This window comes from Mycobacterium sp. P2_H7 (assembly GCF_056403275.1).
Window position 1 is genome coordinate 230,687 of record NZ_JBFUFU010000002.1, and the last position, 57,671, is coordinate 288,357.

Sequence of the window (57,671 nt, forward strand, 5' to 3'; positions counted from 1 at the left end):
GTGTTGGCCGAGCCCACCAGTTCGGCCCGTGCGGTGCGCTCGGTCGCGAACCGCAGCGCCGCGAATTTGCCGGGCATGGTCACCGACAGTCCGACCCATTCCGGGCCGAGGCCCGCGACAAGGGACGGCAACAGGTCTTCGGTGCACTCGATGCGCTCATACGTCCAGCCGGTCAGGCCGAGCGCGCGGTAGGCGGCCAGGTGCAGGTCGGGCGAGCGCGAGTGCGAGATCGGCGAGCCGAGTACCGCAGCCCGCCTATCTGGCGCTGTCGAGGACACCGTTGCGCTTGGCCAGCTCGATGTTCGCCAGGTGCTGCTCGTAGTCCCTGGTGAACATCGTGGTGCCCTGCAGGTCGATGGTGACGAAGTACAGCCAGTCCCCCGGCGCCGGGTTCTCCGCCGCGGCCAGCGCGGGTTGTCCCGGCGAGCAGATCGGTGTGGCCGGAAGTCCTTCGGAGGCATAGGTGTTCCACGGTGTGACCCGCGCGCGGTCGGCGTCGGTGGTCGCCACTTCCTGACGGTCCAGCGAGTAGTTGACCGTCGAGTCGAACTCCAGCTTGCGGTGCTCGGCGAGCCGGTTGTAGATGACCCGCGCCACCTTGGCGAAGTCCTGGGGTTTGGCCTCGCGCTGCACCAGCGACGCGACCACCAGGATCTGGTAGGGCGTCAGGCGCGCCGTGGCCGCGGCGTCGAGCAATCCGTTGGCTTCGTACTGCGCCGTGCTGGCCTTGATCAGACTGGACAGGATCTCCTGTGGGGCCCCGGACGGGTTGACGTTCCAGCTGCCCGGCGCGATCAGTCCCTCCAGCCGGCGGTGGTCCGGCCCCATCGCCGTGACCGGCGCCGTCGCCCAGTTCGGCACCGCCAAGGCGGTCAGGTCCCCGGCGCCCGCCGCGGTCTTGAGATCCTCGGCGCGAACACAGCGGTGCTCGCCGTCGATGTCCACGCAGGACGCCTTCGAGATGAGGGTGAAGATGCCGTCGGTCACCGCGTTGGTCTTCACGTCGGCGACGTCGTCGAGCTGGCGGCCCTCGGGGATCACCAGCTGGCCCACCCGGTTCTTCGCGTCCGCCAGTCGCGTGACCGCGCCGGAGGCCGGGATCTCGGTGCGCAACTTGTAGAAACCGGGCTGGATGGCGGCGATGGCCTGGTTGCCCGACGCGGCCTCGACGAAGGCCTTGGCCGAGGACACCACGTTCTGTTCCTGCAGTGTCTGGCCGATCGCCGTGGTCGAGTCACCGCTGTGCACCTCGACGACGACGTCGGCGGTGCCGTCACCGGCGAAGTCGCTGCTGCTGCCGAACACGCCGTGCCACAGCCGCGATCCCAGGAACACCACACCCACGACGACGACCACGAGCACCGCCACGGCGATACCGCTGTAGAACCGCCTGCGGCGCTGCATGCGACGCGCGCGGGCGCGCGTGGCACGGCTCATCCGCCGGCGCGGCGGCCCCACGGCGACCGGCTCGTGGCGGTCGGTACTCCAGTCCTCAGTCATCGACTACCCCTTGCGCGGACCGGCGCTGGTCCAACCAGGTCTGCAGAATCGCTACTGCCGCAACCTGATCGACCATGGTCCGCTGGTTCTTGGCTCGGACACCTGCATCGCGCAGGGAACGTTGTGCGCTAACGGTAGTCAGTCGCTCGTCGACGAGGCGCACCGGTGTCGGTGCGATCTTCGCGGCCACCGCATCGGCCAGTTCGACGGCGTCGTGCGCCGAGGAACCGGCCCGGTCGGCGAGGGTGCGCGGCAGCCCGACCACGACCTCGACGGCCTCGTGTTCGGTGGCGAGTCTGACCAGCCGGCGCAGATGGCGTCCGTCGCGCTCGCGGCGGACCGTCTCCAGCGGGGTGGCCAGGATGCCGTCCGGGTCGCACACCGCCACCCCGATCCGGACCGTGCCGACATCGATGCCGAGCCGCCGACCGCGGCCGGGATCATCGGGACCCGGCCGGTCCGGCATCCGATCGGCACCTACCACGCCCTCAGCTCCGGGCGATCTCTGCGCGCAGCGCGGCCAATGCCGCGTCGATACCCGCCGCCCCCTTGCCGGAACCCTGTGCCAGATCGGCCTTACCGCCCCCACGGCCGTTGACCGCCGCACCCAACTGCTTCACCAGGTCGTTCGCGCTCAGGCCCAGGTCCTGCGCGCTCGCGTTGACCGCGACCACGAACGGCACCGAGTCGTCCTCGCCCTCCGCGATGAGCGCCACGACGCCGGGCTCGGCGCCCAACTTGCCCTTGATGTCGCCGACCAGGCTGCGCAGGTCGCCCGCGGAGACCCCACCGGCCATCCGCTGGGCCACCAGCCGCACCTTGCCGACGGTCTCGGCACCGGCGGCGGCGTTGACCGCCGCGGCGCGGGCGTTGGCGAGGCGGACCCGGTCCAGTTCCTTCTCGGCGACCTTCAGCCGTTCCACCAGGTTGGCGACGCGGGCAGGCACCTCGTCGGACGGCACCTTCAGCGAGGACGCGAGTCCGGCCATCAGTGCGCGTTCCTTGGACAGGTGCCGGAACGATTCCAGGCCGACGTACGCCTCGACACGGCGCACACCGGAGCCGACGGAGGATTCGCCGAGCAGGGTGACGGGGCCGATCTGGGCGGAGCTGCGCACATGCGTGCCACCGCACAGTTCCAGGGAGAACGGTCCGCCGATCTCGACCACCCGGACCACCTCGGGATAGTTCTCGCCGAACATCGCCATGGCGCCCATGGCCTTGGCCTGCTCCAGGCCGGTGTTGAAGGTGTTCACCGCGAAGTCGGACTGCACCGCTTCGTTGGCGACGGCCTCGACCTGCTCGCGCTGGGTCTCGGTCAGTGCGCCCTGGAAGTTGAAGTCGAACCGCAGGTAACCCGGACGGTTCAGCGATCCGGCCTGGACGGCGTTGGGCCCCAGGATCTGTCGCAACGCGGCGTGCACCATGTGGGTGCCCGAATGTCCCTGGGTGGCGCCGTGGCGCCACTGCGCGTCGACCTCGGCGGTGACGGTGTCACCCTCGACGAACTCACCGGACTCCACCGTGACCCGGTGCGCCCACAGGGTTTTCGCGATCTTCTGCACGTCGGTGACCGCCGCCTTGGCGGTGGCCGAGGAGCCGGTGCCGATGATGGCGCCCTCGTCGGCGATCTGCCCGCCCGACTCGGCGTAGAACGGCGTGCGGTCCAGGATCAGCTCCACCCGCTGGCCCTGCGCGCTCTCGTGGTCGACCACCGGGACGCGCTTGCCTTCCACGAAGACACCGAGAATCGTTGCCTGCGAGGACAATTCGTCGAAGCCGGTGAACTCGGTGGGTCCACCGTCCACCAGTTCCCGGTACGCGGACAGGTCGGCGTGGGCCTGCTTACGGGCCGCGGCGTCGGCCTTGGCGCGCTGCCGCTGCTCGGCCATCAGGCCGCGGAAACCCTCCTGGTCGACGGTCAGGCCGGCCTCGGCGGCCATCTCCAGTGTCAGGTCGATCGGGAATCCGTAGGTGTCGTGCAGGGTGAACGCGTCGGAGCCCGACAGCGTCGACTGTCCAGCCGCGCGGGTCGATTCGGCGGCGTCGTCGAACAGCTTGGAGCCGGCGGCCAGGGTGCGGTTGAACGCAGTCTCCTCGGCCACCGCAATGCGGTTGATGCGCTCGAAATCGGTGACCAGCTCGGGATAGGACGGGCCCATCTCGTCGCGCACGGTGACCATCAGCTCGGCCATGATGGGGCGCTCCACGCCGAGCAGCTTGGCCGCTCGGATGATCCGGCGCAGCAACCGGCGCAGCACATAACCGCGGCCCTCGTTGCCGGGGGTGACGCCGTCGCCGATGATGATGGCCGCGGTGCGGCTGTGGTCGCCGATGATGCGGTAGCGCACGTCGTCATCGTGGCTGCCCTGACCGTATCCGCGCGGCGCGATGCCGGCGACCACGTCGATGACGGGGCGCACCAGGTCGGTCTCGTAGACGTTGTCGACGCCCTGCAACAGGCAGGCGATGCGCTCGACGCCCATGCCGGTGTCGATGTTCTTGCGCGGCAGCGGGCCGAGGATCTCGAAGTTGTCCTTCGAGGTGCCCTCACCGCGCTCGTTCTGCATGAAGACGAGGTTCCAGATCTCGATGTAGCGGTCCTCGTTGGCCTCGGGCCCGCCGTCGATGCCGTACTCGGGTCCGCGGTCGTAGTAGATCTCCGAGCAGGGCCCGCACGGCCCGGGTATGCCCATGGACCAGTAGTTGTCCGCCATGCCGCGGCGCTGGATCCGGTCGGTCGGCAGGCCGGCGACCTCCTGCCACAGTGCGATCGCCTCGTCGTCGTCGAGATAGACCGTCGCCCAGAGCTTTTCGGGGTCGAATCCGTAGCCACCCTCGGACACCGGGTTGGTCAGCAGCGTCCAGGCCAGCTCGATGGCGCCCTTCTTGAAGTAGGCGCCGAACGAGAAGTTGCCTGCCATCTGGAAGAACGTGTTGTGCCGGGTGGTGATCCCGACCTCTTCGATGTCGGGTGTCCGGATGCACTTCTGCACGCTGGTCGCGGTCTCGTACGGCGGAGTCCGGGCGCCGAGGAAGAACGGGACGAACTGAACCATGCCGGCGTTGACGAACAACAGGTTGGGATCGTCGAGGATGACCGAAGCGCTGGGCACCTCGGTGTGTCCCGCCTTCACGAAATGATCGAGGAAACGCTTCCTGATCTCGTGTGTCTGCACGTGCTGCTGTCCTTCATTCGCTGGGCCGGTGTTCGACCGCATAACACTACCGGGCTGGCCGCCGGCCCCCTGTGCGGAGCACATCAATGACCATTGTGCGTGGCGCGGAGCGGGAGGACAGTAAGGGGTGACCGGTGGCGCCGCCGGGGCGCTGCCCTGGACACAAAAGGGGGTGGATCGTGTTCGCACGTTCTACCACGGTGATGGCGCGCCTGGACAAGATCGACGCCGGGATCGCGCACGTCCGCGACGAGGTGATGACGGCGTTGCCAGAACTACCCGGCTGGGTCGGGTTGTCCTTGATGGTCGACCGCGGGTCCGGCCGCTGCATCATCGCCACCGCCTGGGAATCCGAGGAGGCGATGCGTTTCAGTTTCGAGGAGACGGCGCAGCTGCGGAACCGCGCGGCCCATGAATTCGGCGGCACGGCCTGGGCCGAGAACTGGGAGATCGCGGTGCTGCACCGGCAGCACAGCTCCGATCTGCGGGCGTGTGTGCGCTCCACCTGGGTCTCGGTGCCGGTGGATCTGATCGACGCGGGCATCGATTACTTCCGCGGGGCGGTGCTTCCCCAGGTCGAGCACCTGCCGGGGTTCTGCAGCGCCAGCCTGATGGTCGACCGAGCCACCGGACGCGGGGTGTCCTCGGTGTCGTTCAGCAGCCACGATGCGATGGCCGACAGCCGCGGTCAGGCCACCGCACTCAAGGCGGCCTCGATGCATGCCGCGGGCGCCTCCGAGGTGGACGAGGCGGAGTTCGAACTGGTCGTCGCACACCTGCGGGTGCCGGAACTGGTCTGACCGACGAGCGAATTGACGCTTGCGTTTATTGGCCAACCGCCCGGGGTATCGCTGACTCAAGCCCACACCACCCTGGAGGAGAAATGACCATCACCGGCATCGTCACCGCGATCCTCATCGGCGCCGTCGTCGGCGTCCTCGGACGCCTTGCCCTGCCCGGCAAGCAGCCGATCGGCATGGTGCTGACCGTCCTGGTCGGCATCGTGTCCGCGTTCCTGGGCACCGCCCTGGCCCGCGCGATCGGCATTCCCACCGCGACGGGCGGAGTCGACTGGCTGGAGCTGTTGGTTCAGGTCATCGTCGCCGCCGCGGGCGTGGCACTGCTGGCCGCGCTCATGGGTAAGCGGCGCTCCGGCCTGTTCGGGAGCCGCCGCTCGGGCATCCTGCGCTGACCCGCGGACCGATGGTCCCGGCCGGGGTTCCCCCTTCTCCGGCCGGGATCATTCCCGTCGGTCTCAGCGCGCGCGCCGCACGATGGCGCGCAGCTTGTCCAGCCGGGTGGTGATCTCGCGTTCCGCACCGTGGGTGGTGGGCCGGTAGTAGTCGGTACCCACCAGTTCGTCGGGCGGATACTGTTGGGCCGCAACGCCACCCGGCGCGTCGTGGGCGTACTTGTAGCCGATGGCGTTGCCCAGTTTCGACGCACCCGAGTAGTGCCCGTCACGGAGATGTGGGGGCACCAGGCCGGCCTTACCCGCCCGGATGTCGCCCATCGCCTGCCCCAGCGCGGTGGTGACGGCATTGGATTTCGGGGCGGTGGCCAGGTGCACGGTGGCGTGCGCCAGCGTCAGCTGCGCCTCCGGCAGCCCGATCAGCTGCACGGTCTGCGCGGCGGCAACCGCCGTCGGCAGCGCGGTCGGGTCGGCCAACCCGATGTCCTCACTGGCCAGGATCATCAGCCGGCGCGCGATGAATCGCGGGTCCTCTCCCGCCGTCAGCATCCGGGCCAGGTAGTGCAGGGCGGCGTCGACGTCGGAGCCCCGCACCGACTTGATGAACGCGCTGATCACGTCGTAGTGCTGATCGCCGTCCCGGTCGTAGCGGACCGCGGCCTGATCGAGTGACTGCTCCACCACCTCGACGGTGATCTGCTCCCCCGCTTCGGCGGCCACCTCGAGTGCGGTCAGTGCCCGGCGGGCATCCCCCGACGACAGCTTGACCAGCAATTCCACCGCGTCCTCGTCGATCCCGACGGTGCCGTTGAGCCCCCGTGGGTCGGACACCGCCCGGCGGATCACGGTGCGGATGTCGTCGGCGGCCAGGGGCTGCAACTGCAGGATCAGCGACCGGCTGAGCAGGGGCGCGACCACGGAGAAGGACGGGTTCTCGGTGGTGGCGGCGACCAGCAGCACCACCCGGTTCTCGACGGCGGCCAGCAGCGCGTCCTGCTGGGTCTTGGAGAACCGGTGCACCTCGTCGATGAACAGCACGGTCTGCTCACCGTGGATGGCTGCGCGGCGCGCCGTGTCGATCACGGCGCGCACCTCTTTGACGCCGGCCGACAGCGCCGAGAGCGCCTCGAAGCGGCGCCCGGTGGCCCCGGAGATCAGCGACGCCAACGTGGTCTTCCCGGTACCGGGCGGCCCGTAGAGGATGACCGAGGCGGCACCGGAGCCCTCGACCAGGCGGCGCAGGGGCGAGCCCGGCTTGAGCAGATGTTGTTGGCCGACGACGTCGTCGAGGGTGGCGGGCCGCATCCGCACCGCCAGCGGGCTGGAGGCCGACGGCGCGTCGATGCGGGCGGAGGACGACTGCTCCCCACCGGGCACATCGAACAGGCTGTCAGACACGCCTTCTGCTTACCACGCGGTCACGACACCGTGACGAAGTCGATCAGTTCCTCGACCCGGCCGATCAACGCGGGTTCCAGGTCGTTCCAGTCCCGCACCCGCCCGCGGATGCGCTGCCACGCCCCGGCGATATCGGCCTGGGTGGCGTGCGGCCAGCCCAGCGCGTCGCAGATGCCGTGCTTCCAATCGGTGCCCCGCGGGATCACCGGCCACTGCGCCATGCCCAACCGAGCGGGCTTGACGGCCTGCCAGATGTCGATGAACGGGTGCCCCACCACCAGACAATGCTCACCGTTGGGCCCGCGACGCACCGCGTCCGCGATCCGCGATTCCTTGGAGCCCGCCACCAGGTGGTCCACCAGCACCCCGAGCTTGCGGCCGGGGCCGGGCTGGAACTCGGCCACGATGCCGGCCAGATCATCGACACCGCCCAGATATTCGACCACCACGCCCTCGATCCGCAGGTCCGCACCCCACACCTGCTCGACGAGTTCGGCGTCGTGGCGGCCCTCGACGTAGATCCGGCTGGCCAGTGCCACTTTGGCTTTCGCACCGGACACCGCGACGGAGCCGGACGCCGTGCGCACCGGGGCCTTGACGACCTTGGGCACCGTCAGGATGACGGGCTTGCCCTCGACCAGGAAGCCCGGGCCCATCGGAAAGGACCGGACCTTGCCCTTGCGATCCTCGAGCTCCACCCGGCTGTTCTCGACGCGCACCACGGCGCCGACGAACCCGCTGGTCGGCTCCTCGACCACCAAGCCCTTGTCCGCGGGGTGTTCCACGGAACGAACCCGGTTGGGAGTGTGCGGGTTTCGGGCCAGGATGTCGGAACCGTAGCGATCAGTCACCCGGTAATCCTAGAAGCCCGGCGCCTCACACCGTGGCGAGCCGGGCCGGCGTGTTGGCCAACTCCTCGATGACATTGTGGATGAAGCGCATCTTCTCCAGCACCGCCGGCGGCAGCACGAACGGGTACAGGTCTTCCTTGCCCATCGATCTGTTCACCATGTTCAGCGCCCATGCCAACGGCAACCACATCTCGATGATGGTGTCGAATCCGCTGGGGCCCAGCACCTTACGTTCGAAGGTGGCGGTGGCGGGGGCGAACCCGAAGGCCGCAGAGGTGTCCAGGGTGTCGCGGATGTGCAGATAGTGCGAGAAGGTCTCGGCCCAGTCCTCGGCCGGGTGCATGGTCGCGTACGACGAGACGAAGTCGGCTTCCCAGCCGACCGGTGCACCCTGGTTGTAGTGCCGGTTCAGCGCGGCCTGATAGTCGGCGTCGGGGTTGCCGAACAACGCCTCGAAACGTTCCCGGTAGTCCTGCGACGGGCCGACCAGCCGATAGTAGTAGTAGTGGCCGATCTCGTGCCGAAAGTGGCCGAGCAGCGTGCGGTAGGGCTCGGACATCGCGATGCGCAGCTGCTCGCGGTGCACGTCATCGCCTTCGGCCAGGTCCAGGGTGATCACCCCATTCACATGCCCGGTGAGCACCTTCTCCCGCTCACTGGAGAGCAGGAAGAAGGCCAGCCCGTAGCCCGGGTCGATATCCCGGCCGGTCATCGGCAGATGCAGCTCATGCAGCTCGGCGATCAGCCGGCGTTTGGCCTTCTCGGCAGCCGCGAAGGCGGCCATGGCTTTCGTGTCGCCGTCCCCCGGCCGGGTGCGGGTCAGGGCGCAGGAGACACAGAGCTGCTGATCGGCGGTACGTACCAGCCAATTGCATTCGGCCAGATGAAGATTCGCGCACAGCTGGTACACGTTGTTGTCGACGGCGCCGGCATGGCCGCTCTCATCGGCGGTCGCGATCACCAGAAGAGCCATGTCGTCGAGCGAAAAGCCCAGCGCCGCACCGCAGGACAAACACACCGAATTCTCGAAGGCCAATCGCTGACCACAGGTAGGGCAGGTGAAATCCCGCATGAACGCTCCCCCTCAGTACGGTGCGACGTCGACCGCGACCTGTATCACGCTACTCTCCGAGTCGGTGTAGATGATGCCGCGCAACGGGGGAACATCGGCGTAATCGCGGCCGAAGCCCACGACCACGTATCGTTCGTCGACCAGTTGGTCGTTGGTGGGGTCGAAAGCCAGCCAGTGCTCGCCCGGCACCCACACCGACGCCCAGGCGTGAGTGGCGTCCACACCGACCATGCGTTCCTTGCCCGGCGGCGGGTCGGTGGCCAGATAGCCCGAAACGTAGCTTGCCGCCAACCCGTTGGCGCGCAGGCAGGCGATGGCCAGCCGGGCGAAATCCTGGCAGACGCCCTCCCGGGCGGCGAGCACCTCGGCGACCCCGGTGGACACCGTCGTCGACCCCGAGCGGTAGGTGAAGTCGCGATAGATCCGCGACGTGAGCTCGCGCGCCACCTCTATCAACGGCCGCCCAGGGGTGAAAGTCGGTGCGGCATAGTCACGTAGCGCGTCGGTGATCTCCGGGGGCACCAGATCGAGGGCGAATTCGCCGGCCAGTCCGACCGGGCGCGCCTGCTCCCACGGCACCTGCAGACCGGCAGCGGCGTAGTGGCCGGGCGGGGGTGCGTCGACCTCCACGACCGAGCGGCTGGTCACCGTCAATGTCTGGTGGCGTTCGGTGACGTGAAAGTAGGAGCTCGTGTTGCCATAGGCGTCGCGGCTGGTGGAGCTGTCGGCGGGGTCCGGGTCGATGATCAGTTCGTGGGCCAGGCACCGCTGCCGCGACGAACTGCGCGGCACCAGGAAGCCCCGGCCGTAGGAGCTGGTGACCACGTCGGAATACCGGTAGGTGGTGCGGTGGGTGATCTCGTAGCCCCGGCTGCTCACGGTAGTTCCCGCCTCTCGTCGGGCCCCCACAGCGGCTGCATGTCGCCCGGCAGGGCCAGGTGCGACGCGGTGATCACGCTGGACAGCTCACGCAGGCCGGCGTGGATCCCGTCGAGCAGTTCGGCCAGTTCGGTGCGGGTGCCGTCGGCGCCGACGACCTCCAGGTCCTCGGGGTCGGTGCGCCGTAGCCGGATGGCGATCTCGTCGACGAGGCGCTCCGGGCGTGAGGCCCCCGACGCCGACGGCAACCGTTTCAGGCCGGCACGCAGCCGCTCCAGCTGATAGGCCAGCGAGCGCGGGTTCTCCCCGTCGAACAGCACCAGTTCGGTCAGCGCGGCCAGGCTGATCTTGCCGAGCATGCGGCGGCGGTAGATCACCGACGACTCACAGGCGATCAGGGTGGACTCGGTGACGGTCTGCTCCGCATCCGGGCTGTGCACCTCGACCAGCGTGGCCCGCAGCAGCGCGGTCAGGCCGAGGCCGCGCTCGATGCGCTTGCCGATGTCCATCACCGTCCAGCCGACGTCCTGGACCATCGACTCGGCGGCCATCCCCGACAACGCCAGCATGCCCGACAGGGTGCGGCTGTGCGCGGCGGCCAGATAGGCGTCGCCTTCGGTCTGCGACTCCGGCGGCGTGCCGCCTCGATGCCCGACGGCCCGCTCCACCGCGGCCAGCACCATCCAGGTGTCGTTGGACATCTGGTCGCGCACACCGCGGGCGGCCAGGCCGAGGCGCTCCACCGCCTGCGCCAGCGAGCCGGAGCGACGGCGGTCGGCGGTGACGGCCCACAGCGTACTCGGGGCGATCGCGATCATCTCGTGATCGTCACTGCCCGAACCGGTGTCGGTTCCGGTGATGGACCCGATCGCGGACAGCAGCACAGGCACACACTGGCTGCCGCCCATGTCCTGGCGGTAGCGGTATTCGTGGTAGCGCTCGCGGGTCACCGTGAGCAGGCGCGACATGTTCTCCGCGCGCTCGGCGTAGCGGCCCATCCAGAAAAGATCCGACAGCACGCGCGGCGAACTCACGCCGCGGGTCGGGCTCGGGGTCATCACCGGCAGTTCGATCGACGGCGCGGGCACGGCCCTGACCCGATCCGGGGTGCGCACCCAGATATCCTTGGCGGCAACGGTATTCAAGGTATAAGCCGAACTACCCTGCGCCGGAAGGAATCCCAGGCCGCCGACCATCGGCGCGTAGCCACCCCGCTGCGCGACCGTGAACAGGCGCATCCCCACACTGGCCGCCGACAGCCCGCCGCGGTAGTAATCGGTGGGAGCCGAAGAGAATTCGGGCAGCTCCTGGGCCACCCAGCGCCACGGCGTGGCGGCGATCCGGGCGCCGAGTTCCTCGCGCCGGGCAGGCGGCAGAGTGGGGCCGACGATGGTGCGCCCGCCGTCCACCGGCTTGATCAGCAGGGTGGCCAGGTTGGCCCGGATGTGCGACAGCTCGTTGGGATAGCCCGCCCAATACGCCCCGCCGCTGTGCAGTTCCGGCGTCTCACCGACCAGCAGTTCGGCCAACTCGGGCAGAAAGCGAAGCAGCGCAGGGCTTTCCAGGATGCCACTACCCAGGGTGTTGACCACCGTCACCGCGCCGCGGCGCAGCACCTCGACCAGGCCGACCACCCCGAGCCGCGAGTCCGCACGCAGATCGAGCGGGTCGACGTATTCGGCGTCGACCCGTCGTAGCACCACGTCGACCCGCTTGAGGGTGCCGAGTGAGCGCATCCACAACCGGCCCTCGCGCACCACCAGATCGGCGCTCTCGACCAGGGGGAACCCCAGCACCGTGGCCAGGTAGGCCTGATCGAACGCCGTCTCGGAATGCGCGCCGGGGCTGAGCACCACGACGACGGGTTCCTCGGCGGTCTCGGGGGCGGCGTCGATCAGCGCCAGCCGCAACGCCTGGGCCCAGGGTGAGGCCGGCCGCGGGCCGATCTGCTCGTAGAGATCGGGGATGGCGTGCGCGATGACCCGGCGGCCCGCCATCGCGTACCCGGCACCCGAGGGCGCCTGGGTCCAGTCGGCGTTCACCCGGAAACTGCCGTCGGCGGCCCGGCTGATGTCGCAGCCGTGCAGGAACAGCTGATGCCGGCCGGGCACCTCGATACCGTGCGCGGCGCGCACATAACCGGGATGGGCGAACAGCAGCTGCGGCGGCAGCACCCCGCTGGTGATGGACCGGCGCTCGCCGTACAGATCGGTGAGCACGGCGTCCAGCAGCCGGGACCGCTGCACCAGACCGGTCTCCAGGACGTTCCAGTCCGCCGCCGACACCAGCAGCGGCAGCGCGTCCAAATGCCACGGCACCGCGACGCCGTTGCTCACCGGGGACGACGGGTCGACGTGCACATAGGTGATGCCGTCGTCGTCGACCCGGCCGCCGACGATGGCCCGCAGCTGGTCCAGGCCGCCGCGGCCACGCTCGGCGACACACTCGGCGAGCTCCCGCCAGGCCGGCCGGACCGCGCCGGTCGGGTCGACGAACTCGTCGTATCCGCTGCCCGCCATGCCGCGGACATCGAAGAGGGCCTGCTGCGCGCGGGCAGCGCGATACCCCACCAGCACATCGTCGGTCGATCCCGAGGTGGTGCCGGCCACACCGATATTCGGCTCCGGTGAGCCGTTCGCGCGAAGGACCATTACCGCAGAACGGTACGCACCCGGCGCAGATCCAGAATCCCCGGAGCACCCAAATCGGTGGACTGGCGAGCCTGCTTCTCCCGGAGATCGGAGAGGTCCACCCGGCCCGGGGTGAATCCGGCCACCTCGAACCGGCGTCCGCGGCGCGATTCGGCCTCCACCGCGTTCACCGGCGGGGTGTCGTAGGCGCGGCCACCGGGGTGGGCCACGTGATAGGTGCAGCCCCCCTTGGAGGAGCCCGTCGAGGTGTCGATGAGTTCGAAGCGCAACGGGCCGTCGACGGTGATGGTCGGGTGCAGCGCGCTGGGCGGCTGCCAGGCCCGGAACCGCACGCCGCCGACCTGGACGTCGGCCTTGTCGGTGGCCAGCAACGGGATCGGCTGGCCGTTGGCGGTGACGATGTAGCGGTGCCGGTCCGCGCCGACCAGGCGCACCTGCACGCGTTCCACCGACGAGTCGACGTAGCGGGCGGTGCCGCCGGCGGTGGATTCCTCCCCCAGCACGTTCCAGGGTTCGATGGCGCCGCGCAGTTCCACCTCGACCCCGTCGAACACGGCGGTGCCGATGCGCGGGAACCGGAACTCGGTGAACGGGTCCAGCCAGCTGGTGTCGAAACTGACGCCATGTGCCCGCAGATCCGCTGCGACGTCGGCGATGTCCTGGATCACGAAGTGCGGCAACAGGTATCGACCGTGCAGGTTCTCGCCGTGACGGATCAGCGGTGCGCGCAGCGGCTCGTCCCAGAACCACGCCACCAGTGAGCGCACCAGCAGCGACTGCACCATCGCCATCTGGAAGTGCGGCGGCATCTCGAAGCCACGCAGCTCCAGCAGTCCCAGCCGGCCGCGCGGGCTGTCGGGACTGTAGAGCTTGTCGATGCAGAACTCGGCCCGGTGGGTGTTGCCGGTGATGTCGGTGAGCAGATGCCGCAGCGCCCGGTCCGTGACCCACGGTTTGGCCGCGCCCGTCTCGGCCAGGCGGGCGATCTCGGCGAAGGCGATCTCCAACTCGTACAACGCTTCCGAGCGACCTTCGTCCACCCGCGGGGCTTGGGAGGTGGTGCCGATGAAGCGGCCGGAGAACAGGTACGACAGCGCGGGGTGGCGCTGCCAGTAGGTCAGCAGCGACACCAGCAGGTCGGGTCTGCGCAGCAGCGGCGACTCCGCCGGGGTGACACCGCCGAGGGTGATGTGGTTGCCGCCACCGGTGCCGCCGTGGCTGCCGTCGGTGTCGAATGATTCGGTGGACAACCGGGCCAGCCGGGCTTCCTCGTAGAGCGTCTCCAGCTGAGCCAACTGCGCGGCAAAGCTGTCCGTCGGCGCGACGTTGACCTCGATCACCCCGGGGTCCGGCGTGACCGACATGGACGTCAGCCTCGCGTCGTGCGGTGGGCCGTAGCCCTCGATCACCACCGGGCAGTCGATCGCGGCCGCCGCGGCCTCGACCCGGGAGATCAGGTCCAGGAAGTCATCCGCGGTATCGGTCGGCGGCAGGAACACGTAGAGGAAGCCGCCCCGGATCTCGGCCACCAGCGCGGTGGTGGGTGCGTCCTCGGTGGCTTCGACGGGCGCCTCGGCTTGGCGGGCCGGCCCCCGCAGCAACGTGCCCTCCTGGGTCAGCGGGTCGGACTCGAAGGTGCGCCGCGGCGCGTGCCAGCTGATGGCGTTCAGCGGCAGCCGCAGGCCGGCCGGTGAATCCCCCTCCAGCAGTACGATGCGGCCCCGGCGCAGCTGCCAGTCCGCACTGGCCCAGCCGGAGTCGTCGTCGCGGCGGTGCAGCGGCAGCAGGTGTGCGGCCGGTTCGACGACGGACTCGTCGAGGCGGGCCAGCAGTGCGGCCCGTTGCTTCGCGTCGTCGGCGCCCAGGTCGTCGGCCGCCGCCACCGGGTCACCCGCGGGTTGGCGGACCGCGCCCGCCAGCTTGCTCAGCGCGTCCTCATAGGCCGGGCGTACCTGGCCGGCCGGCAGCGTGAGACCGTCGGCGATGGCCGCGAGCAGCGCGGCGTCCGAGCCAGCCGGTACCGGCTCCGGTGTGCTCTGCCCCCAGGGGTCGGCCAGCAGGCCCGGGTCGCTCCACACCGCTTCGCCGTCGGGCCGCCAGAACAGTCCGATCTGCCAGCGCGGCAACGGTTCTCCCGGATACCACTTGCCCTGGCTGCGCTGTACCAGCCCGTGCGGCGCCCACACCTTCTTCAACCGGTCGGCCAGCGCCGAGGCCCGCTGACGTTTGTGCGGCCCGTCGGCCTCGACGGTCCATTCGGGGTCGGTCTGGTTGTCGACGGAGACGAAGGTCGGTTCGCCGCCCACGGTCAGGCGCACGTCCCCGGCCGACAGTCGCGCGTCCACCTTCTCCCCGAGGTCCACGATCGACGCCCACGCCGACGGGGTATAGGGCAGCGTGACACGCGGGTCCTCGTGCACCCGGGTGACGACGTTGGAGAACTCCAGGCTGGTCTCACATGGGCCGGTGGCGCCGGTGATCGGAGCGGCCGACTCGGGGTGCGGCGTGGCCGACAGCGGGATGTGCCCTTCGCCGGCGAACAGACCCGAGGTGGGGTCCAGCCCGATCCAGCCGGCGCCGGGTACGTACACCTCGGTCCAGGCGTGCAGATCGGTGAAGTCGGCGGCCGGGCCGGAGGGCCCGTCCAGCGCCGGGACGTCGGAGGTCAACTGCACCAGGTAGCCGGAGACGAACCGCGCGGCGTAGCCCAGCCTGCGCAGGATCGACACCATCAGCCACGCCGAGTCGCGGCAGGAGCCGATCCCGGTGCGCAGCGTGAAATCGGGGGCCTGTACGCCGGGTTCCATCCGGACGCTGTAGCCGACGTCGGCGTTGACGGCGCGGTTGAGCGCCACCAGGAAGTCGATGGTGCGGGTGCCTGCCGGCACCGAGAAGTTCTTCACCCACGCAGCGGTGAGGTCGCCCGATTCGTCGACGGGGCGCAGGTAGGGCTTGAGGTCTTCGGCGAGTGCCGGCGGGTAGTCGAACGGGACCGTCTCGGCCGACTCCTCGATGAAGAAGTCGAACGGATTGATCACCTTCAGATCCGCGATCAGGCCGACGGTGACGGTGAGGCTACTGGCGCGGTTGGGGAACACCAGGCGGGCCAGGTAGTTGCCGAACGCGTCCTGCTGCCAGTTGATGAAGTGATCTGCCGGCTCGACCTGCAGTGAGTAGGCCTCGATCGGCGTGCGGGAGTGCGGCGCCGGACGCAACCGGACCACATGCGGATAAACCTCTACCAGTCTGTCGAACGTGTAGCTGGTGCGATGCTCCAGCGCCACCTTGATTCCCATGACGGGAATCCCACCACACCGCAGGTGCCCGCGCAGCGCGGTCAGTGCCGATGCAGCCGCCGGTGGACAATCAGCACCACCACGCCGGCGGCGACGATGCCGATCAGGTTGACCATCAACTGCACGGCCGAGTAGGCGGCGACGTCCCACTCCCCGACGGTGGCCGCCACCACGGCGAAGCCCGCGGCGGGCACCGTGGTCACCGAGATGAAGACGCCCACCAGCGCAGCCGATTTCGCCGACACCAGCGACAGCATGCCCGCCGCTCCGGCCAGCAGCGCCACCACGAACGAGAACGGTCCGACCTGGAAGATGAAGTCCACCTGCTTCAAGCTCCGGGTGCTGGTCAGCGTCACCCAGCCGAGCGCCTCGAAGCCCAGGGTGGCACCCGCGGTCACCACCATCGCCAGCGGGAACCCCACCAGCAGGGCGGTGGCGGCCCGGCGGGCCAAGGACGCCCGGCGCCGCACCACGGCCACTGCCAGTGCGGCCAGCGGGCCGAATTCCGGACCCACCACCATGGCACCGACGACGGTGACGGCCGAGTCGGTCACGACGCCGACGGCGGCGAGCAGACAGGCGATACAGAGGAAGGCGAGGAAGGTGACCGTGAGGCTGGATTCCTCACGGGTGCGTGCCAGCAACTCGTCCCACAGGACGGCGTCGGCCCCGTCGCCGTCGGCCTCGTCCTCGGCGCGGTAGGCCGCCGAGGACAGCACGGTGTCGAGGGCCTGCAGCGTGATCGCCCCGTCCTCGGCCAGGCCGAGCGCCTTGAGCCCGCCGATCACGGCGTCGGTGGCTTCGCGCGCCACGTCGGCGACGATGACGTCCCCCGCCGGCTGCACGGCCGCGCCCCGGTGCACGACGATGTGCGCGGTGCCCGGCGTGTGCCGGTAGAGGTCCAGCACCGCGCCGGTGAGTTCGGGCGGCGCGATCACCCGCAGATGCAGCACGCGAGAAGGCTAACCGGTTCGATCCGGCGGCTGGGCTACTCCGCGTCGGCGGTCAGGCCGAAGTCCGCCAGCGCCTGCAGCACCGCTTCCAGGAGGGCGGCTTTGGTGTTCGGCGTCCCGGGCTCCCAGGCCACCACCGACAGGCACACCTTGCCCGCCAGGTTCCCCGAGGCGAGCATCATCCGGCCGCCCATCCGGTCCAGATCCGAGGCGGTCAGGCCCGGCTCGGCCAGCCTGGAGGTGAAGAAATCCGCCTCCGAACCGTCCGGGCGATTCACCTCCTTGGGCATGTCCCCCACATTCGACACACCGATGGGCTTGCCGACCTTGAGTGCCACCAACTCCAGCTTGCGGATCAGGAATTTCGGTGTGTAAGGCACCAGCGGCAGGGGCGCCAGCAGCAGTTCCCGCTTGTCTGCCAGCTGCGTCAGCTCGGCCTTGATATCACGCCGGATCCCTGCCAGGTCGGAGGTGACCGCCGAGGCCGCGGTGTGCACCGTGATGGAGTTCAGCGCGTTGCCGCGGGTGTCGCCGTCGACCCGCTCGCTGACCGGGAGCGACAGCATCGCCTGCCCGTCGGCGTCGACGCGGCCCATGAGCACGCCGACCCGGATCCCCAGTCCGGCCAGCATCACGTTGTTGGTGCCGCCGAGTGCCTTCGCACGGTCGTCCCACGCGGTCTGATCGACGGCCACCGAGACGGTCGGGATGCCGATGGGCCGATCGGAGCGCCGGCCCCGGGAGTCCGGGGCCGACCGCGCCGACGCGGACAGGTCGCCGGACTGTTCGCGGGCCAGTCGCGCCGCGCCGGCCACCGCGCCGGGCACTTCGCGCAGGGCGCGCACGGCGGTGCGCAGGTCGCGGCCCAAGGCCTTGCTGCGGCTCAACGACCGCGCCGGCGGGTAGTTCAGCCCACGGTCCGCCCCGGCGACCGCCTCGACGATCGCGCCGATCAGTGCGCCGGCGTCGGCCACGGTGTGCGACACCACCAGCACGACGACGGCGCCGCCCCCGATTAGCGGCTGCACCCCGAGGTGCCAGGGCGGCCCGTGCTCGGGATCGACGGGCACGCCGACCCGCTCCTCGACGTAATCCCACACCTCGTCGCGGCTGCGTTCGGCGATGGCGATGTCGATGCTCTCGGGTTTGCTGGACCGGACCCAGCGGTGCCTGCCGAACGGCACCACGGACCGTTCCAGTTGCCGGCCCAGCAAACCGGTGTGCAGATTGCGGTGGAAACTCCGCAAACCGTCCAGGTCGACCCCTCGGTCATAGATCCAGGTGTATTGGATCACCGGGCCGCGTTTCAGGGCGCGCAGCGCCAGATGGGATCCCTGGTCCATGTAGGCCAGCGTGTTTTCCGCATGGATTGTCATCCCGGGTGGGGGCCTTTCTCGCCGTGGCTGCTCGATCGGCACGCGACAGGCCCCCCAGGCACGTGATCTCGAATTCCATCGCGCAGCATATGCCATGGCAGTGCGCAGCATGAGACTTTGCTATGGGTAAGCCGACCGCTTACTGGGAGCGCTTGGCCAGCCGCATCCCCAGCTCACCGGGCGGCACCCGGTGCCCTTCGGCGCAGCGAACCTCGACACCCGCCTCCGCGCCGCACTCCAGATGCGTGAGACGCAGGCCGCTGTCCTTGAGGTGTTTGCGGCCCCACTCGAACATCGCCCACACCACCGGCATCAGGTCGGTGCCCGCCTCGGTCAGCACGTACTCGTCCCGGCTGCGCTGCCCGGGTTCCTGATAGGGCTGCTTGGCCAGCAGGCCGGCGTCGACGAGTTCGGACAGCCGGGCCGACGCGGCCGCCTTGGTGATCCCGACGCGGCGGGCGAAGTCGTCGAATCGGGTGGTGCCGTAGAACGCCTCGCGCATGATCAACATGGCCGACTTGGTACCGATCAGGCCCATCGCCCTCTCGATCGGGCAACGCCCGACCGCCGACCACGCGTCGCGGTCGGCGAGCACTCCTTGCAGAACTGTCATGCAGATCACCCTACCGCTGAGTTGATGTGAATATACTCAGGTGTTACATCTGAGTATAGGAAGCAATACTCAGTGACGAGGAGAGCACACATGTCCGGATACTCAGGTCGCGACGCGGTCATCGTGGGTGCGGTACGCACCCCTGTCGGGAAGGGCAAGGCCAACGGAGCGCTGCACGGCGTGCTGCCCGCCGACCTGCTCGCCCACAGCCTGCGAGAACTGATCGCCCGCACCGGCGTCGACCCGGTCCAGGTCGACGACGTCATCGCCGGCGCCGTCACCCAGGTCGGCGACCAGTCGGTGAACATCGCCCGCAACGCACTGCTCGGCGCGGGCTTCCCGGAGACCGTGCCCGGCACCACCGTGGACCGTCAGTGCGGCAGCAGCCAGCAGGCCGTCAGCTTCGCCGCCCAGGGCGTGCTGGCCGGCGCCTACGACATCGTCATCGCCGCGGGCGTGGAATCCATGTCGCGGGTGCCGATGGGCTCGTCGGTACTGCCCGGCAGCGACCCGTTCGGCCTCGACATGGCCGCCCGTTACCCCGAAGGCCTTGTCCCACAGGGCATCAGCGCCGAACTGATCGCCGCGAAGTGGAACCTGTCCCGCACTCAGCTCGACGAGTTCTCGGCGGGCAGCCACGAGAAGGCCGCGGCCGCCACCAAGGCCGGCCTGTTCGACAACGAGCTGGCGCCCCTCGCCGGACTGAGCACCGACGAGATCATCCGGCCCGGCACCACCGTCGAAACCCTCGCCGGCCTGCGCCCGGCGTTCTACAACGAGACCTACGCGGCGCGCTTCCCCCAGATCAACTGGGAGATCACCCCGGGTAACTCGTCCCCGCTGTCCGACGGCAGCGCCGCGGTGATGATCACCAGTGGCGAGACCGCCGACCGGCTGGGTCTGCGACCGCTCGCGCGCATCCACACCACCACCGTGGTCGGATCCGACCCGCTCTACATGCTGACCGGCGTCATCCCGGCCACCGAGAAGGTGCTGCGCAAGGCCGGGCTGCAGATGTCCGACATCGACCTGTTCGAGGTGAACGAGGCCTTCGCGCCGGTGGTGCTCAGCTGGGCGGCTGACACGGGAGCCGATCTCGCCAAGGTCAACGTCCACGGTGGCGCGATCGCGATCGGTCACCCGCTGGGCGCCAGTGGCGCCCGGATCATGACGACCCTGGTGCACGCCCTGGAACAGCGAGGCGCCCGCTACGGTCTGCAGACCATGTGTGAGGGCGGCGGAATGGCCAACGCCACCATCATCGAACGGCTCTAGTGTTCGACCGCCGTTAGTGTTCGACTGAAGCCGACAGCCCGAATTCCGCAAAGGCCGTGACCACCGCGTCCGACAGTGCCGCAACGGAATTCGGGCCGTCGACCGTGAACGACCTGATGTTCAGGCTCATCCTGCCGTGCAAGAACGCCACCGCCAGCCAGAGCAGGCCGCCCCGGCCGGCGAAATCGGTTGCGGTGACGCCGGGCTCGACCAGCCGGGCGTCGAAGTAGTCGGCGTGCGTGCCGTCGGGGCGGTTCACCGCATCGGGTAGCTCGCCGAGATTCGAACAGCCGATCGGCCCGCCGACCTTGAGCACCATCTTCTCCAGCCGCCGCACCAGGAACTGCGGGACGAACGGCGTCAACGGCAACGGTGCCATCAGCGCGTCCCGGTTCTCCGCCATCGTGACCAGCGCCCGCTTCATCTCGCCGCGCAACGCGCTCAGATCGTGCAGGACGGCGGCCGGGTCGGCCAGCAGGGTGATCGTGTTCAGGGCGTTGCCGGTGGTGTCGCCCTCGCAGCGCTCACTGACTGGGAACGACAGCATCGCCTGTCCGGCGTCGTCCACCCGGCCGATGATCTGCCCCAGGCGCGCGGCGACCGCGGCGAACAACACATTGCGGGTGCCACCGAGAGCCGTTGCCGCCTTGTCGAATTCGCCGAGATCCACCTTCACGGCCAGCGTCGGCACCGCGACCGCGTCCACCACGTGCGGGTGTGCGGGCGGTGCCGCCTTCGCCGAATCGGTCAGGTCGTTCTTCTGCTCGCGGGCGATGCGGGCCGCCCCCATGACCGCCGACGGAACCTGGCGCAGCGTGGCCCACGATGCACCCAGATCCTCCCGCAGCGCCCTCGGCACGGTGCGTGAGCACGGCGGCGGGTAGCCGAGATCCCGGGCCGTTCCGTCGACCGCATCCACGATCGAGAAGATGATCCCGCCGGCGTCGGACACGGTGTGCGACACCGCAAGAGACACCGCGTCGCCACCGCCGGTCAGTGGTTGCACTGCGAGATGCCACGCCGGTCCCGTCTCCGGGTCGACCGGGATGTCCGCCCGTTCACCGACCCACTCCCAGATCGACGCGCGACTGCGGTCGGTGGCCAGGACCTCGATGGCGCCGGTGGCCGGGGCCGCGATCCAGCGATGCCTGCCGAACGGCAGCAGCGACCGCTCCAGCCGGCGGCCCAGCAGAGTCCGGTCCAGGTTGCGGCTGAACCGCCGCAATCCGTCGATATCGACACCGTGGTCGTAGATCCAGGTGAACTGGATGACGGGACCGCGGCCCAGCGCCCGCAGTCCCACGAATGACGCCTGGTCGATATAGGCAATGGTGTTGTCGACGCGCCCCCGCAACGCGCGTTGGGTGCGCTCTGCCACTGTTTCCACGATCCCCCCCGGGATGTTGTGAATGGAACCCGGAAGTCAGCGACCCTGCAGGACGTCTCGGGAGGTGCCGGCCGACCACGTGGTCGACCCTGTGTACTGCACCGATACCGCTACTCTAAGGGAAACCTGGGATTGCGCGACGTGAAATGGCAAACGCGGCAATTCATCCGCGCCGGCATATCAGACGCGCGTGAGTTCGAACAGCGGAATGATCCGACTGGTCTTCGCTTGGTGTGCGGCGAAGGCGTCGGCGGCGGCCACCACCTCGGGGTACATCTCCGCGCTCGGGTAGCGGCAGTTCACGCACCGACACGTCGTACGCGTCGGAACCGACCTCGATCCGCGCGTGTGGGTCGGCGCGCAGGTTGTGCACCCACGCCGGGTCGCGGGGCGCACCCGCGTACGAGCCGACGACGAACATCCGGCCGTCGATGGTCAGGTAGGCCAGCGGCGTCACGCGGGGATGCCCCGACCTGGCGCCGATGCTGTGCAGCAGCAACAAGGTCCGGCCCGCGAAGGGGCCGCCCACCACCCCTGCGTTCGCGTGGAACTCGTCGATGACAGCGCGGTTGAAGTCGCCGTTGTCTGGTTCGCTCACGCGTCCAGTAAACGCCTCAGGCGCGCACCAGCTCGAACAGCGGGATGGCCCGGGTGGTCTTGGCCTGGTACTCCGCGAACACCGGGGCGGCCTCGACGATCTTCGGATAGGCGGCGTCACGTTCGTCGTCGGGCAGCTCCCGCGCCACCACGTCGTAGGCGTCGGCGCCCACCTCGACCCGGGCCTGCGGCTGGGCCCGCAGGTTGTGCACCCAGGCCGGGTCCTTCGGCGCGCCGGCGTACGAGCCGACGATCAGGGTCTTGCCGTCCACCTCGATCGAGGCGAGTGGGGACAACCGCGACTTGCCGGATTTGGCACCGGTGGTGTGCAGGAGCAGCAGGTTGCCGCCCTCGAAGGCGGCCACCTGGCCGGCGTTGGCGCGGAATTCCTCAACCACATTGCGGTTGAAGTCATCGAGCGCGGACGGGTCGGCGAGCAGCTTGTCCTTGTCGATTTCACTCATGCTTGGTTTCAGCGGCCTTCGGCTTGCCGTCTATTCCCGATTCCTTGCGCTGCGCCGCGGTGATCGGGGCCGGCGCGTCGGTCAGCGGGTCCACGCCGCCACCGGACTTGGGGAAGGCGATGACCTCGCGGATGGAATCCACCCCGGCCAGCAGGGCGGTGATGCGGTCCCAGCCGAACGCGATGCCGCCATGCGGCGGGGCGCCGAAGGTGAAGGCGTCCAACAGGAATCCGAACTTGTCCTGGGCTTCGGCGTGGTCGATGCCCATCATCGCGAACACCCGTTCCTGGACGTCGCGGCGGTGGATGCGGATGGAACCGCCGCCGATCTCGTTGCCGTTGCACACGATGTCGTACGCGTCGGCCAATGCGGATCCGGGATCGGTGTCGAAGGTGTCCACCGACTGGCCCTGCGGTGCGGTGAACGCGTGGTGCACGGCGGTCCACGCGCCGGAACCGACGGCCACGTCACCGGAGGCGGTGGCGTCGCCTGCTGGTTCGAACAGCGGCCAGTCCACCACCCAGGTGAACGCCCAGGCCGCCGGGTCGATCAGGTCCAGCCGTTTGGCGATCTCGATGCGCGTCGCACCCAGCAGCCCCCGGCCCGCCTTCGGGGTACCGGCCGCGAAGAACACGCAGTCCCCCGGCTTCGCCCCGACGTGTGCGGCCAGACCGGCACGCTCGGCATCGGAGAGGTTCTTGGCGACCGGGCCTGCCAGCTCGCCGTCCTCGCCGATCAGCACGTAGGCCAGCCCCTTGTGGCCGCGCTGTTTGGCGAACTCCTGCCAGCCGTCCAGGGTGCGCCGCGGCTGCGACGCGCCGCCGGGCATGACCACCGCGCCCACGTACTCGGCCTGGAACACCCGGAACGGGGTGTCCTTGAAGTACTCGGCGCATTCCACCAACTCGACGCCGAAACGCAGGTCCGGCTTGTCCGAACCGAACCGGCGCATCGCGTCGTCGTAACGGATGCGCGGCAGCGGCAACGGCAGGTCGTAACCGATGAGCGCCCAGATCGCCTTGAGCACCTGCTCGGACACGGCGATGACATCGTCGGCCTCGACGAAGCTGAGCTCCATGTCCAGCTGGGTGAACTCCGGCTGACGGTCGGCGCGGAAATCCTCGTCGCGGTAGCACCGGGCGATCTGGTAGTAGCGCTCCATGCCCGCGACCATGAGCAGCTGCTTGAACAGCTGCGGGCTCTGCGGCAGGGCGTAGAAGGAACCGGGCTGCAGGCGGGCGGGCACCAGGAAGTCGCGGGCCCCCTCCGGCGTGGAGCGGGTCAGGGTCGGGGTTTCGATCTCGACGAAGTCGTGCTCGGCGAGCACACCGCGGGCGGCCGCATTGACCTTGGAGCGCAACCGGATTGCGTTGCCCGGGCCCTCGCGGCGCAGGTCCAGGTAGCGGTACTTGAGCCGGGCTTCCTCACCGGCGGTCTCATCCAGCTGGAACGGCAGCGGCGCGCTCTCGCCCAGCACGGTCAGCGTGGTGGCGTTGACCTCGATGTCGCCGGTGGGGATCTCGGTGTTGGCGTTGCCCTCGGGCCGCACCTCGACGACACCGGTCACCGCGACGCAGAATTCGGCGCGCAGCCGGTGGGCCTGCTCCAGCACGGCGGCGTCGCGGAACACCACCTGTGCGGTGCCGGAGGCGTCACGCAGGTCGATGAAGATGACGCCGCCGTGGTCGCGCCTGCGTGCCACCCAACCCGCCAGGGTCACGGTCTGACCGGCGTCGGTGGACCGCAACGAACCGGCGGTATGGCTGCGCAGCACTAAAACTCCTCATGAAGACGGGTATGACGACCCAAACAGTCTAGAGACTGCGATCCACCGGCCCCGACCGGCGCCATATAGGGTCGGCGGGTGCCGAGAATGTATCCGTGCGAACCCGTGGATCTGGACTTCATCTCCGAGGCACCGTTCCGTTTCGTCAGCACCGTCGATCTCGCGATCACTCCCGAGCAGGTCTTCGAGGTGCTCGCCGACGCCGAATCCTGGCCGCACTGGGCATCGGTCATCACCAAGGTGACCTGGACCAGCGCGGCGCCCTACGGCGTCGGCACCACCCGCACCGTGCACATGCGGGGCCACATCATCGGCGACGAGGAGTTCCTGTCCTGGGAACCCCACAGCCACATGGCTTTCCGGTTCAATCAGGCGTCGACCAACAGCATCTCGGCATTCGCCGAGGATTACTGGGTGGTGCCCATCGAGGGCGGCTGCAACCTGACCTGGGTGATGGCGATGAAACCCAACGGCACCGCCGCCCGGCTCGGCATGACCGCGGGCCGGCCGGTGATGGGCTGGCTGTTCCAGCGCTTCCTGCACAACCTGCGCCGGTACACCGACCAGCGTTACAGCCGCTAGTAGAGGCCCGTCCAGGCCACCCGCCGGCGCCCGTCGGGATCCTCGACGGTGACATCGCGGGCGCTGCCGATCAGCCGGGTGGCCCGGCGCTGCGCGTCGTAGAACGGCCACTCGTCCAGGCCGCCCTTGGCGAACTCCAGCCAGGTGCGCTGCATCCGCCTGCCCACCGAGGGCTGCACCCGCCGGCCCAGTGGGTGCAGTTTGCGGCCCAGGTAGGAGCCGTAGCTGTGCTGGATGTGCACGATCTCGCTGCCGTGGGTGGCGCCCAGTCCCAGCGCGCGCAAGGTCCAGGTGGTGTGGTCGAACCGGTACATGTGAGTGGGCGCGTGGGCACTGAACGCATCGGCGAACGCCCACGTCGGGGCGCTGAACATGGCGTCGGTGCCGAAATCGACCAGCGCGCGGCGGCGCGGGTAGGCCGGGTACACGTCCAGCACCCGGTTTCGGGCATGGGGCGCCCGGCGCGCAAAGAATCCGTCGATCGATGCCAGCGTGGTGGGCAGCATCGGCGGCTTACCCCACGCGAACATCGATGCCTCGTGCGTGTTGGTGCCGACGATCAGCGGGATCGGATGGACCGCACCCGCCCGGGCCGCCTCGATGGGGTGGCGCGGCAACAGGTCCACCCCATGGGTCAGCCCGAAGGCCAGCGTCGGCGTGTTCGCGGCGCTGGCCGCCTGCAACACGCCGGCCGCACGCCGCAACCGGCGCTGCGGCAACTGCTTGAGGTGGCCGACATCGGCACCGACCTCGTCGAGGAACGCCTCTGCCTGCAGTGCCCTGGTCCGGCGGTCGGCGATCAGCGGCAGCGCCGGGCTCTGCGCGATGGCCCTGGTGAACAATCCCTCGGCGGCGGGACTGGCCAGCAGCGCCAATACCGATGTGGCACCTGCCGATTCACCGAAGACGGTGACACGTTGCGGGTCGCCGCCGAACGCCGCGATGTTCTCACGCACCCACTGCAGGGCGGCGATCTGGTCGCGCAGACACAGGTTGTCGTCGAAATCATCGCCGAGGTCGCCCAGCTCGAACCCGCCGAACACCCCCAGCCGGTAGGTGACGTTCACGACCACCACGTCGCCGTTGCGGGCCAGCCGGGACCCGTTGTACAGCTGCAACTGGCCGGCCCCGTAGACGAACGCGCCACCGGGAATCCACACCATGACCGGTAGCGAACCCGACACGTCCGGAGACCACACGGTCACCGTGAGGCAGGCCTCGTCCCGGATCTTCGGGTCGTCACGGCCGCCGCCGACGAAGGACCGGCCCTGCGGTGGCAGCGGTCCGTGCTCGAGCGCGTCCCGCACCCCCGACCACGGTTGCAGCGGCTGGGGACCCCGGAAGCGCAGCTCCCCCAACGGCTGCTCGGCATAGCCGACGCCCCGCCACACCCCGACACCGCTTTCGGTGTCGCCGCGCAGCTTGCCGTGCGAGGTCGCAACGATCGTCGGGACTTCGGCGACGATGGACACACCGCAATCGTAGTGTGGAAAGCTGTGCTGAGCCGGGTGCCGACGATGCAGATGGAGTTGGTGGGGAAATGACCTTCAACGAAGGCATGCAGATCGATACGAGCACCACCTCCAGTAGCGGCGGCGGACGCGGCCCGGGCCGGGGCATCGCCATCGGCGGTGGGCTGGGCGGTCTGCTGATCGTGGTGGTGGCGATGTTCCTCGGAGTCGACCCCACGAGCGTGCTCGGGCAGAACGAGGTCGCCCAGAACCAGGAGGCCGTCACCCCCGGGTTCGACGTGTCCCAATGCAAGACCGGGGCCGACGCCAACGACATCCTGGGCTGCCGCATCATCGCCACCGGCAACTCGGTGGACGGGGTCTGGTCGCAGCTCCTCAAGGGCTACACCCGGCCGAACGTCCAGCTGTTCAGCGGACAGGTCCAGACCGGGTGCGGGCCTGCCACCACCGACGTCGGCCCGTTCTATTGCCCGGCGGACAAGACGGCCTACTTCGACACCGACTTCTTCGACGTGCTCGTGGACCAATTCGGCTCCAGCGGTGGCCCGCTGGCCCAGGAGTATGTGGTGGCCCACGAATTCGGCCACCACGTCCAGGACCTGCTGGGCAACCTCGGCCGCGCGCAGCAGGGCCCGGGTGGCTCCGAGGGCAACGGGGTGCGCACCGAGCTGCAGGCCGACTGCTACGCCGGGGTGTGGGCGCACTACGCGGCAATCACCAAGCAGGAGGGCACCGGCGTTCCCTTCCTGGAACCGTTGAGCGACAAGGACATTTCCGACGCCCTGTCGGCGGCGTCCTCGGTCGGCGACGACCGGATCCAGAAGCAGGCCACCGGCCGGATCAACCCCGAGCAGTGGACTCACGGATCTTCGGCCGAACGGCAGAAGTGGTTCACCGTCGGTTACCAGACCGGCGACCCGAAGAAGTGCGACACGTTCTCCGCCCGCGATCTGGGGTGAGTGCCGACCCGATCACCCCGGACACCAAGGACTGGACCTGGGTGCTGACGCGACGGTGTCCCGATTGCGGATTCGATCCCGCGCGGGTGGCACCCACCGAGGTCGGTGAGCGCATCGCCCGCGATGCCACCGATTGGGTGGACCGTCTCACCCGGTCCGGCGTCCGGGATCGGCCCGCGCCCGATGTGTGGTCGATCCTGGAGTACGGCTGCCACATCCGCGACGTGCACCGGATCTTCGAGCACCGGGTGCGGCTGATGCTCACCGAGCACGCTCCCGTCTTCCCGAATTGGGATCAGGACGCCACAGCGCTGGCCGACGACTACCCATCCCAGAATCCCGCGGTGGTCGCGCGGGAACTGTTCGAGGCCGCGACCACCGTGGCCGACACGTATCGCGGTGTCGGCGACGACGCCTGGTCACGGCGCGGGTTACGCAGCAACGGAAGCGAATTCACGATCGCGACCATCGCCGTCTATCACCTGCACGACATCGTGCACCATGCCTGGGACGTGGCGGGCTGACCTTCTACTGACGCGCCATTGCCAGGTTGAACCGCTCCTCCGGAGTGATCAGGTGGTCGTGGCCGTCCTCCCCGATGTCCAGCTGGACCCACTCGATCGCACCGGTGAACCGGTTTCCGGTCGGGCCGTAATCAGGTGAGGCGGGCGAACCGGTGTCTGAGCCCACATCACAGGCCTCGTCGGCGGAATATCCCATCGGTATGGTCTTGTCGACCCGCCCGGTTCCCACCGGCTCTCCATCGTAGTAGAGCGTCACATCACCGCCCTTGGCCAGGCCCCCGCCGTCGTAGGCGAATTCCATTCGCACCTGGTGCTTGCCCGTAGGGATCGGCGTTTCCGCGCTGACGATGTAGTGCTCGATGCCGAAGAAGTTGAAGCAGTACTTCAGCTTGCCCTGGTGCGCGTACAGCGACCAGCCGCCGACGCTGCCGCCCTGGGTGATGATCACGCCGTCGGCACCGGACTCCGGCACCACCAGGTTGGCCGTCACCGAATACGACTTGTTCTTCAACGTCAGCACACATGCCTCGCTGACTCTCATGCCTTGGAACAACAGCTGGGTGTTGCCCTGGATGAGCTGCGGGCGACCGGCGATGTCGGGATTGATCCGCTCAAAGCCGCGATCATCGATCGGCACGACGTTGTACTTGACTGCTTCGATGAGCCAGAGCCGTTGCAGCTCTGCTAGTTTCGCGGGATTCTCGGCAGCCAGATCGTTGGCCTGAGTCCAGTCGTCGGGGGCATAGAGTTCCCAGACGTCGTCATCGAAGGGTGGCGGCGTGTCTGCCTTCCACGGGGTGCGGTGCTTGGTCACGGCCGTCCAACCCTGGAAGTAGATGCCGCGATTGCCCATCATCTCGAAATACTGCACCTCGTGGGTCTCCGGCGCTGCGCCATCGCGCAGGGTACCCAGCATGCTGACGCCCTCGAGCGGCGCCTGCGCAATCCCGTTCACCGACGTCGGTGCGGGCAGACCCGCAACCTCCAGGATGGTCGGGGCGATGTCGATGACGTGGTGGAACTGGCTGCGTACCCTGCCTTTGTCTTCGAAACCCTTGGGCCAGTGCACAATGGTGCCGTTTCGGGTACCGCCCCAGTGTGATGCCACCTGTTTGGTCCACTGATAGGGCGCGCACAGCCCGTGTGCCCAGCCGACGGCGTAGTGGTTGTAGGCGTCGGGCGTGCCGAAGTCGTCGATCTTGGAGATCAGGAATTCCGGCGTCTCGATGCCGGGCATGCCGTTGAGCGTGGTCATCTCGTTGAAGCAGCCGTTGAGGGTGCCCTCGGCCGAGGCACCGTTGTCGCCGATGATGTAGTAGATCAGCGTGTCATCGAGGAAGCCCAGGTCGTCGATGGCGTCGACCAGACGCCCGATCTCGTGGTCGGTTTGCTCGAGGAAGCCGGCGTAGATCTCCATCTGACGGGCCAGCACCGGCTTGAGCTCAGCGGGCATATCGTCCCAGGCCGGGATCTCATCGTGACGCTTGGTGAGTTCGGCGTTCTCCGGTACCACGCCCAGCTTCTTCTGTGCCTTGATGGTCTTCTCTCGCAGCACATCCCAGCCATCGTCGAACTTGCCCTCGTACTTGTCCGACCACTCCCTGGACACCTGGTGTGGCGCATGGGTGGCGCCGGGAGCGAAGTACACGAAGAACGGCTTGTCGGGCATCAGCGCCTTCTGCTGCCGCACCCAGGTGACCGCCCGGTCCGCGAGATCCTCGGTCAGCGAGTAGCCCTCCTCGGGCGTCTTCGGCGGCTCCACCGCCGTGGTGCCCTCGTACAGGCCGGGATAGTACTGATTGGCCTCCCCGCCGACGAAGCCGTAGAAGTGCTCGAAGCCCGACCCGGTGGGCCACTGATGGAACGGCCCGACCGGCGACACCTCCCAGAACGGCACCTCGTGACACTTGCCGAACTGTGCCGTCGAATACCCGTTGAGCTTGAGGGTTTCGGCGATCGGGGCCTTCTCCTTGGGTCTGATGCTGTTGTTGCCGGGCGCCGAGGTCGCCATCTCGGTAATGGCGCCCATTCCCACCGAGTGATGGTTACGTCCGGTCAGCATCGCCTGTCGGGTCGGCGAACACAGCGCGGTGGTGTGAAACCGGTTCAGTTTCAGGCCGTTTGCCGCCAGCCTCTCCGCAACCGGTGTGTGACACGGACCCCCGAAGGCCGATGACGCGCCGAAACCGACGTCGTCGATCAGCACGACCAGCACGTTCGGTGCCTGGGCGGGCGGACGCAGCGTGGTGATCGGCGGGTACTTGGTGTTCGGGTCCTTGGCGTCGTACGTGGTCAGTCCGACGTGTTTCGGGTCCGGGATGGGCAGCTGCTCGCGGGCCAGGTGCGGGGTGTTCATTGGCGTGCCATCGCGACTCGGGCCTGCGCTTTCTTTGACTCTTCCGCATCGTGATCCGGAGGTCCGGACACGTCGTAGGTGACGGTGTAGACGGTACCGGTGAAGGCGAACGGTGTCGGGTACAGCGCCGATATCGAGGAACCCGGGTTGCGGCCGACCGCGACCCCGCTGCCCAGGCCGAGCGCCAGCGGAACGGTCACGTGCAGCTGGCCCCGGCCGATCTCGTTCCCGTCCACGAGGAGCCGTCCTACGCCCGGAGTTCCCTTGCCCGCCTTGAGGTCCGGGGCGCCGGTCGGTTCGAACTCGTAGCTCAGGGTGTGCCGGCCGGCCGGCACCTCGGTGTCGGACATGATGTGCAGTTCCTCGGCGCCCACATAGTTGTGCACATAGTGCAGCCGGCCGTCCTTCACGAAGAAGGTGTAGCCACCGACATTGCTGCCGTGGCACACCAGCACTCCTACGTCCCCGGCACGCAGTTCGACGTCCGCGGAGATGTGGTGAGACCGGTTCAGCGTCTTGACCGCGACGTTCTCCGGAACGATCTGGGTACCGGGGAAATAGACGTACCGGTCCCGGTCGGTGGAGATCTGCGGGCGCGGGTCGGCGAACCGCATGGTGCCCCGGCTGTCCAGCGGCAGCACGTTGTACTTGCCGGCCTCGGTGTACCAGAGCGCGATCATCTCGATGAGCTTGGCGCGTTCGGTGCCGGCCAGATCGTCCGTCTCGGCCGGGTCGACGTCGACGTGGTAGAGCTCCCAGCCGGTGGCGTCCAGCTCACGCAGCTTGTCCTCGGTGAGCTCGAGCATCCCGAAACTCACCCCTGCCTCGGCGAAAGACGTTCCCGGGAAAGGGCATACCGCCCGCCAGCCGTCGTGATAGAGCGAGCGGTGCGCGAACATCTCGAAATATTGGGTGTGGTGCTTGGTCGGGGCGTCGCCGTCGTTGAAGGTGTGCGCCAGGCTGACCCCTTCGATCGGCGACTGGGCCACCCCGCGCACTTGTTCGGGTGGCTGCAGCCCGAGGGACTCCAGCACGGTGGGCACCATGTCGATGGCGTGCGCGTACTGATGCCGGATTTCACCCGGACTGGTGATCCCGGCGGGCCAGTGCACGATGAACGGATCGGACACCCCGCCCCGGTACGTCTCGCGCTTCCAGCGCCGGAACGGCGTGTTCCCAGCGAACGTCCAGCCCCACGGGTAGTGGTTGAAATGCTTGGGCCCACCGAGTTCGTCCAGCGCGGCGAGATTCTGCGCCAGATCGTCGGGCACGTTGTTGAAGAATTTGTTCTCGTTCACCGAGCCGTGCGGTCCGCCTTCGGCGCTTGCGCCGTTGTCCGAGATCACCATGACAAGGGTGTTCTCCAGCTGGCCGATGCCCTCGAGATAGTCCAGCAGCCGGCCGATCTGATGATCGGTGTATTCGAAGAAACCGGCGAACACCTCCATCATCCTGGCGTAGAGGCGGCGCTCGTCATCAGACAACTCGGCCCACTGCGCCACATCGGGATCATGGGCGGACAGCACCGCGTCCGGCGGGAGGATGCCCAGTTCCTTCTGCCGGGCGAACACCTTCTCCCGGTAGGCGTCCCAGCCGTCGTCGAACACGCCCGCGTACTTGTCGGCCCACTCCTTGGGCACCTGATGCGGTGCGTGGTTGGCCCCGGTCGCGAAGTACAGGAAGAAGGGCTTGTCCGGCGCGACCTGCTTGAGGTCGGCGACGAACTCGATGGCCTTGTCGGCCAGATCGACCGAGAGGTGGTAACCCTCTTCCGGGGTCTTGGGCGGCTCCACCTGATGGTTGTCGAAGACCAGGTCCGGATAGTACTGATGGGTGTCGCCGCCCAGGAATCCGTAGTAACGCTCGAACCCGCGGCCCAGCGGCCAGCGGTCGTACGGCCCGGCGGCGCTGATCTGTTCGGCCGGCGTGAGGTGCCACTTGCCGACGCAGTAGGTCGCGTAGCCATGGGTCAGCAGCATCTCCGAGAGGAACCCGTTCTCGAACGGGATCGCCCCGTTGCTCCCGGGGAACCCGGTGGATCCTTCGGTGATGCAGGCCATCGCGTTCGAGTGGTGGTTGCGCCCGGTGAGCATGCAGGATCGCGACGGCGAACACAGCGCCGTGGTGTGCATGTTCGTGTACAGCAAGCCGCCTGCGGCCAACCGGTCCAGGGTGGGAGTGCTGATCGGCGAGCCGTAGCAACCGAACTGCCCGTAGCCGGTGTCGTCCAGCACGATGTAGAGGACGTTCGGACTGCCCGGTTGTGAACGCACCGGTTCCGGCCAGGCCGGCTCCGATTCGCCGACCGTGCGGCCCATCCGTCCCGGAAATGTACTGCCCGGCTTGTACTCCCGCAGTGTCATGGCAAAACCATATGCCTGCACCGCTGAGAGCGGACTTATAACCGAGAGTGTTCTTTGATTCCCGTGTCGGTGGTCCGCAGCGGACGGATCAGCGCATCCTGACCGAACGAGGCCAGCAGTTCACCCTCCTCGGTGTGCACCGTGCCGCGCACATAGGACATCCCCGCCCCGACCTGGGTGCTCTCGTGGCCGTACAGCAGCCAGCCGTTCCACTGCACCGGCTCGTGGAAGCTGACCGAGACCGTCATCGGTGCGGTGGACACGGTCAGATGGGCCTGCGCGGTGCCGATACCCTCATGTGCTCGCATTGTCGTCGAAATCCCCAGGTGTCCAGTGAAATACGCGATCAACGCCTTGGCCAGATCGTCGCGCTGCGGAACCGGATCGTAGTGCAGCCAGGCGTGCAGTTCCGGCGGCCCGAGCTCGTCGGGGCTGTTCACGTCGACGACGTCGACCAGTCGCAACTCCCGGCCCGTCATCGGCATCTTCCCAGGGTGGGAGTCGGCGGGGGCGGCGACGTCGGGCTTGGGCAGGTGGTGGCGGATGACGTCGCCGGAGGGCACGTCGAGCAGCACGGTGACGGTGATGCACCGCTTGCCGTTCTGCGAGGCGGAGATCACCGCGGTCGCGGTCGAGCGCCCTTCGGACACCACGTCGATGTCCAGTTCCACCGGCGGCCCGACCAGCACCACCCGGGCGAACACCGCATAGGCCGACCGCACCGACTTGTCCGGAAAGCGTTTGGCCGCAGCGACGATCGCCTGCGCGAGCACCTGGGTGCCCTCGACCACCTGACGGTCGTCGGCGCCGGCCAGACCGGTCTGGGCCAGGAACCGGTTGTCCCCGTCGGGTGTGGGCTCGAAGAGGGCCAGCAGGTCCTCCAGCGTCCACTGCACCGGTTCGGCGGCCTGATCGGTGTTAGTCATGTGTCCTTTCCGGCAGCGGCAAGCCCGCATACGCGCTTTGCAAAAACGGTAACGTCATTCTCGCCCGTCGCACAACACGTCTGAGGAAGGTGATCTTGTGAAAGACGCCCAGGACCTCGAGTCGCGCCCGGCCAGATTCATGAAATCGGCGCTCGCGATTCTCGGCGAGACGGGCCGCACGGACTTCACGGTGCTCGAGGTGGTCGAGCGGTCCAAGACCTCGCTGCGGTCGTTCTACCAACACTTCTCCACCAAGGACGAATTGCTGCTGGCGCTGGTGGACACGATCATGTCCGAGTCGACGACGCGATGGCGCGCCGACACCGACGGGCTGGACGCGGTCGCGGCCCTTCGGCTGCTGGTCGACCGGATCTGCGTGCCGGCCGCGTCGAGCACCCAGGACAGCATCAATCGCGGCCTGACCTTCTACAACGACCACCTCGCCGAGAGCCTGCCGCGCGAGTACGCGCGGGTGCTCCACCCACTGCACACGCTGATCGGCGACATCATCGACCGCGGCATCGGCGAGGGGGTGTTCCGCACCGACGCGGACACCGATGCCACCGCGACCCTGATCATGCAAACGGTGCTGGGCGCGCTGCGCCTTCGGGTGCTCGGAGCCGAGCTCAACGGCACTCCGATCGCCGGGGATCACATCTTCACCTTCTGCGTGCACAGTCTGCTGCGAACCACCTGACCTGCACAAACATCCCGGTCACACAGCGGTGTTCTCCGTCACACAAAAGTGGTAACGTCATTACCGCTAGAGGATAATCACACTTCCAGGAGGCGGACATGCCCTCACGCATCCTCGACTATCCGGTGTTCGACGCCGACAACCATTTCTACGAGCCCAAGGAAGCGCTGACGCAGTTCCTGCCGGACCGGCGCAAAGGCGTCATCGACTACATCGACGTGCACGGCCGCACCAAGATCATGGTGCGCAACCACATCAGCGACTACATCCCCAACCCGACCTTCGAGGTCGTGGCCCGGCCGGGCGCCCAGGAGGAGTACTTCCGGCACGGCAGCGGCGGGAAAAGCTACCGCGAAGTAATGGGCAAGCCGATGAAAGCCATTCCGGCCTTCCGCAATCCGCAGGCCCGACTCGAGGTCATGGACGGCCTCGGCCTGGACTACACGCTGATGTTCCCGACGCTGGCCAGCCTGGTCGAGGAACGGCTCAAGGACGACCCCGAAGCGATCCTCGACATCGTGCACGGCCTCAACCAGTGGATGTATGAGACCTGGCAGTTCAACTACGAGGACCGCATTTTCTCGACGCCGGTGATCAACCTGTCGATCGTCGACCGGGCCATCGAGGAGCTGGAGTGGTGCGTCGAACGCGGCGCCAAGACCGTCCTGGTCAGGCCCGCGCCGGTACCCGGCTACCGAGGCAGTCGGTCCTTCGGACTGCCAGAGTTCGACCCGTTCTGGGATGCCTGCGTCAAGGCCGGCATCCCGGTGTCGATGCACGCCTCCGACAGCGGCTATGCCGAGTACCTCAACGACTGGGAGCCCGGCGACGAGTACAAGCCGTTCAAGCCGACGTCGTTCCGGATGGTGGCGATGGGCAAGCGGCCCATCGAGGACACCATGGCGGCGCTGGTCTGCCACGGCGCGCTGACGCGTAACCCCGATCTGCGCATTCTGTCCGTCGAGAACGGCGCGTCCTGGGTGCCCTACCTCTTCTACCAGTTCAAAGACGTCTACTCGAAGATGCCCGGCGAGTTCCCGGAGGATCCGATCGAGGCGTTCCGGCGCTGCGTGTACGTCGCGCCGTTCTGGGAAGACGACTTCAAGAAGATGGCCGAATTGTGCGGCATCGATCGCATCATCTTCGGGTCGGACTGGCCGCACCCGGAGGGCCTCGCCGACCCGATCAACCTGGTGGCCGACCTGGAAGCACACGGCCTGGACGCCAGCGGGGTCCGAAAAGTGATGGGCGCCAACATGATCGATCTGTTCAAGGTGGAGAACAAGGTTGTCTACAAACCCGACGTTCCCGCGCTGGTGCTGACCTGAGATGAGTGATGTGACAAACCCCGAGCAGATGCTGTTCGCCTCGACGGCGCAGGCGTTCCTGGAGAAGGAGGCGTCGCTGGGCGCCGTCCGTGACTTGAACGCGCGCGACGCATCCTTCGACTCTGCCTGGTGGCAGCGGGCGGCAGAGCTCGGCTGGGCCAGCCTGCTGGTACCCGAAGAGCTCGGCGGCGGAAGCGTTTCCGGTGACGGGTTGGCCGACCTTGCACTGGTCGCCGAGCAGGCCGGGCGCACCGTGGCACCCGGCCCGCTGCATCCGGTGAGCGTCGTGCTCAGCGGTCTGGTGGAGGCACCGGACGGCCACGAGAACGCCATCGAGGCGCTGGTCTCCGGCGAGTCGGTCGGGTCTTGGGCCGTCTACGAACCGCGTCGCGCTTTCGACACCACTTCGGCGGATACCACCGCGACCCGCACCGACAAGGGCTACCGGATCGACGGCGTCAAGGACAGGGTCGAGGCGGGGACGCAGGCCGATGTGTTCCTCGTCGTCGCCGAATGCGACGGGGCCCTGCGCCAGTTCCTGGTGCCTGCCGACTCCCCCGGTGTGACCGTGACGGCGCAGAAGTCCGTCGACCTCGTGAAGACCTATGCCCGAGTGCAATTCGAGGGTGTCGACATCGACGAATCGGCGGCCGTGGGCAGTGCCGAACAGACCGCCGCGGTGATCGAACGCCAACGGCAGGTGGCCCTGGTGCTGCAGTGCGTCGAGACCGTCGGCATCCTCGACGCGGTGCTGTCGATGACCAACCAGTGGCTGTTCGACCGGCACAGCTTCGGGCGGCCGCTGGCCTCCTACCAGGCCCTCAAGCATCGCGTCGCCGATATGAAGCTGTGGTTCGAGGCATGCCGGGGCACCACCGCCGGCGCTGTCGAAGCCGTCAGCGCCCGGTCACCGGAGGCCCGCAAGCTGGTCAGCGTCGCGAAAGCCTATGTCGGCGAACGTGCCCCGGTGATGCTGCAGGACTGCGTGCAGTTGCACGGTGGCATCGGCGTCACCTGGGAGCACGACCTGCATCTGTACCTGCGCCGCGCCGCCCTGAACCGGGCGATGTTCGGCTCGCCCGAAGACCATCATCGCGCCATCTTCGAACTGAGCCGGAAGGTTTCCGCATGACCGAGACCGCTGTCGCCACCGGCACGCAGGAGTCGGTCGCCGACTTCGCCACGCGCGCAAGGACCTGGCTGGCCGAGAACATGCCGCCCATCGACCCCGAGAATCCCCCCTTTATGGTGCGCGCCGAGCAGGACTCCTGGGACCGCGCCAAGGAACTGCAGAAGCGCCTGCACGACGGCGGCTTCGGCGGGATCTGCTTCCCCCGCGAATACGGCGGTCTCGGACTGGATCTCGCTTATCAGAAGGCGTTCAACGTCGAATGCCGCAGCTATGAGATGCCGCTGATCCTGAACACCCCGTCGTTCACCATCTGTGGGGCGACGATCCTTGACATGGGCAGCGAGGACCAGAAGCGGGACCGCATCTCCGCGGCCGTCCGTGGTGACGAGGTGCTGTGCCAGTTGTTGTCCGAGCCCAGCGGTGGGTCGGATCTGGCCGGCGTGATCACCCGCGCCGACCGGGTCGGCGACAAGTGGATCATCAACGGCGCCAAGACGTGGAGCACCAGTGCGTTCGCCGCCGACTACGGTCTGATGCTGGCCCGCACCGACTGGACCGTGCCCAAGCACGAGGGGCTGACCATGTTCCTCGTCCCCCTTGCCGCCGAGGGCATCACGATGCGCCGCATCAAGGAAGTCAATGGCAACGAGGAGTTCTGCGAGGAGTTCTTCGACGGTCTGGAACTCGGCGATGACGCCGTGGTGGGGGCCGTCAACGACGGCTGGACGGTGGCGTCGCGCCAGCTGCACCATGAACGGCGTGCGGTCGGCGGCGGGTCCGAGTTCGCCAGCGGCACCGGGGCCGAGAACGCCAGCGAGATGCCGCCCGACCATGTCGGGCTCGCCGACGCCACCGGTCAAGGGTCCGATCCGCGGGTGCAGGATCTCGCGGGCCGCGCGCTGGCCCGACGCATCGTCAAGGAACAGTTGATCGACCACGTGTCGCGCGCGATCGCCGACGGTTCGTTGCCGCCCAACGCCGGCACCCTGATCCGGCTGTTCCATGCCGAGACAACCGAACTCGAGGTCGATACGGCGCTGGCCATCGCGGGCACCGTCGGCGTCGTCGACGAGGGTGACGGCCTGCTGGACATCGGGGTGCGCTACCTGTCCCGGCAGACCGGTTCGCTGGGCGGTGGCAGCTCGGAGATGGCCCGCAACGTCATCAGCGAACGCGTGCTCGGCTTCCCGCGTGAGGCCGCCGCCGACCGCGGTGTGCCATTCAACCAGGTGAAGCGCAACAAACCGGGCCACTGAAAGACTCCGCTAATAGGGCGGCGGGTTCGCCTCGTACTCGGTGCGCCCGACGTCGAGTTCTGCTGCGTTGCGGGCGCGTTCGGCTTTGACCCGGTGCGCGTAGTCCCGGGCGCGAGTGCGCCGACGTTTGGGCATCATCACACCCCGATCACCGCGGCCGGTTATCGTGACCGGCCGAGGCGGCGGGACCGTCGTACGGATCAACCCGTGCGCAAACGCAACTGACGCACCCGCAGCCTTGGCATACCGATGGCCGGTCGGCGCGGTCCAGGTGACCGTCCCATCCGCGGACAACACCGGCTCCCACCCACAAAACGTCTTCACCAAATGATGCTCACGACACAACGGCGCCATATTGCCCGGATGCGTCGCCCCCGCCGGCCACGGGACCACATGATCCAGATCGCACCGATGAGCCGGCCTACTACACCCCGGAAACGCACACACCAGATACCGCATCCGCACCAACGCCGCCAGCTTGACCGAGAGATCATGGCGCGGCTCCGGACCCAGATCAGCGACCTGCGCCAGCGGTGTGACTTTCGCACCCGTGGCAACCAGATCAGCGAGCATCGCCGCCGGAATGACCCCGCCACCCACCATGACACCCGGACTGCCCGGTGCCCGGCAGGCCGCAGGCTCCCGCCGGGTAGAAGGCGACCCAACCTCGGCCACCACCAACTCAGGCACCGGCACCCGATCGGTCAACACATAAATCGTCACCGCCGCCGACCGCGGATCCTCACCACTACCCGCACAACCCGCATCGCCGCATTGGCAGGTCAACCGCTGCACCCGCGGACCCACCACCCCCAACGCACCCAACGCATCCGCGCGACGTTCCCGCACCGACCGCGGATCATTGCCACACACCGTGGCCGCCAGATCATCGAGACGCTGCTCCAACGCCTTCTTATCCGTTACCCGCAACCGCCCCCAAAACGACGCCACCCCATTCGGGTCGTCCCGGTCGTCGAACTCGACGTAGATATCCTTGGCCGCCACCCTCGATCGCACCACCGCCGCCGGATCGAACTTCTCCACCCACACATCCACCGCACCGACCAGACCCGCCTCAGACTTGGTCCCATACCCGGACGCTTCACCGGCGATCGCGGCATCGATCAACGCCAACGCATCAACGTCCTCCACCAGACGGGTACGCCAGGTGATCGCATCAATGACTGCAGCCGACACCGTCCCCTGCGCGAACCACCGCCGCCGTCCGCGCAAGCCGGTGACGCAACGCCACGCCGATCCGCATCTGCTTGGACGCAGCCGGCGCAGACACATTGCACGCCGCACTCACCTGAGCCTTCGCGAAAGCCCACCCATCGATCACCTGATGGGCGACATCCTCATCCTCATCATCACACTGACGCCCAGCCACCTCGGCCACCAACGCCAACCGCCACGCCGCAGCACTGGCCACCGCCCGCGTCGCCGCGCTCAACATAGAAATCAACGCCTCATCAGAGAGCAGCGCCGGATCACCACGCACTTCGAACATACGTTCGATTCTGCCACCCGGGTACGACACGTCGGTCAGAACAAGGTGGGGTGCGCCGGTGCCGTGACTTCGGAGGAAACGGCACGCATGAACCAGCCCCGCGTCGAGCCACGCAGATGCAGGCCGAACACCGTCACGCCGGTGGCCCCCGCCTCGGCGATGCGCCGCAACAGATCACCGAGCTGCTCAGGCGAATCCGTCAGCTTCGGCAGCACCGGCGCCACCATCACGTGGCAGTCCAGGCCGGCCTCGCGCACATCGGCGATCAGCGCCAACCGAGCCTGCGGCGTCGGGGTCCCGGGCTCGATCTCGCGCTGCAGGTCCGCGTCCCCGACCGCCAACGAGATGGACACGCTCACCGAAACCATCTGGGCCGCTTCGGAAATCAGCGGCAGATCGCGGCGCAACAGAGTGCCCTTGGTCAGAATCGAGAACGGGGTACCGGAGGCGGCCAGCGCACGCAGGACGCCCGGCATCAGCGCATACCGCCCCTCTGCCCGCTGATAGGGATCGGTGTTGGTGCCCAGCGCCACCGTCTCCCTGGCCCACGAGGGCCGGGACAGCTCGCGCTGCAGCACCGCCGCCACGTTGGTCTTCACGACCACCTGGGTGTCGAAGTCGGCTCCCGAGTCGAACTCCAGGTACTCGTGAGTGGGCCGGGCGAAGCAATACCGGCACGCGTGCGAACAGCCCCGGTAGCCGTTGACGGTGTACTTGAACGGGAGCATGGACGCGCCGGGGACCTTGTTCAGCGCGGACTTGCACAGCACCTCGTGAAACGTGATCCCCTCGAACTGCGGAGTGGAGACGCTGCGCACCAGACCCATCCGGGCCAGGCCGGGCAGTGCGCCGTCATCGACGCCTAAGCCCTGTCCGTCCCACCGCATGCCGTCCATCGAACATTCGTTCGATACGAATTGTCAAGGCCGCGCCTCGAATACCAGGTTGAAGGGGGTCTGCGTGGCTCGGCGGAACCGACTGAACCCGCCCTCCCCGACCATCACCTCGGTGAGCCGGCGCTCGCCCGCCTGCGCACCGAGCGCCGGGCCGCGCTGCGCCAGCGAGACGGGCACGCAGATGAGTGAGGAAGCCCCGTAGAACACCCGCCCCACTGGATTCAGGTTGTCCGCCAACGCATCACCGGCGAAGGGCTCGACCAACAGGCAATGGCCATCCGGCTTGAGTGAGCGCCGCGCGTGACGGGCCGCGCCTGCCGGGTCGGCCATGTCGTGGAGGCAGTCGAAGAAGGCGATCAGGTCGTAAGCCCCGCCCTGATAGGTGGTCGCGTCGGCCACCTCGAAGGTCGCGTTGGACACCTGCGCCGCGGCGGCATGTTCACGCGCGGTGGCGATCGACTCGGCGTGGTAGTCGATGCCCACAAATTGTGAGTCCGGAAATGCTTGAGCCATCAGGATCGTCGTCACGCCATGCCCGCAGCCGATGTCGGCCGCCCGCGCCCCGCTGCCCAGCTTGTCCACGACACCGTCGAGCGCGGGCAGCCAGGATGTCAGTAGATGAGCGTTGTACCCGGAGCGAAAGAATCGTTCGGTTCCGCGGAACAGGCAGGGATGGTGCTCACCCCACTCCATGCCCGCGCCGGACCGGAAGTTCTCGACCGCGCGTGCCTTGACGTGAAACAAATCCTCGACCACCGCATAGCCACCCGGCAGATCCACCGGCCCGTCGGGATTCGCCAGGCACAGCGCCTGTTCATCGCTGAGGTGGTAGGTATCGTCCGCCGCGTCGTAGTCCACGTAACCACCCGCGGCCTGGTTGGCCAGCCACTCTCGGACATACCGTTCGTGGGTACCGGTCCGCTCCGCAAGGCCGGTCGAGGTCCATCGCGCTTCGGCAAGTGCCGAGTACAGCCCGAGCTCGTCGCCGATGAGAACCAGCATGGCGCTCATCGCCGCGCCGAGATCACCTATCGCCCTGCCCAGAAATTCGTTGAGTTTGTCTTCGTCGACGGCCATGACCGGCTCCTTCGCCCGGGAACACCCGGTGCGGGCGTCCGCAGACGCGAAGCTACTCCGCGCGCATCACCAAGACACCGGATTGAACAATCGGGCGCCGGTGTCAGCAAACTATGGGTCGGCCTAGGCCGCTACCACTGCGAGCCCTGGCACACCAGGCTGTACGGCGCATCCTGCGCCACGATGACCTGACCGTCGACGGCGACGTCGCAGTGCGGGTTCGGCGCGCCCACGCCGCCCTTGGTGGTGCTGCTCACCTGCAGGATCGCCCACTGGGGATCGGCCAGCGTGGTCTCGAACACCCAGGGGGCGCCCGGCCCGACATTGATGGTCTCGCGCTTCACGTAGGAGTAGGCGTCGGCGTTGTAGGCGGCCTTGTCAGCGGGCTGAGCCGTCAGGTACAGCACCTGGAAGTCGTACGGGGCGGCCGAGGTCAGGGTGTAGCGCACCTGATGACCTGCCGCCGGCTCCGCGTGTGCCACACCGGTAACCGCTGCGAGTGCCACGCCCGAGACCAACACCGCTCCGACCTTGCTCATACCTTTTCGCATGTCCGTCACATCGCCGGACGCTACCCGATCGTTACAACTGCCACATCCGCACCTCGGCGCCCCGGCCGAACGGCAGACGAATACCGATCGACCAATAGGTTAATTTGTTCGTCACATACAGAAATTCCACAGAAACCTGCCAGCTCTAACGTGCCGATTCGACACTCGCGACACGCGAAATCGATGGAAAGGCAATAGATGCGACTTCGACGCCCCGCCCTCACCAGAGGTGCCACCAGGTCGGTCATGGCAGCAGGAAGTGTGGTCGCAGCGGCCGCCCTGGTGCTCACCGGATGTGGCAGCAAGGCCAGTGAGAGCGACAGCACAGCCGCGGCCGCATCGTGCGTGGACACGTCGGGATCGACCATCAAGGTCGGCTCCTTGAACTCGCTGTCGGGCACCATGGCCATCTCCGAGGTGACCGTGCGCGACGCCATCAAACTGGCCGTCGACGAGATCAACGCCAAGGGCGGGGTGCTGGGCAAGCAGATCCAGGTGGTCGGCGAGGACGGCGCATCCGATCCCGCGGTCTTCGCCCAGAAGGCCGAGAAGCTGATCAAGGACGACTGTGTCGCGGCGGTCTTCGGCGGGTGGACGTCCTCCAGCCGCAAGGCCATGCTGCCGGTCTTCGAGAGCAACGACTCATTGCTGTACTACCCCGTGCAGTACGAGGGCCTGGAATCCAGCAAGAACATCTTCTACACCGGTGCCACCACCAACCAGCAGATCGTCCCGGCGCTGGACTACCTGAAAGAGAAGGGCGTCAAGTCCCTCTATCTGGTGGGCAGTGACTACGTCTTCCCGCAGACCGCCAACCGGATCATCAAGGCCTACGCCGGCGCCAACGGCATCGAGATCAAGGGCGAGGACTACACGCCGCTCGGCTCGACCGACTTCTCCACCATCATCAACAAGGTGCGCGCCGCAAGTGCCGGCGCGGTGTTCAACACCCTCAACGGTGACTCCAACGTCGCGTTCTTCAAGGAGTACACCAACGCCGGCCTCACCCCGCAGAAGATGCCGGTGGTCTCGGTGTCGATCGCCGAGGAAGAGGTCACCGGTATCGGCGCGCAGAACATCGCAGGCCAGCTGACCGCCTGGAACTACTACCAGACGGTCGATAACCCGGTGAACAAGGCGTTCGTCGCCGCCTACAAGAAGGCCTTCGGCGAGAACAAGCCCACGTCGGATCCGATGGAAGCCGCGTACGTCTCGGTGTACCTGTGGAAGAACACCGTGGAGAAGGCAAAAGCCTTCGGCACCAAGGCCGTTCAGGACAGCGCCGGCGGCGTCACGTTCGACGCCCCCGAAGGTCTGGTCACCATCGACGGCGAGAACCACCACATCACCAAGACCGCCCGGATCGGCGAGATCCATCCCGACGGCCTGATCTACACCATCTGGGAGTCCAAGGGCCCGATCGAGCCGGACCCCTACCTGAAGTCCTACCCGTGGGCCGCAGGCCTGTCGGGCTGATTCCCCGATGGATGTCCTGATCGGACAGCTCGCAACAGGATTGAGCCTCGGCTCGATCCTGTTGCTGGCTGCACTGGGCCTTTCGCTGACCTTCGGGCAGATGGGCGTCATCAACATGGCGCACGGCGAGTTCATCATGGCCGGCTGCTACACCGCCTATCTGGTCCAGCACGTGGTCTCCAATGCCGGTGCGTCGCTGCTCATCTCGCTGGTCGTCGGGTTCGTCGTCGGCGGCCTGCTCGGTGTCCTGCTGGAGGTGACGCTGATCCAGCGCATGTATCACCGCCCGTTGGACACCCTGTTGGTGACCTTCGGTGTCGGACTGGTCCTGCAGCAGGTGGCGCGCGATCTGTTCGGTGCGCCCGCGGTCAACGTCGGGGCACCGGCCTGGTTGTCCGGCGGTGTCGAGATCCTCGGCGCCGTGGTGCCCAAGACCCGGATCTTCATCCTCGTCCTGGCCGTCCTGGCCGTGACCGTGCTGGCCATGGTGCTCAAGACGAGCCCGATGGGCCGGCGCATCCGCGCCGTCGTGCAGAACCGCGATCTCGCAGAGACCAGCGGAATCTCTTCCCGCAAAACAGATATCACCACCTTCTTCATCGGCTCCGGTCTGGCCGGGGTGGCCGGTGTCGCGCTGACGCTGATCGGGTCCACCAGTCCCACCACCGGACAGAGTTACCTGATCGACGCGTTCCTCGTGGTGGTCGTCGGCGGCCTCGGCCAGATCAAGGGCACCGTCATCGCCGCCTTCGGACTGGGCCTGCTGAACTCGTTCATCGAGTACAGCACCACGGCTTCGCTGGCCAAGGTCATCGTGTTCGTGGTGATCGTGATTTTCCTGCAGGCAAGGCCCCAGGGGCTGTTCACCGTCCGGACAAGGAGTCTCGTATGAGGCCGCGAGTCGACCGATGCGCTGCGAGGCACGAGCAGCGAGGAGGAGCGAGCGAATGAGAAACGTGCTGGGACGTTGGCAGACCTGGGCCGGTTTCGCGGTGGCCGCGGTGCTGTTGTTCGGGGTCGCTCCCGCGGTGCTGTCCAGCTTCCGGTTGGGGCTGCTCGGCCAATACCTGTGTTACGCCATCGTCGCCGTCGGCATCGGATTGGCCTGGGGCCGTGGCGGCATGCTCACCCTCGGTCAGGGTGTCTTCTTCGGCCTGGGCGCCTACATGATGGGGATGCACCTCAAGATCGCCGACGCCGAGATCCGCAAACAGACGGTGCCGGACTTCATGCAGATCGCCGGTATCCCGAAGCTGCCGGCCTATTGGGAACCCTTCGCCTCCCCCGCGTTCACGATGCTCGCCATCCTCATCGTGCCCACGGCGATCGCCGCCCTGCTGGGGCTGGGCGTGTTCAAGCGCCGGGTCAAGGGCGCGTACTTCGCCATCCTGTCCCAGGCCCTGGCGGCCGCGCTGGCGATCCTGCTCGTCGGGCAGGCCACCCTCGGAGGCAGCAACGGGCTCAACGGCTTCCGGACGTTCTTCGGCTTCCGGCTGTCCGACCCGGTGAACCGCCAGATGCTGTATTTCATCGCCGCCGGGGTGCTGCTCGTCGTGGTCGCGGTGGTGCGCCAACTGATGCAGAGCCGCTACGGCGAATTGCTCGTCGCGGTCCGCGACGGTGAGGAACGGGTCCGGTTCCTGGGCTACGACCCCGCCAACATCAAGGTGGTGGCCTACACCACGGCCGCGTTGTTCGCCAGCATCGCCGGTGCCCTGTTCGCGCCGATCATCGGATTCATCACCCCTGCGCAGGTCGGCATCGTACCCTCCATCGCGTTCCTGATCGGCGTCGCGATCGGCGGACGCACCACACTGCTGGGGCCGGTACTCGGTGCCATCGGTGTGGCGTGGGCGCAAACCGCGTTCTCCGAACAGTTTCCGTCGGCATGGACCTACGCCCAGGGCCTGCTGTTCATCGTCGTGGTCGGCTTCTTCCCGGCCGGACTGGCCGGGCTCGGGGTGTTCGCCAAACGCCGACGCGCACAGCGGGCGCCCGATGCGACCCCCGACCCGGATCCGGATCCCGAACACGAGAAGGTGGGCGCCGCCACATGACCGAGACGCACACATCGGCAGAACCGGTGGTCGGCGGAAATGTCGGCATGGGCACCCAGTACCTCGAAGTACGGGGTCTGACAGTCGATTTCGACGGTTTCAAGGCCGTCAGCGACGTCGACCTGACGCTATTCCAGGGTGACCTGCGCTTCCTGATCGGACCCAACGGGGCGGGCAAGACCACGGTCATCGACGCCATCACCGGCCTGGTCGACGCCACCGGTTCGGTCAGCAAGTCCGGCACCGAACTGTTGGGCCGCAAGGTGCACCAGATCGCCCGGCGCGGTGTGGGCCGCACGTTCCAGACGGCGACCGTCTTCGAGCAACTCACCGTGCTGCAGAACCTGGACATCGCGGCCGGTGCGGGGCGCTCGCCCTGGACGTTGCTGCGGCGCCGCTCGGGCATCCTGCCCTCGATCGAAGAGGCGCTGGAGACCACGGGTCTGACGGCGCTGGCGGACAAACCCGCCGGTGTGCTGGCACACGGGCAGAAACAGTGGCTGGAGATCGGCATGCTTCTGGTGCAGAACGCCGACGTGCTGCTGCTCGACGAACCGGTGGCCGGGATGAGCCATGAGGAACGCGAAGAGACCGGCAACCTGTTGCGCCGCATCGGCGGCGAACGCACCGTCGTGGTCGTCGAGCACGACATGGACTTCATGCGGGCCTTCGCGACGTCGGTGACGGTGCTGGCCCGCGGCCAGGTGATCGCCGAGGGTTCGGTCGCCGAGGTGCAGGCCAATCCGAAGGTGCAGGAGGTCTATCTCGGGACCGCCGCAGCCGGGATCACCGAGGGGGACGCCTGATGCTCGAATTGATCGACGTGCGTAGCGGTTACGGCCGATCCGAGGTCATCCACGGCGTCAGCATCGAGGTGCCGTCGGCCGGGGTGGCTGCTGTGATGGGGCACAACGGTGCCGGTAAGACAACGCTGTTGCGGGCCGCCGTCGGGTTGCTGAAATGCACTGGAGGCAAGGTACTTTTCGACGGGACCGACATCACCAAGCTGCGGCCCAGCGCCCGGGTCGCCAAGGGCTTGGCGTATGTGCCGCAGGGCCAGCAGTCCTTCGGCCAATTGACCACCGCGGAGAACCTGCAGGTGGTCGCCGACGGCCGCAAGAACGGCAGAAAGCTGATCGACGAACAGCTCGACCTGTTTCCCGCCCTCAAGGAACTGCTGACCCGGCGGGCCGGGCTGCTCTCCGGTGGGCAGCGCCAGCAGCTGGCCATCGCACGCGCCCTGATCACCAGCCCCAAGTGCCTGATCCTCGACGAGCCGACCGAGGGCATCCAGCCCTCGGTGGTAGCAGAGATCGAGGCCGCGATCACCGCGCTCACCGGCCGCGGCGATCTCGGAGTCCTGCTGGTCGAGCAGCACATCGGTTTCGCCCTGGAGTCCTCGGAGCAGTACTACATCCTGGAGGCGGGCCGGATCACCTCGTCGGGTGCCGGTGGTTCCGCCTCGGAGGCCGAGGTGCGCGCCGCGATGGCAATCTGACGGCACCCCCCTGTTCATCCGCCTCCGGTATCGACTAGTGGGTGAGCATCAACAGGCGCACCGTCCTGGTGACCGGCGCCGCATCGGCGATCGTCGGCACGGGGGTGGGCTTGAGCGCAGCGGCCCTGGCCGACTCCCACCCGGACGGACCCGACCTGTGGGTGCGGCCCGACCGCAGCGCCGCACCCCGGGTCGGCGGCTTACACGTGCAATTCGGGCGGGACGCGTCGACCGAGGTGGTGGTGTCCTGGCACACCGTCGAGGCCGTGGCCAATCCGCGCGTCCTGCTGGGCACACCCGGCACCGGATTCGGCACCACCGTGCCCGCGCAGACCCGCACCTATCGAGACGCCAAGTCGCGCAGCGAGGTACGGGTCAATCACGCCAGGCTCACCGGCCTGCTTCCCGACGCCGACTATGTGTATGCGGCGATGCACGACGGTGCGTCCCCGGAACTCGGGACGGTGCGCACCGCCCCGACGGGCCGGCATCCCCTGCGTTTCACCAGCTTCGGTGACCAGGGCACGCCCACACTGGGCCGCAGAACCGACACTGGGTACGTCAACGACAATCTCGGCTCCCCCGCCTCGGGCGACACCACCGCGGGCATCGAACAGGTGGCCCCGCTGTTCAACCTCGTCAACGGGGACCTCTGCTACGCCAACCTCGCCCAGGATCGGGTGCGCACCTGGTCGGATTGGTTCGAGACCAACAGCAGGTCGGCGCGCTACCGGCCGTGGATGCCGGCCGCGGGCAACCACGAGAACGAGCTGGGCAACGGCGCCGTCGGATACGGGGCCTACCAGACCTACTTCGAGGTGCCCGACTCCGGATCCGATGACGAGTTACGTGGACTCTGGTATTCGTTCACCGCGGGATCGGTGCGGGTGATCAGCCTGAACAACGACGATGTGTGCTTCCAGGACGGCGGCAACTCGTATGTCCGCGGGTATTCCGGTGGTGCGCAGCGGCGTTGGCTGGAAGGCGAACTCGCCGACGCCAGGAGCGACGCGCGCATCGACTGGGTGGTGGTGTGTATGCACCAGACGGCGATCTCGACCGCCGACCGCACCAACGGTGCCGACCTCGGAATCCGCCAGGAGTGGTTGCCGTTGTTCGACCGGTACGGGGTGGACCTCGTGGTCTGCGGGCACGAGCACCACTACGAGCGTTCGCACGCCCTGCGCGGGACCCTGGACACCGCCACCCGCATGCCCATTCCGGTCGACGCCGGCGACACCGTCATCGACACCACCAAGGGCACCGTGCACGTGGTCATCGGCGGCGGGGGCACATCGGTGCCCTCCAACGCGCTGTTCTTCCCCGAACCCCGGTGCCGGGTGCTCACCGGTGTCGGCGCTTTCGATCCTGCGCTGGGCCGCAAACCCCCGATCTACGTGCTGGAGGAGGCCCCGTGGTCGGCCTTCCGCGACCGCGAGAACCCTTATGGATTCACCGCTTTCGACGTGGCCCCGGGCCCGGTCGGCGGCAACACCACGATGAAGGCGACCTATTACGCGGTCAACGGGCCGTTCGGGGCGCTGACGGTGGTCGACCAGTTCACACTGAGCCGGCCGCGCGGTGGGTAGCGCTACAACTCCAGCATGATGGTCACCGGTCCGTCGTTCACCGACTCCACCGTCATGTCCGCGCCGAACACGCCGGTGCTCACCTCGGCGCCCAGCGCGCGTAACGCGGCGGCGAAGGCGTCGACCAGTGGCTCGGCGACCGGCCGGGGTGCGGCGGCGTTCCAGGACGGCCTGCGCCCTTTGACGGTGTTGGCGTACAGGGTGAACTGGCTGACCACCAGGATCGGGGCGGCGACGTCGGCCGCCGCCTGCTCCTCGTCGAGAATCCGCAAGCGCCAGAGCTTTTCGGCCATCTTCGTGGCGAGGGCGCCGTCGTCGGTGTGGGTTATGCCGACCAGCGCGAGCAGCCCATGGCGTTGGGGGTCGATGCGCCCCACGGTCACGCCGTCGACGACCACGCGGGCCGATGTCACCCGCTGAATCAGAACGCGCATGCCCCGACCTTAAGGTGTGGTGATGACCTCACCGATGCAGCCGCGCATCCTGGCCGAGCAGGGCGGGTTGGTGATCGCCGAGAACGGGCCGGAGATCCTGGTGTTCGACCGCGGTGGCGGGGCTGCCCAGATCACGACGTTCGTGCTGGGGGTGCTCACGCTGGTGTGTGGCGGTTTCGGTGTGGTCTCCCTCTTCGCGGCGGGCGTGCCCGTCGTGGTCAGCCTGGTGGTGCTGGCGCTGGGCCTGGCTTTCGGCGCGGGGCTGCTGCTCGGTGTCCGATCGATCTTGCGGCGCCGGCGGGCACCCCTGAGCGCCTTCACCGCGGTGGCGGTGTTCGATCGGGCACACCGGATCTACCGCGACGGTGCCGGCGCACCGGTGGCACCCCTGGACCAGGTGCGGTTCGAGCGCCGGATGCAGGCCACGTCCAGCTCGGCGATGCTGGTGGCACTCACCCCGGCAGGCACCCGAGTGCTCAAGCGCGGCAACCCCTTCGGCGGCAGTGTCGGCAGCATGGATCAGGTGCTGACTGCCGCCGTCTTCGCCCAGCCGCGGTAGCCGCTGCACGCGCGGCGGCCACGAGCGTGCGGAAAATGCCAGTGTTACCGGCGCGCCGGTGTACAGACGCGCACGCTCGCGCGGAAGGGTGGATCAGAGCCGGGACAGCACCTCGGCGACCACCTCACCGGCAGCGATGTCGGTCTGCTCACCGTTGGACAGGTCCTTGACGCCGATGGTGCCCGCCTCGATGTCGCGGTCGCCGACCACCAGGGCCACCCGCGCCCCGGACCGGTCGGCGCCCTTCATGGCGCCCTTGAGGCTGCGGTCGCCGTAGGCCAGGTCGACGCGCACCCCCGCGGTGCGCAGGGCCGCCGCGATCTTGGCCAGTTCGAGTTTGGCGTTCTCCCCCATCGGCACGCCGTAGACGTCGACACGGCCGGCGGCGCCGACGGTCTTGCCCTCCGCCTTCAGCGCCAGCAGCGTGCGGTCCACCCCGAGGCCGAACCCGATCCCGGACAGGTCCTGGCCGCCGAGCTGGCGCATCAGCCCGTCGTAGCGGCCACCGCCACCGATCCCGGACTGCGCGCCGAGGCCGTCGTGCACAAATTCGAACGTCGTCTTGGTGTAGTAGTCCAGCCCGCGCACCATCCGCGGGTTCACCACGTACGGCACGCCGAGAGCATCCAGATGCGCCAGCACCGTCTCGAAATGCGCCTTGGCGACACCGGACAGGTGATCGAGCATCAGCGGTGCGGCCGCCGTCATCTCCCGCACGGCGGGACGCTTGTCGTCGAGCACACGCAGCGGGTTGATCTCGGCCCGGCGCTTCGTCTCGTCGTCGAGGTCAAGGCCGAACAGGAAGTCCTGCAACAGTTCCCGATACTGCGGCCGGCAGGTGTCGTCACCCAGCGAGGTGATCTCGAGCCGGAACCCGTCGAGCCCGAGGGCGCGGAACCCGCCGTCGGCGATGGCGATCACCTCGGCATCCAGCGCGGGATCGTCGACGCCGATGGCCTCGACCCCGACCTGCTGCAGCTGGCGGTAGCGGCCGGCCTGCGGACGTTCGTACCGGAAGAACGGCCCGGCGTAGCAGAGTTTGACCGGCAACTGGCCGCGGTCCAGGCCGTGTTCGATGACCGCGCGCATGACGCCGGCGGTGCCCTCGGGCCGCAGCGTCACCGAGCGTTCCCCGCGGTCGGCGAAGGTGTACATCTCCTTGCTGACCACATCGGTGGATTCGCCGACGCCGCGGGCGAACAAGGCGGTGTCCTCGAAGATGGGCAGCTCGATATCGCAGTAACCGGCGCGGCGCGCGGTGTCGAGCAGGCCGTTGCGCACCGCGACGAACGCCGCGGAGTCGGGCGGGAAATAGTCCGGCACGCCCTTGGGTGCTTGAAATTCAGCCACGGCAATCGGTCACAACGTCAGTCCTTCGAGAAAGGGGTTGGTCCGGCGCTCGAGTCCGATCGTGGATTTCGCACCGTGTCCCGGTAGTACCACGGTGTCGTCGTCGAGCACCAATAGTTTGTTGACGATAGAGGTGAGCAGCCGGCGGCCGCTGCCGCCCAGCAGATCGCTGCGGCCGATCGCCCCCTTGAACAAGGTGTCGCCGGTGAAGGCCTGGTTGCCCACGCGGAACACCACCGACCCCGGCGTGTGCCCGGGCGTGTGGTCGACGGTGACGGGGATACCGCCCAGGTCGAGCAGTTCGCCGTCCCCGGTCAGCTCGACCACCTGCTTCGGCTCGGTGAAGAACGCCGAGACCGCCCGCTTCCCGAACCCGAGCAGCAGGGACTGGGCACGATTGGCCGCGTTCAGGTCCATGATCGGGTCGGTGAGCATCGCCCGATCGTCGGGATGGATGTAGACCGGGCAGCCGTAGGTGTCGGCCACCTTCTGCGCCGACCACATGTGATCGATGTGGCCGTGGGTCAACAGCACCGCCGCCGGGGTCAGCCGGTGCCGGTCCAGAATCCGCTGCAAGGGACCCGAAGCCCGCTGCCCCGGATCGATGACCACCGCGTCCGCTCCTTCATGGGGCGCGACGACGTAGCAATTGCACGCCAGCACGCCCGCCGGGAATCCAGTGATCAACACCGGGCCATTTTCCCATGCGGGGTTGCGCGMCCGCGGGTCGCGCCMCGCGCACTCAGTTACGCCTGGCACACTCGGTGCCGAGTATGACCCTGACGTAGGAGGACAGCGGCGGTGCCGACGAACAAACAGCGACGCGAAACGGCCCAGCGCAAGCTCGACCGGCAGCTGGAGCGCCGGGCCGCGCAGGCCAAACGCAACCGCATCTTGACCATCGTCGCCTCGGTGGTCGGCGTGGCCGCACTGATCGGTGCCGCGGTGTTCACCGTCATCTACACGAACAAGGACTCCGGGAGCGCGACGGCGTCCGCCTCGCCGAGCTCGAGCACCGGCGCTCCGCAGCCGGCCGCGGACGGCAAGCTGCCCGCCTTCGCCGCCCCCGCCGACCTGGGCGCGAACTGCCAGTACCCGGCGACCACCGATGCGGCCGCCAAGAAGGTGAACCCGCCGCGCACCGGCAAGGTGCCGACGGATCCGCCGCAGATCAGCACCAGCATGGCCACCAACCAGGGCAACATCGGCCTGCAGTTGGACAACGCGAAGGCCCCGTGCACGGTGAACAGCTTCGCGAGCCTGGCCCAGCAGGGGTACTTCAACGACACCCCGTGCCACCGGCTGACCACCGGCGGGCTGGCCGTCCTGCAGTGCGGTGACCCGACCGGTCAGGGCACCGGAGGCCCCGGCTACCAGTTCGCCAACGAGTACCCGACCAACCAGTACCAGCCGGACAACCCGGCGCTGCAGCAGCCGGTGCTCTACCCGCGCGGCACGCTCGCGATGGCCAACGCCGGACCGGGCACCAACGGCAGCCAGTTCTTCCTCGTCTACCAGGATTCGCAGCTGCCGCCGAACTACACCGTGTTCGGGACCATCGATCAAACCGGCCTGGAGACGCTGGACAAGATCGCCAAGGCAGGCATCGCGGGCGGCGGCGCGGACGGCAAGCCCGCGCAAGACGTCACGGTGAAGACCATCGCGCTCGACTGAGCCGATGACGGTCCCCCCGCCGTACGGTGGCTATCCCCCGCCGCCGTACGGCTATCCGCCGCCACCTGGCTACGCGCCACCGCCGCGGCCGACCAACTCGCTCGCGGTCGCCTCCCTGATCTGTGCGTTCCTGCTGGCACCGCTGGGCGTCGTATTCGGCCACATCTCGCTGTCGCAGATCAAGCGCACCGGCGAGGAGGGCCGTGGCATGGCGATCGCCGGCCTGGTGATCGGGTACCTGTTCACGGTGCTCGGCGCGCTGGTGCTGGTGTTCACCATCGTGGTGACGCGGCTGGTGCTCGACGATTTCCGCGACGGCCTGGATCGGTACGACTGGGATCCGACCATCACTGCCGCCCCGGCGGCCGGTGAACCGTTGCCGCCGTTCAAGCCGCCGGTCAATCTGGGGGCCAACTGCCAGTACCCGGCCACCACGGAACGGGCGGTCCGTCCGGTCCGGCCGCCGCGCGTGGGCAAGGTGCCGACCACCCCGCCGACGGTCGACGCCGTCATCACCACCGACCGTGGCGTGATCCCGGTGGAGCTCGACAACGCCAAGGCACCGTGCACGGTCAACAATTTCGCCAGCCTCGCCGCGCAGGGCTACTTCGACGGGACGCCGTGTCACCGGCTCACCACCGGCGCCGACCTCCATGTGCTGCAATGCGGCGACCCGTCGGGCACCGGGAAAGGTGGCCCGGGCTACCAGTTCCCCAACGAGTATCCGACCAATCAGTACCGGCTGACCGATCCGGCCGCCAAGACCCCGGTGATCTATCCGCGCGGCACCCTGGCGATGGCCAACGCGGGGCCCGGAACCAACGGCAGCCAGTTCTTCCTCGTGTACGGGGACTCCGAATTACCGCCCACGTACACCGCATTCGGCACCATCGCGGAACCGGGTGTGACGGTGCTGGAACGGATCGCCGCACGCGGTGTCACCGGCGGCGCCGACGACGGGAAGCCCGCCGACCCGGTGAACATCACGTCGGTTCAGGTGCAGTAAGGCGGAAAAGTGTTGCGCGGCAACACCTTTATTGATTGCGCTTGGACTGGATGTAGAACTCGACGTCGTCGCCGTCGACCTTGGTGATCTTCATGTGCGCGGTGTAGTCACCGTCTGGCCCGGTGAAGTGGCAGTCGAACTCGGTGCCGACGTCGGCCTTCACCCCGGACGGGCATTTCACGTCCGTCGGCTTGAATCCGGTCTTGGACACCACCTTGACCACCTGATCGGCGGCGCCCTCGGGCTTGATCGTGGAGCCGCAGCCGGACAGCAGGACGGCCAGCGAGGCGAAAAGTACCGCTAGGGCTACGCGCATCGTCGCAGTATTGCAGAGCTGTGAGTCCGCTCACCCGCCACCCTGAGATGATTCACGGCAGTGCGGTTGTTGCACAGACGACGTGTGTGCACACCCATTTCCCCAGGAGGCATCGTGACGGCTGAGGCGGCCACCCCGGTCGATGTGCTGGAAGTACAGCGGGGGGCCTACACGCTGCTGCTGGTGCTCAGCGGTGTCGCGCTCGGCGTGTCCGGTGTGCCCGCCCCGCTCTACGGCATGTACGAAGAGGTCTGGCACCTCACCCCGCTGGCCACCACGATCATCTTCGCCGTCTACGCGCTGGCGGCGCTGGGTGCCGTGCTGGTGTCGGGGCGCATCTCCGATGCCATCGGCCGCAAACCGGTCCTGCTGGGCGCGCTGGTGGCGTTGATCGTCGGGCTCGGCGTCTTCCTCATCGCCGACAGCATGGCGCTGCTGCTGCTCGCGCGCGTCATCCACGGTGCCGCCGTGGGCTCCATCGTGGTCGCCGGCGCCGCCGCTCTGCTCGATCTGCGTCCACACCACCGGGTGCGGTCCGGCCAGCTGTCCGGCGTCGCCTTCAACATCGGCATGACGGTGGCCATCGTCGGCTCGTCACTCCTGGCGCAGTACGCACCCCATCCGATGCGCACGCCGTACGCGGTGGTGGCGGCCATCGTCGCCGTCGTCGGCATCGGGGTCATCGCGCTGCGCGAACCGCATCTGGGCCGTACCCGCGGGCCCATCCGGATCGCCCGGCCGTCGGTGCCCGCGCACATCCGCAGTGACTTCTGGTTCGCCGCGCTGGGGGCGGCCGCGTCCTGGTCGGTGCTCGGCGTGCTGCTCTCGCTGTACCCGTCGCTGGCCGCCCAGCAGACCCATGTGCACAACGTCGTGTTCGGTGGCGTCGTCGTGGGCACCACGGCGTTCGCCGCGGCCCTGGCCCAGCTGTGGTCGGCCCGGGTCCCGGCACACAAGGCCGCGATCTACGGCGATATCGGGATGGCGGTCGCGCTGATCATCACCATCCCGGTGCTCGCCACCGGAAATCAGTGGCTGGTCTTCGCCGCGGCCGCGCTACTCGGCGCGACCTTCGGGCTCGGGTTCGGCGGTTCCCTCCGGCACCTGTCCGAGGTGGTGCCCGCCGACCGCCGCGGCGAGACGATGTCGGCGTTCTATCTGCTGGCCTACACCGCGATGGCGGTGCCCACCATCATCGCCGGGTGGGCGGCCACCCGATGGGAACTGCACACCGTGTTCCCGTGGTTCGCCGCGGCCGTCGCGCTCGCCTGCCTCGGCGCCGCGGGCGTCGGGGCGCTGACCGGTCGTCGGGCCGTTATCGACGCCTAGAGGAATTCGCACCTCGGGATTTTGCCAATGACGTGCGCATATGGCCAGGCAGTCAGGCCGTCAATGATGTACGTTCCGAATGTCACGGGGATGCGACTCTCCGGAGTCATGGGGGGCCAGGACGACGATCCAGTCGGCGAGTGAAGCGAGCGTGGGCCCGATGGCGACGAGCCAGACCGACAGAGTCGACCGAATACGGCGCACGGTTTCGGTGGTCTTCGCTGATGTGACTGCCTCGACGTCGCTCGCTGAGCAACTGGACCCTGAGTCGTTTCATGACATCCTCGATCGGTACTGCTCAGCATGCGCCGCAGCCATCGAACGTCACGGTGGCCGAGTGGATAAGTACATTGGCGATGCCGTGGTCGGGGTATTCGGCCTGCCGGTTGTGCACGAGGACGATGCGCTTCGCTCCGTGCGGGCAGCCCTCGAAATACGCAGTGCAGTAGCGGCTCTCGCTGAACTGCTGATGCGCGAGCGCGGAATCGAGCTGGGTGTCGCCATCGGCGTCAATACCGGTGAAGTGTTCGCGGCGACGGGGGCGCGGCACGAACTTTTCGCCGCGGGTGACACTTTCTACGTCGCCGCACGTCTGCAGCAAACAGCCAACGGCGACGAAATTCTCATCGGTGAGCAGACATACGGATTCGTCGAGCACGCCGTGCGCGCGGTCTCCCTCGGCCACATCTCCGTAAAGGGACGACAGGCGCTGGTGAATGCATGGCGGGTCATCGAGTCCCGGCCTCCAGACGATGCCGCATTGCCGCCGTCGACACCTTTCGTCGGCCGCAGTAGCGAATTGGATGAATTGCGTGGACTACTCGCAACGGTTCGCGCGTCGGGGGCATGCCAGATCTGCACGATCAGCGGGCCGCCCGGAATCGGCAAGTCGCGGCTGATGGGCGAATTGCGCGCGGCCATGGGCTCCGACACAAAAGTCGTGCTGGGCCGGTGCGTTCCCTACGGTCAAGGTGTCACCTACCGACCGCTCGCCGACATCGTCCGCGGCCTCGGGGACGGAGACCCGCGCTCGACGCTGCTTGAACTCCTTTCCGGTGATAAGCGGGCCGACCTGGTTGCCACCCGAGTACTGGGGGCGATTGGGCAGGCCGAGGGCGCGGCGTCGACAGAAGAGACAGCGTGGGCTGTTCGGCGCCTCTTCGAGGCGCTTGCCCGCGAACGCCCACTCATCGCCATGTTCGAGGATTTGCACTGGGCCGAGCCAACCCTGCTCGACCTGCTCGAGTCCGTGGCAGCGTCTTCCAGCGGTGCGCCGATCCTGCTCCTCTGTTCGGCGCGTCCCGAATTGGTTGAGGTCCGACCACAATGGGCGTCACAGCCTGCACTTCGGCTCATCGACCTCACGCCCTTGCCCGCGGCCGCCGCAACCGAGCTCGCGGCGGTCCTCGGCGCCGAGCGGCTCCTACGGCCTTCGCTGGCAAAGATTGTCGAACGCGCGGAGGGCAACCCCCTCTTCCTCGAACAGCTCATCGCCGTACAACAAGATCAGGGCGACGTCACCTCGCTTCCACCCAGCATTCGGGCAGTACTCGCGGCCCGCATCGATGCTCTTGAACCGAGCGAACGCCTACTGCTGGAGCGTGCATCGGTCGAGGGCCGCAGTTTCCACCGCGCGGCCGTCGTCGAGCTGCTGCCCGAGCAGGAGCGCAGCGACGCGACCGCCACCCTCAGTTCACTCGTGCACCGTCAACTGATTCGGCCGGACGCCGCAGCACTGCCGGGCGACAACACGTTTCGGTTCGCCCACGCACTCGTGCGTGAGGCCGCCTACGAGGGATTGCCGAAACAACTGCGGGCTGAATTCCATCAGCAGGTGGGCAACTGGCTTGCCGTGCAGGGTGGCGAGTCCGACGAGGTTGTGGGCTTCCATCTGGAGCAGGCGCACCGCCATTGGAACGAACTCGGAGCGTCCGGCGCACGTGCACAAGCCATCGGTCGAGACGCGTCGACGCGGCTCGAATCAGCTGCCCGCGGCGCCCTCCGCCGCGGCGACTTCCCAGCCGCGAGTGCGCTACTCGAACGGGCGGCCACCTTGCTCCCGCCAGATGATCCGGCCCGTGTCGCACTGCTGACGCGCCTGGGTGCAGCGCTCTTCGAAGCCGGAAAGCTCGCAGAAGCCGAACGCGTTCTCAACGGTGCGACCGAGGCCGCACGCGCGCTTGACCGGCAGCGCCTGGAGGCAAACGCCCAGGTGGAGCTTCAGTTTGTGCGCTTGCACCGCGAGCCGAGCAGCGAGGCCGTGGTGGACGCACGGCATGCCGCGA

49 protein-coding genes and 2 pseudogenes (2 of these 51 running past the window's edge) are annotated in these 57,671 nt (G+C 67.9%); 21 read left to right on the forward strand and 30 right to left on the reverse strand.

Annotated features, from left to right (window positions below):
- The 4 genes in view from AC1DY7_RS02910 to alaS are tightly spaced (at most 22 nt apart) and all read right to left on the reverse strand, a layout consistent with a single transcriptional unit that may run on beyond the window.
- On the reverse strand, nt 1-278 hold the 5' end (the start) of the coding sequence (locus AC1DY7_RS02910) for a shikimate dehydrogenase (RefSeq protein WP_477492149.1). It extends 520 nt beyond the left edge of the window; the window shows 278 of its 798 coding nt (coding positions 1-278); the start codon lies at nt 276-278; its stop codon lies off the left edge, out of view.
- Nucleotides 256-1,500, reverse strand: a complete 1,245-nt coding sequence (gene mltG / locus AC1DY7_RS02915; RefSeq protein ID WP_477492150.1) for an endolytic transglycosylase MltG — start codon at nt 1,498-1,500, stop codon at nt 256-258. The genes AC1DY7_RS02910 and mltG overlap by 23 nt, the downstream gene beginning before the upstream one ends.
- Nucleotides 1,493-1,966 carry a Holliday junction resolvase RuvX gene (gene ruvX, locus AC1DY7_RS02920; protein ID WP_477492151.1) on the reverse strand — a complete coding sequence of 158 codons (474 nt, stop codon included), beginning with the start codon at nt 1,964-1,966 and terminating at the stop codon, nt 1,493-1,495. The genes mltG and ruvX overlap by 8 nt, the downstream gene beginning before the upstream one ends.
- Before the next feature lie 22 nt (nt 1,967-1,988).
- A complete protein-coding gene (gene alaS / locus AC1DY7_RS02925; RefSeq protein WP_477492152.1) occupies nt 1,989-4,679 on the reverse strand; it encodes an alanine--tRNA ligase in 2,691 nt (896 codons plus the stop codon).
- A 179-nt stretch (nt 4,680-4,858) separates the two neighbouring features.
- Between alaS and AC1DY7_RS02930 the strand changes: the two genes are divergently transcribed.
- Both AC1DY7_RS02930 and AC1DY7_RS02935 read left to right on the forward strand, forming a co-directional pair.
- On the forward strand, nt 4,859-5,479 hold the full coding sequence (locus AC1DY7_RS02930; protein ID WP_477492153.1) for a hypothetical protein: 621 nt from the start codon (nt 4,859-4,861) through the stop codon (nt 5,477-5,479).
- 83 nt (nt 5,480-5,562) lie between these two features.
- Nucleotides 5,563-5,871, forward strand: a complete 309-nt coding sequence (locus AC1DY7_RS02935) for a GlsB/YeaQ/YmgE family stress response membrane protein (RefSeq protein WP_477492154.1) — start codon at nt 5,563-5,565, stop codon at nt 5,869-5,871.
- Nucleotides 5,872-5,934: 63 nt separating this feature from the next.
- Here the strand turns inward: AC1DY7_RS02935 and AC1DY7_RS02940 are convergent, their stop codons facing one another.
- The 9 genes from AC1DY7_RS02940 to AC1DY7_RS02980 all read right to left on the reverse strand — a co-directional run bounded on the left by AC1DY7_RS02940 (nt 5,935) and on the right by AC1DY7_RS02980 (nt 18,960).
- Nucleotides 5,935-7,269 (reverse strand): replication-associated recombination protein A, encoded by a 1,335-nt coding sequence (locus AC1DY7_RS02940; RefSeq protein WP_477492155.1) that lies wholly within the window; start codon nt 7,267-7,269, stop codon nt 5,935-5,937.
- 20 nt (nt 7,270-7,289) lie between these two features.
- Complete coding sequence (locus AC1DY7_RS02945; RefSeq protein WP_477492156.1) at nt 7,290-8,120, reverse strand: DUF3097 domain-containing protein; 831 nt, start codon at nt 8,118-8,120, stop codon at nt 7,290-7,292.
- A gap of 25 nt (nt 8,121-8,145) precedes the next feature.
- Nucleotides 8,146-9,192: a zinc-binding metallopeptidase family protein gene (locus AC1DY7_RS02950; protein WP_477492157.1), complete on the reverse strand. Its 1,047-nt coding sequence runs from the start codon at nt 9,190-9,192 to the stop codon at nt 8,146-8,148.
- 12 nt (nt 9,193-9,204) lie between these two features.
- The gene (locus tag AC1DY7_RS02955; RefSeq protein WP_477492158.1) at nt 9,205-10,101 is read right to left on the reverse strand and encodes a transglutaminase family protein; all 897 of its coding nucleotides are present in this window, start codon (nt 10,099-10,101) and stop codon (nt 9,205-9,207) included.
- Nucleotides 10,068-12,722, reverse strand: a complete 2,655-nt coding sequence (locus tag AC1DY7_RS02960; protein WP_477492159.1) for a circularly permuted type 2 ATP-grasp protein — start codon at nt 12,720-12,722, stop codon at nt 10,068-10,070. Before AC1DY7_RS02960 ends, AC1DY7_RS02955 begins: the two co-directional genes overlap by 34 nt.
- Nucleotides 12,722-16,018 carry a transglutaminase family protein gene (locus AC1DY7_RS02965; RefSeq protein WP_477492160.1) on the reverse strand — a complete coding sequence of 1,099 codons (3,297 nt, stop codon included), beginning with the start codon at nt 16,016-16,018 and terminating at the stop codon, nt 12,722-12,724. The genes AC1DY7_RS02960 and AC1DY7_RS02965 overlap by 1 nt, the downstream gene beginning before the upstream one ends.
- A 41-nt stretch (nt 16,019-16,059) precedes the next feature.
- The gene (locus AC1DY7_RS02970) at nt 16,060-16,971 is read right to left on the reverse strand and encodes a DUF389 domain-containing protein (protein WP_477492161.1); all 912 of its coding nucleotides are present in this window, start codon (nt 16,969-16,971) and stop codon (nt 16,060-16,062) included.
- A 35-nt stretch (nt 16,972-17,006) separates the two neighbouring features.
- Entirely contained in the window at nt 17,007-18,314 is a 1,308-nt protein-coding gene (locus AC1DY7_RS02975; RefSeq protein ID WP_477492162.1) for a hypothetical protein, read from the reverse strand.
- A 172-nt stretch (nt 18,315-18,486) separates the two neighbouring features.
- Nucleotides 18,487-18,960 carry a winged helix-turn-helix transcriptional regulator gene (locus AC1DY7_RS02980; protein ID WP_477492163.1) on the reverse strand — a complete coding sequence of 158 codons (474 nt, stop codon included), beginning with the start codon at nt 18,958-18,960 and terminating at the stop codon, nt 18,487-18,489.
- Between the two features lie 90 nt (nt 18,961-19,050).
- On the opposite strand from AC1DY7_RS02980, the gene AC1DY7_RS02985 reads away from it, so the two are divergent.
- Complete coding sequence (locus AC1DY7_RS02985; RefSeq protein WP_477492164.1) at nt 19,051-20,235, forward strand: thiolase family protein; 1,185 nt, start codon at nt 19,051-19,053, stop codon at nt 20,233-20,235.
- A gap of 13 nt (nt 20,236-20,248) precedes the next feature.
- On the opposite strand, the gene AC1DY7_RS02990 is transcribed toward AC1DY7_RS02985, so the two are convergent.
- The 4 genes and pseudogenes from AC1DY7_RS02990 to aspS all read right to left on the reverse strand — a co-directional run bounded on the left by AC1DY7_RS02990 (nt 20,249) and on the right by aspS (nt 24,457).
- Nucleotides 20,249-21,613 carry a hypothetical protein gene (locus tag AC1DY7_RS02990; protein ID WP_477492165.1) on the reverse strand — a complete coding sequence of 455 codons (1,365 nt, stop codon included), beginning with the start codon at nt 21,611-21,613 and terminating at the stop codon, nt 20,249-20,251.
- 189 nt (nt 21,614-21,802) lie between these two features.
- Nucleotides 21,803-22,220 (reverse strand): annotated as a pseudogene (locus AC1DY7_RS02995) (nitroreductase/quinone reductase family protein).
- A 16-nt stretch (nt 22,221-22,236) separates the two neighbouring features.
- Nucleotides 22,237-22,683 (reverse strand): nitroreductase family deazaflavin-dependent oxidoreductase, encoded by a 447-nt coding sequence (locus AC1DY7_RS03000; protein WP_477492166.1) that lies wholly within the window; start codon nt 22,681-22,683, stop codon nt 22,237-22,239.
- Nucleotides 22,676-24,457 (reverse strand): aspartate--tRNA ligase, encoded by a 1,782-nt coding sequence (gene aspS, locus AC1DY7_RS03005; RefSeq protein ID WP_477492167.1) that lies wholly within the window; start codon nt 24,455-24,457, stop codon nt 22,676-22,678. The genes AC1DY7_RS03000 and aspS overlap by 8 nt, the downstream gene beginning before the upstream one ends.
- Before the next feature lie 99 nt (nt 24,458-24,556).
- Here aspS and AC1DY7_RS03010 point away from each other — a divergent pair, with 99 nt between their 5' ends.
- Nucleotides 24,557-25,051, forward strand: coding sequence for an SRPBCC family protein (locus AC1DY7_RS03010; protein WP_477492225.1), 495 nt, complete (start codon nt 24,557-24,559; stop codon nt 25,049-25,051).
- Here the strand turns inward: AC1DY7_RS03010 and AC1DY7_RS03015 are convergent.
- The gene (locus tag AC1DY7_RS03015) at nt 25,048-26,523 is read right to left on the reverse strand and encodes a carboxylesterase/lipase family protein (RefSeq protein WP_477492168.1); all 1,476 of its coding nucleotides are present in this window, start codon (nt 26,521-26,523) and stop codon (nt 25,048-25,050) included. The genes AC1DY7_RS03010 and AC1DY7_RS03015 overlap by 4 nt on opposite strands.
- A gap of 68 nt (nt 26,524-26,591) precedes the next feature.
- On the opposite strand from AC1DY7_RS03015, the gene ypfJ reads away from it, so the two are divergent.
- The gene (gene ypfJ / locus AC1DY7_RS03020) at nt 26,592-27,482 is read left to right on the forward strand and encodes a KPN_02809 family neutral zinc metallopeptidase (protein ID WP_477492169.1); all 891 of its coding nucleotides are present in this window, start codon (nt 26,592-26,594) and stop codon (nt 27,480-27,482) included.
- Nucleotides 27,479-28,006, forward strand: a complete 528-nt coding sequence (locus tag AC1DY7_RS03025; RefSeq protein ID WP_477492170.1) for a DinB family protein — start codon at nt 27,479-27,481, stop codon at nt 28,004-28,006. The genes ypfJ and AC1DY7_RS03025 overlap by 4 nt, the downstream gene beginning before the upstream one ends.
- A 4-nt stretch (nt 28,007-28,010) precedes the next feature.
- On the opposite strand, the gene AC1DY7_RS03030 is transcribed toward AC1DY7_RS03025, so the two are convergent.
- Genes AC1DY7_RS03030 through AC1DY7_RS03040 form a run of 3 tightly spaced genes read right to left on the reverse strand, consistent with a single transcriptional unit; the run spans nt 28,011 to nt 33,651 of the window.
- Complete coding sequence (locus AC1DY7_RS03030) at nt 28,011-30,362, reverse strand: arylsulfatase (protein ID WP_477492171.1); 2,352 nt, start codon at nt 30,360-30,362, stop codon at nt 28,011-28,013.
- Nucleotides 30,359-32,725: an arylsulfatase gene (locus AC1DY7_RS03035; RefSeq protein WP_477492172.1), complete on the reverse strand. Its 2,367-nt coding sequence runs from the start codon at nt 32,723-32,725 to the stop codon at nt 30,359-30,361. The genes AC1DY7_RS03030 and AC1DY7_RS03035 overlap by 4 nt, the downstream gene beginning before the upstream one ends.
- A gap of 35 nt (nt 32,726-32,760) precedes the next feature.
- Nucleotides 32,761-33,651, reverse strand: coding sequence for an acyl-CoA thioesterase (locus AC1DY7_RS03040; protein WP_477492173.1), 891 nt, complete (start codon nt 33,649-33,651; stop codon nt 32,761-32,763).
- A 139-nt stretch (nt 33,652-33,790) separates the two neighbouring features.
- On the opposite strand from AC1DY7_RS03040, the gene AC1DY7_RS03045 reads away from it, so the two are divergent.
- From AC1DY7_RS03045 to AC1DY7_RS03060, 4 genes are all read left to right on the forward strand, one after another.
- Nucleotides 33,791-34,348, forward strand: a complete 558-nt coding sequence (locus tag AC1DY7_RS03045; RefSeq protein ID WP_477492226.1) for a TetR/AcrR family transcriptional regulator — start codon at nt 33,791-33,793, stop codon at nt 34,346-34,348.
- A gap of 98 nt (nt 34,349-34,446) precedes the next feature.
- Complete coding sequence (locus AC1DY7_RS03050; protein ID WP_477492174.1) at nt 34,447-35,676, forward strand: amidohydrolase family protein; 1,230 nt, start codon at nt 34,447-34,449, stop codon at nt 35,674-35,676.
- Between the two features lies 1 nt (nt 35,677).
- On the forward strand, nt 35,678-36,808 hold the full coding sequence (locus AC1DY7_RS03055; RefSeq protein WP_477492175.1) for an acyl-CoA dehydrogenase family protein: 1,131 nt from the start codon (nt 35,678-35,680) through the stop codon (nt 36,806-36,808).
- Nucleotides 36,805-38,064, forward strand: coding sequence for an acyl-CoA dehydrogenase family protein (locus AC1DY7_RS03060; RefSeq protein WP_477492176.1), 1,260 nt, complete (start codon nt 36,805-36,807; stop codon nt 38,062-38,064). The genes AC1DY7_RS03055 and AC1DY7_RS03060 overlap by 4 nt, the downstream gene beginning before the upstream one ends.
- A 9-nt stretch (nt 38,065-38,073) precedes the next feature.
- On the opposite strand, the gene AC1DY7_RS03065 is transcribed toward AC1DY7_RS03060, so the two are convergent.
- The 5 genes and pseudogenes from AC1DY7_RS03065 to AC1DY7_RS03085 all read right to left on the reverse strand — a co-directional run bounded on the left by AC1DY7_RS03065 (nt 38,074) and on the right by AC1DY7_RS03085 (nt 42,098).
- On the reverse strand, nt 38,074-39,261 hold the full coding sequence (locus AC1DY7_RS03065) for an HNH endonuclease signature motif containing protein (protein WP_477492177.1): 1,188 nt from the start codon (nt 39,259-39,261) through the stop codon (nt 38,074-38,076).
- On the reverse strand, nt 39,242-39,574 hold the full coding sequence (locus AC1DY7_RS03070; RefSeq protein WP_477492178.1) for a DUF222 domain-containing protein: 333 nt from the start codon (nt 39,572-39,574) through the stop codon (nt 39,242-39,244). Before AC1DY7_RS03070 ends, AC1DY7_RS03065 begins: the two co-directional genes overlap by 20 nt.
- Nucleotides 39,575-39,615: 41 nt before the next feature.
- Nucleotides 39,616-40,461 (reverse strand): annotated as a pseudogene (locus tag AC1DY7_RS03075) (Rv2578c family radical SAM protein); the annotation flags it as partial.
- A 33-nt stretch (nt 40,462-40,494) separates the two neighbouring features.
- Nucleotides 40,495-41,547: a class I SAM-dependent methyltransferase gene (locus AC1DY7_RS03080; protein WP_477492179.1), complete on the reverse strand. Its 1,053-nt coding sequence runs from the start codon at nt 41,545-41,547 to the stop codon at nt 40,495-40,497.
- A gap of 131 nt (nt 41,548-41,678) precedes the next feature.
- Nucleotides 41,679-42,098 carry a hypothetical protein gene (locus AC1DY7_RS03085; RefSeq protein ID WP_477492227.1) on the reverse strand — a complete coding sequence of 140 codons (420 nt, stop codon included), beginning with the start codon at nt 42,096-42,098 and terminating at the stop codon, nt 41,679-41,681.
- A 246-nt stretch (nt 42,099-42,344) separates the two neighbouring features.
- Between AC1DY7_RS03085 and urtA the strand changes: the two genes are divergently transcribed.
- Genes urtA through AC1DY7_RS03115 form a run of 6 tightly spaced genes read left to right on the forward strand, consistent with a single transcriptional unit; the run spans nt 42,345 to nt 48,718 of the window.
- Entirely contained in the window at nt 42,345-43,574 is a 1,230-nt protein-coding gene (gene urtA, locus AC1DY7_RS03090) for an urea ABC transporter substrate-binding protein (RefSeq protein ID WP_477492180.1), read from the forward strand.
- 7 nt (nt 43,575-43,581) lie between these two features.
- A complete protein-coding gene (urtB, locus tag AC1DY7_RS03095) occupies nt 43,582-44,466 on the forward strand; it encodes an urea ABC transporter permease subunit UrtB (protein WP_477492181.1) in 885 nt (294 codons plus the stop codon).
- A 55-nt stretch (nt 44,467-44,521) separates the two neighbouring features.
- On the forward strand, nt 44,522-45,631 hold the full coding sequence (gene urtC / locus AC1DY7_RS03100; protein WP_477492182.1) for an urea ABC transporter permease subunit UrtC: 1,110 nt from the start codon (nt 44,522-44,524) through the stop codon (nt 45,629-45,631).
- Nucleotides 45,628-46,437 (forward strand): urea ABC transporter ATP-binding protein UrtD, encoded by an 810-nt coding sequence (gene urtD / locus AC1DY7_RS03105; RefSeq protein ID WP_477492183.1) that lies wholly within the window; start codon nt 45,628-45,630, stop codon nt 46,435-46,437. Before urtC ends, urtD begins: the two co-directional genes overlap by 4 nt.
- A complete protein-coding gene (gene urtE / locus AC1DY7_RS03110) occupies nt 46,437-47,129 on the forward strand; it encodes an urea ABC transporter ATP-binding subunit UrtE (protein WP_477492184.1) in 693 nt (230 codons plus the stop codon). Before urtD ends, urtE begins: the two co-directional genes overlap by 1 nt.
- A 41-nt stretch (nt 47,130-47,170) precedes the next feature.
- On the forward strand, nt 47,171-48,718 hold the full coding sequence (locus AC1DY7_RS03115) for a purple acid phosphatase family protein (protein WP_477492185.1): 1,548 nt from the start codon (nt 47,171-47,173) through the stop codon (nt 48,716-48,718).
- A 2-nt stretch (nt 48,719-48,720) separates the two neighbouring features.
- Here AC1DY7_RS03115 and dtd read toward each other — a convergent pair whose 3' ends face one another.
- Nucleotides 48,721-49,152, reverse strand: a complete 432-nt coding sequence (gene dtd / locus AC1DY7_RS03120; RefSeq protein WP_477492186.1) for a D-aminoacyl-tRNA deacylase — start codon at nt 49,150-49,152, stop codon at nt 48,721-48,723.
- 22 nt (nt 49,153-49,174) lie between these two features.
- Between dtd and AC1DY7_RS03125 the strand changes: the two genes are divergently transcribed.
- Nucleotides 49,175-49,711: a hypothetical protein gene (locus AC1DY7_RS03125; RefSeq protein WP_477492187.1), complete on the forward strand. Its 537-nt coding sequence runs from the start codon at nt 49,175-49,177 to the stop codon at nt 49,709-49,711.
- Between the two features lie 93 nt (nt 49,712-49,804).
- On the opposite strand, the gene hisS is transcribed toward AC1DY7_RS03125, so the two are convergent.
- On the reverse strand, nt 49,805-51,061 hold the full coding sequence (gene hisS, locus AC1DY7_RS03130) for a histidine--tRNA ligase (RefSeq protein ID WP_477492188.1): 1,257 nt from the start codon (nt 51,059-51,061) through the stop codon (nt 49,805-49,807).
- A gap of 9 nt (nt 51,062-51,070) precedes the next feature.
- Nucleotides 51,071-51,751 (reverse strand): MBL fold metallo-hydrolase, encoded by a 681-nt coding sequence (locus AC1DY7_RS03135; RefSeq protein ID WP_477492189.1) that lies wholly within the window; start codon nt 51,749-51,751, stop codon nt 51,071-51,073.
- 111 nt (nt 51,752-51,862) lie between these two features.
- Between AC1DY7_RS03135 and AC1DY7_RS03140 the strand changes: the two genes are divergently transcribed.
- Together AC1DY7_RS03140 and AC1DY7_RS03145 are read left to right on the forward strand one after the other, a co-directional pair.
- Entirely contained in the window at nt 51,863-52,735 is an 873-nt protein-coding gene (locus AC1DY7_RS03140; protein ID WP_477492190.1) for a peptidylprolyl isomerase, read from the forward strand.
- Nucleotides 52,736-52,739: 4 nt separating this feature from the next.
- Nucleotides 52,740-53,741, forward strand: a complete 1,002-nt coding sequence (locus tag AC1DY7_RS03145; RefSeq protein WP_477492191.1) for a peptidylprolyl isomerase — start codon at nt 52,740-52,742, stop codon at nt 53,739-53,741.
- A gap of 28 nt (nt 53,742-53,769) precedes the next feature.
- Here the strand turns inward: AC1DY7_RS03145 and AC1DY7_RS03150 are convergent, their stop codons facing one another.
- Nucleotides 53,770-54,057 carry a DUF4333 domain-containing protein gene (locus AC1DY7_RS03150; protein ID WP_477492192.1) on the reverse strand — a complete coding sequence of 96 codons (288 nt, stop codon included), beginning with the start codon at nt 54,055-54,057 and terminating at the stop codon, nt 53,770-53,772.
- A 114-nt stretch (nt 54,058-54,171) separates the two neighbouring features.
- On the opposite strand from AC1DY7_RS03150, the gene AC1DY7_RS03155 reads away from it, so the two are divergent.
- Entirely contained in the window at nt 54,172-55,386 is a 1,215-nt protein-coding gene (locus tag AC1DY7_RS03155) for an MFS transporter (RefSeq protein WP_477492193.1), read from the forward strand.
- A 160-nt stretch (nt 55,387-55,546) separates the two neighbouring features.
- Nucleotides 55,547-57,671 carry the 5' portion of an ATP-binding protein gene (locus AC1DY7_RS03160; RefSeq protein WP_477492194.1) on the forward strand. It continues 914 nt past the right edge of the window, so the window shows 2,125 of its 3,039 coding nt (coding positions 1-2,125); it begins with the start codon at nt 55,547-55,549; its stop codon lies beyond the right edge, outside the window.

Excerpts from the sequence above, each read along its gene's own strand:
- mltG (WP_477492150.1), bottom strand. The coding sequence starts at position 1,500 with ATGACTGAGGACTGGAGTACCGACCGCCACGAGCCGGTCGCCGTGGGG.
- ruvX (WP_477492151.1), bottom strand. The coding sequence starts at position 1,966 with ATGCCGGACCGGCCGGGTCCCGATGATCCCGGCCGCGGTCGGCGGCTC.
- AC1DY7_RS02935 (WP_477492154.1), top strand. The coding sequence starts at position 5,563 with ATGACCATCACCGGCATCGTCACCGCGATCCTCATCGGCGCCGTCGTC.
- AC1DY7_RS02950 (WP_477492157.1), bottom strand. The coding sequence starts at position 9,192 with ATGCGGGATTTCACCTGCCCTACCTGTGGTCAGCGATTGGCCTTCGAG.
- AC1DY7_RS02960 (WP_477492159.1), bottom strand. The coding sequence starts at position 12,722 with ATGGTCCTTCGCGCGAACGGCTCACCGGAGCCGAATATCGGTGTGGCC.
- AC1DY7_RS02965 (WP_477492160.1), bottom strand. The coding sequence starts at position 16,018 with ATGGGAATCAAGGTGGCGCTGGAGCATCGCACCAGCTACACGTTCGAC.
- AC1DY7_RS02975 (WP_477492162.1), bottom strand. The coding sequence starts at position 18,314 with ATGGACCAGGGATCCCATCTGGCGCTGCGCGCCCTGAAACGCGGCCCG.
- AC1DY7_RS02980 (WP_477492163.1), bottom strand. The coding sequence starts at position 18,960 with ATGACAGTTCTGCAAGGAGTGCTCGCCGACCGCGACGCGTGGTCGGCG.
- AC1DY7_RS02985 (WP_477492164.1), top strand. The coding sequence starts at position 19,051 with ATGTCCGGATACTCAGGTCGCGACGCGGTCATCGTGGGTGCGGTACGC.
- AC1DY7_RS03000 (WP_477492166.1), bottom strand. The coding sequence starts at position 22,683 with ATGAGTGAAATCGACAAGGACAAGCTGCTCGCCGACCCGTCCGCGCTC.
- AC1DY7_RS03010 (WP_477492225.1), top strand. The coding sequence starts at position 24,557 with ATGTATCCGTGCGAACCCGTGGATCTGGACTTCATCTCCGAGGCACCG.
- ypfJ (WP_477492169.1), top strand. The coding sequence starts at position 26,592 with ATGACCTTCAACGAAGGCATGCAGATCGATACGAGCACCACCTCCAGT.
- AC1DY7_RS03030 (WP_477492171.1), bottom strand. The coding sequence starts at position 30,362 with ATGAACACCCCGCACCTGGCCCGCGAGCAGCTGCCCATCCCGGACCCG.
- AC1DY7_RS03035 (WP_477492172.1), bottom strand. The coding sequence starts at position 32,725 with ATGACACTGCGGGAGTACAAGCCGGGCAGTACATTTCCGGGACGGATG.
- AC1DY7_RS03040 (WP_477492173.1), bottom strand. The coding sequence starts at position 33,651 with ATGACTAACACCGATCAGGCCGCCGAACCGGTGCAGTGGACGCTGGAG.
- AC1DY7_RS03045 (WP_477492226.1), top strand. The coding sequence starts at position 33,791 with ATGAAATCGGCGCTCGCGATTCTCGGCGAGACGGGCCGCACGGACTTC.
- AC1DY7_RS03050 (WP_477492174.1), top strand. The coding sequence starts at position 34,447 with ATGCCCTCACGCATCCTCGACTATCCGGTGTTCGACGCCGACAACCAT.
- AC1DY7_RS03055 (WP_477492175.1), top strand. The coding sequence starts at position 35,678 with ATGAGTGATGTGACAAACCCCGAGCAGATGCTGTTCGCCTCGACGGCG.
- AC1DY7_RS03060 (WP_477492176.1), top strand. The coding sequence starts at position 36,805 with ATGACCGAGACCGCTGTCGCCACCGGCACGCAGGAGTCGGTCGCCGAC.
- AC1DY7_RS03070 (WP_477492178.1), bottom strand. The coding sequence starts at position 39,574 with ATGTTCGAAGTGCGTGGTGATCCGGCGCTGCTCTCTGATGAGGCGTTG.
- AC1DY7_RS03080 (WP_477492179.1), bottom strand. The coding sequence starts at position 41,547 with ATGGCCGTCGACGAAGACAAACTCAACGAATTTCTGGGCAGGGCGATA.
- AC1DY7_RS03085 (WP_477492227.1), bottom strand. The coding sequence starts at position 42,098 with ATGCGAAAAGGTATGAGCAAGGTCGGAGCGGTGTTGGTCTCGGGCGTG.
- urtA (WP_477492180.1), top strand. The coding sequence starts at position 42,345 with ATGGCAGCAGGAAGTGTGGTCGCAGCGGCCGCCCTGGTGCTCACCGGA.
- urtB (WP_477492181.1), top strand. The coding sequence starts at position 43,582 with ATGGATGTCCTGATCGGACAGCTCGCAACAGGATTGAGCCTCGGCTCG.
- urtC (WP_477492182.1), top strand. The coding sequence starts at position 44,522 with ATGAGAAACGTGCTGGGACGTTGGCAGACCTGGGCCGGTTTCGCGGTG.
- urtD (WP_477492183.1), top strand. The coding sequence starts at position 45,628 with ATGACCGAGACGCACACATCGGCAGAACCGGTGGTCGGCGGAAATGTC.
- urtE (WP_477492184.1), top strand. The coding sequence starts at position 46,437 with ATGCTCGAATTGATCGACGTGCGTAGCGGTTACGGCCGATCCGAGGTC.
- dtd (WP_477492186.1), bottom strand. The coding sequence starts at position 49,152 with ATGCGCGTTCTGATTCAGCGGGTGACATCGGCCCGCGTGGTCGTCGAC.
- AC1DY7_RS03125 (WP_477492187.1), top strand. The coding sequence starts at position 49,175 with ATGACCTCACCGATGCAGCCGCGCATCCTGGCCGAGCAGGGCGGGTTG.
- AC1DY7_RS03145 (WP_477492191.1), top strand. The coding sequence starts at position 52,740 with ATGACGGTCCCCCCGCCGTACGGTGGCTATCCCCCGCCGCCGTACGGC.
- AC1DY7_RS03150 (WP_477492192.1), bottom strand. The coding sequence starts at position 54,057 with ATGCGCGTAGCCCTAGCGGTACTTTTCGCCTCGCTGGCCGTCCTGCTG.